We start from the raw sequence: 46,985 nt of genomic DNA on the forward strand, positions 1-46,985 counted from the left end.
GCAACCTCCACTCCCGCCGAAGCTCAGCCCGAACCCGCGCATCCGTCTTCGCAACGATCCGCTGATTCTCCCGCAGCAACTTCCGATAACTGTCGAGCCGCCGCTCCGGAAGCACACCCGACTCAACGGCCTCCAACACCGCACACCCCGGCTCAGCCACATGCGCGCAGTCATGGAAGCGACACCCGGCCGCAAGTTCCTCGATCTCCGAGAACACCTGCCCGACCCCGCCCTCGGCGTCGAACAGCCCCACACCCCGCAGCCCGGGCGTATCGATGAGAACCCCACCGCCGGGCAGGACGAGCAGGTTGCGGGTCGTCGTCGTATGCCGCCCCTTCCCGTCCACGTCGCGCGTGGCATGCACAACCATCACGTCCTCCCCGAGCAGGGCGTTCGCGAGCGTCGACTTACCCGCCCCCGACTGCCCGAGCAGCACGGACGTACCCCCGGAGGCGACCGCGGCGACGACATCGAGCCCGTCCCCCGCCGTGGCACTGACCGGCAGCACCGGCACCCCCGGCGCCGTGGTCTCCACGTCCTGCACCAGATGGGCCAGCGTCGCACCGTCGGGCACGAGGTCGGCCTTGGTCAGCACGACCAGAGGCTGCGCCCCCGACTCCCAGGCGAGCGCCAGGAACCGCTCGATCCGCCCGAGATCGACCTCCAGCGCCAGCGACACGGCGATCACCGCGAAGTCGACGTTGGCGGCCAGGACCTGCCCCTCCGACCGCTTCGAGGAGGTCGAGCGCACGAAGGAGGTACGGCGCGGCAGATAAGCCTGTACGTAGCGGGGGTCGCCGCCCGCGTCGACGGCGGCCCAGTCGCCGGTGCAGATGACGCGGAGCGGATCATTCGGCGTGACGAACTCGGTGTCGACCCGTACATGGCCGTCGGCAGTGACCACATCGCACTGCCCGCGATCGACCCGGACGACCCGCCCGGGCACAAGGCCCCGCTCGAGATACGGGGCGAACTCCGCAGCCCACGCGTCGTCCCAGCCGTAGGGCGCGAGCGGGTGTGCGAGAGAGGAACCAGAAGAGAAAGACAAGGGGTGACCCTTCACAAGGGTGGCCCCGGCACCGCGCCCACTGGCGCGAGAGAAGAGTGAGGTCAGCCGGAGACCACAGAGGTGGACTTGATGAACTTCCGGATGCGGGCAGCGCCCATCGCGAAGACAGCCATCGGTCACACCTCCTTGTTCACACCGAGCCGACACGAACGGCCAACGGCCGCCGCGGTACACCGGCGAGCTTAGCCACGGGCTCGCGCGGGGCGCGACTGCTTTTCCTCGATGATGCGGGTGCTCATGCGGTCGGCGAGCGCCGCGATCGTCAGGGAGGGATTGGCGCCGACCGGCCCCGGCATCGCCGCACCGTCGGCGATGTACAGGCCGGGCAGTCCGTGTACCTGGCCGTACGCGTCGCACACCCCTTCGGCCGGGTGGTGGCTCATCGGGGCGCCGCCGAGCGGATGCACGGTGACGACCCGTCGGAAGAACCACATCGGATTGTCCAGGTAGTGGGCGTCCAGCTGCTCGGCCAGCTCACGCATCGTCTCCCGTACGCGGCCGAAGTACGCGGCACTCGTCTCCGTCGTCCAGGCCACATCGAGGAGTCCGTCGCGCAGCCGGCCGACGCCGTCGGGTACGTCGCGGCCCATGCCGAGCAGTGGCAGGGTGCCCGCGGACAGGGCGCCCTCGCCCAGCAGGCGGGAGAGTTCGGTGCCGAGCCGGTTGTCGGACCGGCCGAACAGCAGGTTCAGCAGCAGGCGGGCCAGGAACTCCGCGGTGCGGAAGACGGTTCCGGTCACGTCGGCCGATTGGACGAGCCAGTCGGCGAAGCCGGGGTATCCGCCGTCCTGGATGTAGTAACCGCGCCCTTGGGCGTCGCCGCCGTCCGTGAAGTCGCCCACCCGGATCGCGCTGGTGATGACGGGGCCACGGCTCGCGTCGAGCGCGGGACCCGGGCGGTTGCCCTTGGGCATCAGGAAGGTGAGCAGGTCGCCGTTGCCGGACATCCGGGTCCCGAGCGCCCGGCTCAGGCCCGGCAGCCGGTCGCGGTTGCTCAGCAGGAGGTATGTCGTGCCGTAGGTGCCGGCCGCCAGGATCAGCCGGTCGCAGGTGACGGTGCGCAGGGGCAGCTTGGCGGTGTCGGTGCGCTTCCCCTCGGCGGCCGGGTCGTGCTCGACGTAGCCCACCGTGTAGCCGCCCTGCTCCCGGACGGCGACGGTGCGTACCTCGCACCGGGTGCGGATGTCGGCGGGGTGCGGGTGCGCGGCCGCGGCGGCGGAGAGATAGGTGTGGTCGAGGGTGTTCTTGGCACCGTCGTTGCAGCCGATGTCGCACTCGCCGCACAGCCGGCAGGTCCGCCGCGGCACGCCGTGCAGGTTGGCGTAGCCCGGGTCGGCGAGCGGCAGCCCGATGGCGGGTTGGGCTCCGGGCCGGGGCGCGAAACTGACGGCCAGTGGCGGGAGTTGCCAGTCAAGGCCCAGCTTGTCGGCGGCCCTGCGCATCGCCTGGGTCTTGGCGGTGTCGGTGTAGGCGGGCGCGTGCAGCGGATACGGGGTGGCGCCCAGCATTTTCTCGACCCTGTCGTAGTACGGGTCGAGTTCGGCGCGGGTCACCGGCCAGCTCTCATGGCCGCCGCCCGGCAGCGGGTCCTCGTGGACGAACCACTTCTCGTCCTTGCGGAGCAGCACGTTGGCGTAGATGAGGGAGCCGCCGCCGAGGCCGCTGGAGACGACGGAGTCGAACCCGCGGAACGTCCACACGTCGAACAATCCGTGCAGCCCGGCGCTCGGGTCCCAGAAAGCCCTGCCCATTTCGCGCGGTGTGCGCGGGAAGCTGCCGGGCGGGTAGGGGCGGCCGCGTTCGAGCACGATCACCCTGTGTCCGGCCTCGGCGAGCCGGTAGGCGGACACCGCGCCGCCGAAGCCCGATCCGACGACGACGGCGTCGACATGCTCGGGAACACCGGAAACACCGGGAACACTGGTCGCGGTCATGACGTGGCCCTCCTGTACTGCTGCTACGGCTACGGCTGCTACTACTCGCTCTCCGCGAGCTGCTTGAGTCCCTGGTCCCGGGTGAGAACCGGCCGGTAGCCGAGCTCCCGCCGCGCCGCACTGTCGTCCACGGTCATCTCCTGCGCGGAGAGCGCGACAAAGGTCCGGGTCACCGGCGGCTCGCCCCGCAGCCGGAGCAGCCGCCACACGGTCTCCGTCGTGAGCGCGGTGGCGGACAGCACCCGGCGCGGCACGGAGCGGTCCGGCAGCACGGTGTTCCTGGTCGCGGCGAGCGAGGTGAGGAAGGTCCGGAACTCCACCGGTTCGCCGTCGGTGAGGAAGTACGCCCGTCCGCCCGCGCCGCGCCGCAGGGCGGCCAGGATGCCCGCGGACGCGTTGGCCGCGTGGCAGGTGGAGGTGAGGTAGTGGCCGCCGTCGACCCAGGCGAACCGTCCGCGCCGGGCCGCGTCGACGACCGCGGGCAGCACGGTGGTGTCGCCGGGGCCCCACACGAGGCGCGGGCGCACGGCGAGCGTGGTCAGCTCGGCGGACGACGCGGCCAGCACCAGGTCCTCGGCGAGACCCTTGGTTCTGGCGTACTCGCCGACCGGGCTCGCGGGCCGCGGCCGTGACTCGTCGGCCATCCGCAGGGGGTGGCCGTCGGCCAGGACCGCCTCGGAGCTGACGTGGACGAGCCGGGGGACCCCGGCCTCCTGGGCCGCGCGGACCACGGCCGCGCTGCCCGCCACGTTGACGCGGACGAAGTCGCTCCGCGGCCCCCACTGCCCGGTGAACGCGGCCGCGTGGACCACCGCGTCGCAGTCCGCCATTCCCGAGCGCAGCGCCACGGGGTCGAGGAGCCCGCCCCGGACCGCTTCCGCGCCTCGTCCGGTGACCGTGTCCGCCGCGGCGGTGCTGCGTGCCAGTGCCCGTACCGAGTGCCCCTCCGCGGTGAGCGCGCGGAGGAGGTGACCGCCGAGGAAACCGGAGCCCCCGGTCACGAAGACCCTCAACGGCCGGCTCCCGCCCTGGCGGTGCTCACGGGTGCCCAGGACGCCAGTGCCTTCGCCGCGATCTCCCGGCCACGATCGATGACCTCGCGGGCCGTACGGGGGTTGAAGTCGAGGAATCCCGACGCGGTGAACGGCATCCCGGTGGGCTCGATGAGCAGCATCTCCACCTGTTTCTTGGTACTGGCCTGGGGGGCCTCGGAGATCAGCTGGTTGACGGTCTGGGCGTGCCGGTAGTCGGCCATCAGCGCGGCGTGGGCGACGTTCTCGGCGAGCAGACCGATGGCTTCGGCCAGGGAGCGGGGTGGCGGGGCGGGACGTTCGGCGCCCCCGGCCGCGACGACGATCACCGCGTCCGGTTCGTAGGCGAGGGCCGGCTTCAGTGGTGTGTTGGCCACCAGACCGGCGTCCACGAAGGACTCCCCCGAGACCTTCCCGGAGGCGAAGAGCAGCGGCACGGCGGTGGTCGCGAGGAGGTGGTCGACGCCGATGTCCGACTGCCGGAACTCGTCGCTGCGGCGGTGTTCGGGCGGCAGCGCGTTGGTGAACCGCACCACTCCGGCACCCGCCTGGTCGACGGCCGAGACGATCACGGTACGGCCCTCGCCGACCTGTCGCTGCCCGGCGCCGAAGTAGCGGGTGAACGTACGGCGGGCCCGCCCGTTGTCCAGCATCCACATCCACCGGATCGCACGGAGGAGGTGTTCGGGGATGCCCCGCTGCGGCCGGCTCAGCAGACTGCGCACGTCCAGGAGATTCCAGAAGTCGAGCCGGGGCGAGAAGAGGTCGGTGCAGTCGAGCGACTCCCACATACCGGCCAGGTCCTCGGCGTCCAGGCCGGTGCCGAGACCGTACGCGGTGAGGGCCCCGCCGGAGACCCCGGACAGGACGTCGGGCACCAGCCGCGCGTCGGCCAGCGCGCGGGCCACGCCCACGCTGAAGTAGGCGGCGGGTGCGCCCCCGCCGGAGAAGACCACCGCGAGTTTCATGCCGCACCGCTTTCGGCGGCCACGGAAAGCGGCTTCCGGTCCCAGGGGAGGTACGGCAGGTAGGTCTGGGCCAGGCCGCCGGCGAACAATCGGGCGTACGCGCCCAGGGCCTGCCCCGAGTCGAGCAGCCCGTCGGCCCGGGGGGTGCGCAGTGAAGCGAGCAGGCGGGCCAGGTCGCCCGCGCCGAGCCGGAGCACTCCCGCGCCCACGGTCTCGCCGTCGCCGCCGTTGCCGCGGCGCAGCCGCACCGCCATCGTGGTCGTGTCCGGCCACAGCCACAGCGGTGCCACGGCGGCGGGCCGCGGCGGTGCCGACTTGCGCCCCGTGAGGTGGTAGGCCGTGCCGCGATGCTGGAAGGTCAGTTCGTACTCCATCAGGAGACTGCCCCCGGCGGCGTCGTCCCGCGGGTCGGGAAAGAGGCGGAACACCCCGTCGGTGAAGGGGATCCGGTTCTTGACGCCGGGGAGTTCCACTTCGCCGGTGAGGCGGCCCGGGTGGCGCGGCTCAGTGGTGAAGGCCCGGGTGTCGTCCACGGTCACCAGGGCGTGCAGGACGAACCGCCAGTCGGTCAGCCGCCCTTGGCGGGCACCGTCCTGCGGGGAGGTGACACCCATCGCGAAGGGACCGGACATCTTCTCGCGGAAGGTGAGTGCCGTCTGTGTCGTCATGGTGACCCGCCTCCTAGACTTCCTTCGTTTCCTGGGCGTACTCGGGGTCGTAGAGCGCGTTCGGGTCGACCTTGCGGCGGATGGCCGGGTCCTCGCTGGTCAGCGAGTGCATATAGCGGAACGCCTGGTGCCGGACGGCGAGTTCGTCGATGCCGGAGACCAGGGAGCGCAGGACCGGGCCCGTCATCTTCTGCGGGTCGACGCCCAGGTAGAGCATCAGCTCGCAGAAACCCTTGGGCGCCCGGCCGCTCGCCTCGTCACCGTTGTCGGGGCCGGAGAGGTACTCGGAGCGGACCGCCTTGACGTACACCGACACGAAGGTGACGGCTCCGCTGGCCCTCCGCTCCCGCAGGCAGAGCGCGGACAGTTCGCGCAGCAGCGTCTCGTAGTGCTCGACCGGCGCGAGGACGATGAACATCCGCGTCGGGTCGCCGACGGTGGAGTCGAGGATCTGGTCGGTGAAGCGCTCGATGTTCTTCGCCGTGCCGAACCGCGGCGGGACCAGGATGGCCCCCATGCCCACGTACTTGACGATCTCGTCCAGGGCGCTGGGCAGCCGGCCGGCCCAGTAGCCGAGGAACTGCTGGTAGCCGTAGGCGATCCGGTCGTAGAGCGACTTGAGGGGGTTCTGCTCGGTCTCGTGGTACGAGGAGAACTGCCCGATCCGCATGCTGCCGACGGGCAGCGGCAGGTCGGCCCACGCTCCGCGCTCCATCAGCGCGTCGCCCGGGTCGCGGATCAGCCGGGCGGAGCGCTCGACGAATTCGTCGAAGTCGGTCGTGATGAAGCGGTTGTTGGCCAGTACGGTACGGAACTTGTCGACGCGGATGATCCGTACGGTGAGGCTGGTGATCACCCCGTGCCGTCCGGTGCCCGCGAGCACCCGCAGGAACCTGTCCCGCTGCTGTTCACGGCTGCACTGGTGGATGTCGCCTTCCCAGTCGACGTACTCCAGCTCCGTAACGGTGTCGAGGAACAGCCCGAAGCGGTGCGACGCCGGGCTGATGCCGCCCACCGAGGCGAACCCGGCGGCGGTGATGTGGTTGTGGTCGCCGATGATCGACAAGCCGAGGCCGCGCTTGGCCAGTTCCTCGTCGACCTGCGCGAGCAGCGCCCCCGGTTGCAGGGTGCAGGTCAGGTTCTCGTCGTCGACCTCGACGATCCGGTTCATCCGGGTGGTCAGCAGCAGGGTGCCGCCGTCCGCGGTGACCAGGTTGTTGCTGGAGTGGCCGCTGCCCCGGATCACGATCTTCTCGTCGAGCCCGCGTGCCTCGCGCACCGCGCGCACCACGTCGGCCGTGCCGCGCGGCAGCAGGACCTTGCCGGGCCACTTGGCGTCGACGCCGGGGTCTCCGACGCGTTCCCAGTCGTAGGCGAGGCTCGCCAGGGAGTCGTGGGTGAACGTTTCATGGCTGCTGGGCTCGTACGCCATCGGCACGTCAGGCTCCGTGTTGTTTGAGGAAGTCGAGCATCCGGGGAAAGATGTCGCGGTCGACGCGCTCGCCCATGAAGACGTCCTGGTGGCCGTAGCCCGGGAACACGGCCAGCTCGTGGCGGCCGGGAGCGACCGCTTCGAGCCGCTGGTGGCAGACCACGTTGGAGTCGGTGAAGACCCGGTTGCGGTCCCCGGTGGTCAGCAGCATGGGGGTGTCGATCTCGGCGGCTCCGGCCAGGTAGTCGTCGGGCAGCCGGTCGTACACCGGATCGTCCTTCTCGTACTTGACGGCCCGCCCGGCACGCACCATGGCGGCCACGTGGCGGTAGTAGTGGACCCCGGTGGCGCCGTAGAGGTCGCCGCTGCGCCGGTGGGTGATCTCGTGGAGCTTGTTGTGGCTGTAGAGGGCGGGCCAGCCGGTGCCCCACATCATGCTGAGCATGTGGCAGGAACTCTCGTCGCACTCCTGGTGGAAGAGGTCCACCAGCTGCGAGAAGGCCCAGGCGGGGGTGAACCGCGGCTCGTCGGCCCAGCGGGGGTCGAGATACGGGAAGCCGAGCACGTACTCGGTCAGGTTCGGCGCGACCGCGAGCTTGAAACGGGACCAGTTGGGGACCCGCGGGGTCAGCGCGGCGCTGTTCGCGATGACGCTGGCGATGTTGTCGACCGCGCCGCCGAAGAGACTCATGGTGAACGAGACGGAGCCCAGACAGTGCGCGATCACGTGGATCCGCCGGTCGGGGCCGATCTCCGCACGCATTTCGCGCAGCGCGGCGGGATAGTCGAACAGCGCGATGTCGTCCATGGTGTAGCGGTGCCGCGCCCGGTTGTAGGGGTGGCGGTTGCTCATGCGGTAGTCGAGGGTCCATACGTCCGAGTAGCCGTTGTCGAGCAGGCAGGTCACCAGATTGCGGTGCTCGGGCATGATGAACATGTCGCTGGACGTGGTCAGGCCGTGGATGATCAGCACGACGTCGTCCGAGGCGCCCCGCTCGAAGCGCAGCATGCTCAGACCGATTCCGTCATCGGTGATGAACGGATGTGTGGTGATCCCCGCGTCCGGCACACCCTTGAGCGTGAACAGCGGAATGGCACGTGTCACGTCGGTCTCCCCTCGGGAATCGCCCGCTGACGGGCCCCGGGATCGTTTTCGGTACGTGCGCTGAGGAGTTCAGGACGCTACGGACCAACTCCGCGCGGCGTCAACAGACTTCGGTCCGAGCGGTCAATCGCACGGGGCACGGCCGGACCAAACACACTCGCAGGCTACGTCAGCGGCTCCCCCGCGGCATCATATGAAGAGCGTGACGGATGTGTGCGTTCCGCGTCTGATACGCGTCTTTCCGGCCGTTCCACAGCCGTGGCGGCGCCGGCGCCCCTTATCCGGAGGGGCGCAGCACGACCGTGAAGCTACGTCCGTACGAGTGGTGGGTGTCGAAGTCCAGCCGGGTTCCGCCGTGGACCGCGCTCACGCGTACTCCGTCGTCCGACGTGACCTCCCGCCGCGGCCGACCGCGGAGCAGGACACTGACCGTGTCCCGGCGCATGGTCGGGTCGGACACGGCGACGGTGGTCGGGCCGCGGTGTTCGCGCCGCACGATCACCGAGGCGGGTCCGTCGATGCGCATACGCATCCCGTTGGCCTCGTGCCGGCCGGGTGTGAAGCTGTTGGCGGCCGTCAGGCCGAGGCCGGTGTGGGTGATGGCCTGCAGGCGTGAGGTGTTCGCCAGGACCTTCAGCGGTCCGCGCAGGTCGTTCAGGTACGAACGCAGGCGGCGTTCGCTCGCGTTCGGCACCAACGCGTAGGCCAGACGGGTGGGTGGGGCTCCGGGAGCCTGGTCGACCGTCACACCGAGGACCGTGCGGGTCACGGCGATGTCCGGGTTCGCGGTGCGGACGACCCGGCGGCTGCGGGTGACCTTGTCCAGGGCGACCCTCACCGGCGGGGTGTCGAGTAAGACATAGCCGACGGCGGTCCGCTGCGTGGCGTTGGCGTAGCGCAGCCAGTGCAGATCACCGATGCCCGTGCCGGTCCAGGGACGGCCGTCGCGGAGCATCCCGACGACGGAGACCTGATCGTCCGGTGCGGCGGTACGGGCGTCGACCGTCGTGGTCACGGCCCGCCCGGCGCTGTCGCCGACCCCGGCCGCGAGGACCACGATCTCCTCGTCGAGGAGGAACCACGACTTGGTCGCCCTCGCGTTGCGGTGGACCACGAAGTCGTCCGGCAGCAGGCCCGCACCCTTGTCGCGGTAGGCGACGTCGTCGGCCTGCACCATCCCGGCCGCGCCGTACGCCCCGAGGACGGCGCCGCCGGAGTGCCCGTTGGTGCCGCGCGGGAAGTAGACGTAAGTGTTCTGCGACTCGGACGACGAGGTGAAGTTGAGTGGGTGGCCGGGGTTGTCGTAGTACGGCTTCCCGTACAGCTCAGGGATCGTGTGCCGTCGCTCGACCGGCGCGGTGACGCCGGCAAGGCCGTACGGCGAGACCGTGGTGAAGTAGTCGACCCCGTACGCCTGGGTCTGGTCCTGTCCGGAGAGGTAGAGGTAGTACGCGCCGTCGCCCTGGAACCAGGGCATGAGATTCTCGCCGCTCATGTACTCGTACTTGCTGATCCGGTCGGAGCTGCGGGCGAGCGCGAAGGCGTACCCCGGTCTGCGGTGCACGGTCCGGTCCATGGCGTTGAAGGCGACGCTGCGCGAGGCGGGGTTGAGGTCCGCGGGCGGGACGGTGGCGTCGCCGATGATGTCGGCGTAGCGCACGATGCTGACCGGGGAGACGAAGCCGGCCGGATCGAGGGCGGTGGGCGAGGTCGACCGGATGTGCTTGACGTAGCTCTTCAGGGCGGTGGCGTCGGCGTGGCTCGCGAGTGAGGCGAGGTCGACGACTGCCTCGACGATCACCGCGACATCGGCGTAGCCGGTGTGCGTCCGCGAGACCGCCCTCCCCTTGACGATCTCCATCATCCAGCCCTCGAAGACCAGCGGCGCGAAGCCGTTCCTGACCCAGCCGTGGACGGTCGGCACCAGTGCCTCGCCGTGCGCGAAGCCCGTGCCGTCGAGGATCTTGAGGGTCTGGACGACACGGGTCAGCAGGGCCTTGCCGTAGGAGCCGGTGTAGGCGACGGAGGCGTGCTGGATGAAGGACCCGTCGGCGTAATGGCCGTCCGTGACACCGTGGTTGAGGTGGTACGGGTCGATGGTGACGAAGACCGTCAGCTGGTCGGTGAGGGCTTTGCGGATGCGGGCGTCGTCGCCGACAAGCGCGCCCTGCAGGATCCGGTTGGTCGTGATGTCGGCGAGGTTGGCGCCGGTGTGGAAGCGCGAGTCGAGATTCACGTCCCCGTCGGTGCCGTTGCGGAGGTAGGCGTCCATCGAGGTGACGTAGGTGCGGATGAGGTCCGGACGGTACGTCTGCACCTGGTCGGAGAGTAACGCCAGGGTCTTGCTGATGTGCTGGGAGAAACCGATCTCCCAGTGGAACCAGTTGCCGTAGTAGCCCTTGGACTGGTCGCCGTAGTAGCGCTCGTGCAGCCGGCCGAGACCGTCGATCACCCGGCGCTGCACGGCGGTGTTCCCGTAAAGGCCGGAGGCTGGGCCGCCCGGTGTGCGGGTGGCGAGGGCGATCTCGTACAGCCGCTGGAAGGCGGTGTTGAGGTTGGCCTCGTCGGTGCCGAGCACCAGACCGGCGAACAGTTCGTCCGCGCCCGCGGCATCCATGGACTTGAGATTCGTCCGCGCGGCCGTGTCGATGGCGGCGAGCTTGGCGGCTGTCTCCGGCCGGGCATTGGACTCGGCGGTCCCGGCGAACACCGCCACGGTGTTGGCCAGGAGACGTGCGCTGCCCTCGGCGACCTCGGCAGCGCTCGCCGACCGCGAGGGAATCACAGTCAGAAGACTGGCGGCTGACAGGGCGGACAACAGGCGTCTGCGGGTGATCTCCATCTCCATGGGGTCCTCCGCCGGTGAATTGGCGTTCTGGGGGGCGGAGTCAAGCAGACGCCCCGCTCAGCGACAAGGGCGCTCGGCCTCCGGACCCGGGGTGCGCCGGTACAGTCCGTACGCCGACGACAGCGGCCATACCGCGGCACTACGGGATGGCGACCGGCTGCCCGCCTCGGCGGACCGCTGGTTGCGCTCGCTGGCCTCACGCTCGATGGAGGCGGACAATCCGTCGCCGCCGGAGCGCCTCGAGAGGATCGCGGGCGAGGCGATACGGATGTCCGCGGACTGGAGCGCGCTGATCGGCCGTCACGGGGCGGCCTTCCTCGGGCTCCGCCCCGACCAGGGGGAAGGCGACTTCTACGAGTTCGCGATGCTCCAGGTCCGTAGCGTCCATCTGGACGCACTGCTGCTGGGCATGGTCCAGCGTGACCATCTCGACGCCCTTGCCGATGAGTTGTCCATGGTCTTCGACGGGGGACCCGGGCTCGCGTGGCGCGTGGCCTCGGTGGAGCAGAACATTGCGGGATTCCGCAGCACGTACTGGCGGCAGCACCAGACGGTGCACGGTCCCGCCGGCGTCTGCTCCGCTCCTTCCAGGCGCAGCACCGGCTCCCTGAGCTGTGACCGTGCTGGGCCTGCCACTGGGCACCGCCTTGTCCGTACTCCAAGTGCTGGGCGACGAGAACCCGTGGCATCTGCTGATCGCCCTCGCGGGTGCGTTCGCCGCCACAGCGGGGCGCTGACCACACGGTACGGGCGGCTGGTACTGGTCTCACTGCGCGGTGGCACGGGCCGGTGATCTCCGGGTACGGCTTCGCCGCCCGAGCAGCTGGCGGTCGATACCGCTGGTGGTCAGTCGGCCCGGCAGCGCACAAGGGGCGCCGCCGGGCCGTGTGCCGCTAAGCGGGTCCGGCGAAGTCCGGCACGCGCCCGCGGCGGAGCCGCACGTCGAAACAGCATCACCGTTCTTACAGCGGAGCGCTTAGGCTTCGGGCACCCACACTTGGCGAGGACTGGTGGAGCACTCGTCGACGGTGACCTGACCCGTCTCCGCCTCAGGAGCGACCAGGCACAGATGGGTGGCCTCGTTGCGGAACCGGATGTCGCCGTCCGGATCGGTTTCGGCGGTCCAGCGTTGGCCAGTGTTGTCGTTCTTGGAATTCGCGTAGTCGCAAGTGAAGATCACAGAGGAGGCCCCGGGCCCCGCGGTGTCGCTGTTGCGGACATCGACGCATTTGCTGCTGTCGCGGCCGCGCAGGCGGACCAGGTTGTCGCCGTAGTCCCGGTACTGGATGTCCCAGAACTGGTTGTCGACGTTCTTGCGCGGGTGGACGATGACGTTGGTGAGGTCAGCGTTGCCGCCGCCCTGGGCGTCGAGGTAGGAACCGTTGTGGGCGCGCAGCCGCAACCACTTTCCGCCGTCGTGCCAGGTGTCGGACGGTACCGCGCGGGAACTCTCCCACCACAGCTGCGCATCGCTGTCCGTGCAGGGCAGTGCCTGCATCGTCTCCTGCCTGCCCATGGCGGTCAGGCACAGCGACGACCACAGGGCGTTGCGCCAGCGTACGGGACCGCTGTCCATGCCTCCGCTCTCTTCGTCGCGCAGGGCGGCGGGGCTCTCGGGGTGCCACTGCGCTGACCTGTTGTCACAGTCCAACAGAGCGATCTTGAACCCGTCGAACGGGTTGGCGCCCGGGCACAGGCCCTCGGCGGCCGCGGCCCGTGTGCCTGCCGAGTCGGACTGAGTTCCTGATCCGCCGTGCTGGAACGCGTACCAATGGCCTCGGTACGTGGTGGTGGTGAAGCGCTGCTGGGCGTTGAAGCGTTGCGGGTGGGTGATGACCCGGCCGGAGCTGTCGTCGGGGACGTCCATGGCGGAGCCGGTGGAAACGTTGACGTACGCCGTGGGGTAGGCGTTGGCGACGCGGTTGGGCGGTGCCGGTATCGGCCGGCCTGGTGCGTTGAACTCGACCGGGAAGTGGTCCGCGCCGATCCCGCCCGGCACTCGGGCCGCCATGTTCGGGGTGCCGCGCGTGAGGGCGTAGTCGAGCTCGGAGTCGTTCTGGTGGGTGGCTCGGTCGGGCCGGGCGAGGAGCTCGTTCGGATCGGCGCCGACCGTGTTGCGGGCGGTGGCGGTGTCTTGGTAACGGATGTTGCGGTTGAAGTCCCCGAGGATGACGTAGTTCTCGCCGGGGCGCACGTCTTGCCGGATCGCGCCCAGCAGTTGCCGGTAGTCGGAGGGGCCGCGGGCGTGAATGTTGTAGTACACGGTGTCGCCGAGCCGGACACCCAGGGCACGGCGGGACCGGTAGTCGTCGTTGGCCGAGTTCGGGTTGAAGACGGGATTGTTGACCACCCTGACCTCGTCGGCGTGCTCCTGGGTCACGATGGCGAGATTGTTCCGTTGGCCGCCCCACCGCAGGGTGCCCTGGTTGGTCCGCTCAACGTGGGTCTCCAGGAAGTACACCGTGTAGAACTGCCCGTGGTACTCCCAGGGCGAGCGGTTGACGGTCATGGGCATGTTCGGGTGCGGCCGGGGTCCGGGGATCGGAATGGTGATGCTGTCGTCGAATCCGGAGGGCACCGGCGGTGGCCCCGAGCCCGCTTCCTGGAGCGCCACGACCGGGATCCGCTCGGCCATCGGACCCACCTCGCTGCTCCAGCGGGCCCCGCCGAGACTGCCCTGCATGTTGTACGTGCCGAACGCACGGCCTGGGTCGTTCGGCGCTGCCGCCGCCTCTGGCGCGATGGCGACCACCGCCCCGACCACGGTCAGCAATAAGGCGGCCAGGGACGCCCATAGGCGTCGGCTCCACCCGGAATATCTGAGTAACGCCGAACTCATACTGTGGTCCTTCCTGTTAGCAGGGCTTCGGGGAGTGACGTGCAGTCAGGTCGGTTGTGCGTGTTGTCGGTGCGGGATCGGATCACCAGGGCTTCTCCTGTGTCCGACACGGCACTGGCGCCGCATGCATTTACGCGTCGAGTCCGTGGGCGGACATCTCGACTGCCGCGTGGGTGCGGGGGAACATCGCGCTCTCGGACGCGGAGCGATGCGCCGAGTCCGATGTGCTGTCCACCGGGGCCGAGGTCACCAGGAAGCTCCTCGACTTCGCCGTCTTTCTTCATGACGTCGTGTCAAAGACCGCATGGCATTGTCTGTTCGCTGGGCAAGGGGGTTGGTCGCAGGGTCGACTCAACCAGCGATCGGCCAGCGGGCACATACTCCGATGGCGCCGCTCCATACGCGTACGTACACAATCGGTGTGCTCTGCCGAGGCAGCATGGGCCGCCGCTGCCGCGACAAGCGCCAGGGCCCCACACCCGGCTGCTCGCATTTCGCCACGAAGCCGATGAGCGGCGGCGCTGTTCCCGGCCGGCTGCGCACGATGACCCTGGACACGGCCCTGGGCGACACCGGTCGCACCGACTCCGCGTCAACTGGCCCGCATCAGTCCAGGAGCGAGCCTCGTTCAGCTCACATTCGTACAGCTGTGTCCGTTCAGTGTGTAGTCGTACGGTGCCGAGTTCTGGCCGGACCAGGACGCGAGGAAGCCCACGCCGAACTTGCCGCCCGCGGGTACGGACTGGTTGTAGTCGGCGGCGGTGGCGGTCACCCGGGAGCCGTCCTGGTCGACGCTGCCGTCCCACATCTGGGTGACCCGCTGGCCGTCGCGGAACTTCCAGCCGACGCGCCAGGTGTCGAGGGCCTGGGTGGAGGTGATGGTGACGGAGGCCTGGAAGCCGTCCGGCCACTGGTTGACCACGTCGTAACTGGCCTGGCAGTAGGCGGATTTCGTGGGTTCGGGTTCGGGGTCGGGTGCGCGGGAGGACGTCGACTCGCTCTGGGGCTCCTTGCCCGGCGTCTTTTCATCCGCGTCGGAGCCCGACCCCGAATCCGGCTCGGACGGGTCGGAGTCCGGGTCCGAGGTCTCCGGAGCAGGGGATGCGGTGGCCGACGGCAGGGGGTCGGTCGGGGGCACCTGGTCCCCCACCGGCTGCCGCTCCGTCGGCTCGTCCCGGGCGACGGTGCCGCCGTCGGAGTCGAAGGCTCCCAGCGAAACCCCGAGCGCGAGCAACGACACGATGACGGCAGCGACGAGCAGCCCGGCGCGCCCGATCCGGGCCTTGACCTCCTCGGGTTCCGGCACCCACTCTTCCGTGTCGGCGCTCGACCGGCTGAGCCCCGACTCCACGGCCCTGCGCCGCCGTTCCAGATACGCGAGTCCGCCCCAGCCGAGCACACCGCCGGCGAGGGCGGCGGGCAGTCCGGTCCCGCCGCCGAGTCGCAGACAGGCGGCGGCCTCCGCGCACTCGACGCATCGTGCGAGGTGCCGAGAAAGGTCGTCGGGGGTGTCGGCGCCGGGTGAGCGGGTGACCGCGTCCAGGAGCCGGGCGTAGCGGCGGCACTCCGCGTCGAGGGGGGTGTCGAGGTGGTTGCGGTGGCAGCGGTCGCGGAACACGCCGCGCACCTGGGCGAGTTCCTCGGCGGCGCCCTCCGGATCGAGGCCGAGTCTTCGGGCCACGGCGGGCAGCGGTATCGCCTCGACCTCGGCCAGCCACAGCAGCGCCGCATCCGGTTCCTGCATGTCCCGCAGCCCGCGCAGCGCGAGCGGCCGGTGCAGCGGCGGTCCCGTATAGCGGTCGGCCTTCTCGGAGTTGAGCCACAGCCGCAGATCGGAGTCGAGACGGTGACCCAGGCCCTTCGATTCCCAGGTGGCGGCCGTCTGGCGTACGGCGGTCAGCAGCAGCGGGATACGGGGCAGCCGGGGCGGCCGCGCACGGCGCCCGAAATTCTTGGCGCCACCGTCCTCGGCGGCGCGCACCTCACGGATGCCGTGGGAGAACGCCTCGGAGGCGAGCTGTCGCGCGGTGGCGGAACCTGCGGTGCACAGATCGGCGTACGACAGCACCGCGTCCCAGCACTCCGAGAACAGCGTGGCCTCGGCGGCGTCCTGAGGGGTCGGCAGGTCGGGCATGGGCGGGGACTTCACCTGCATCCGGAAACGGGGGAGTCAACTCACCTGAGCAGTACGGGAGTTGGAGGGGGGACAACTCAAGCGGGAACCGAGTTTTTCACGGTTCCCGCACAACTGACAAGCCATGTAAGCACATACGGCTCTCGCCAGTCCCCCGCTCCCATCAGGCCCCTCAGGCCCACCAGCCCCGGATCGGGGCCTCGTCAGCCCAGGATCACAGCCTCGTTCGCCGGCAGGCTGTCCATGAACGAGCTCACCGAGAAGACCGCGTTCCCCGGCCCGGGCGGACCGTATCCGGGCGGCGAGGAGAGACCGAAGTCCTCCATGGTCGACCGGTATGCCTCGAGCAGCCGGATGTGGTACTCCAGCGGAGCGCCCTGCGGATTGGCCTTGCCGAGCGGCGTCGTCACCTCGGGGCACCAGGTGGTGAACCGGGGCGTGATGCCGTGCGACATGAAGAAGCGCAGCCCCTCCGTGGTGGAGGCGATGGCCTCGTCGACCGTCGTGAAGCCGAAGGGTTCCGCCATCTCGACGCCCGCGACGAAGTTCGGGATGACGTTGCGCGCGCCGAAGATCTCCGCCGAGTCCAGGATGCGCTTGTGCCACTCGTCGCGGCCGACGTAGCGCTCCTTGCCGGGGCAGTACAGCTCGAACAGCCGGCGGTCCCACACCTCGTAGTTGGGGTGGTAGATCTGCACGCCGTAGTCCTTGAAGCGCTGTACGTCATCTCGCGGGAGCGCCTGCGCGACGACCTTGCCGATCCACCGCCCGGGGAAGCGCTCCTCGATGGCCTTGGCGTAGTGCCCGTAGAAGTCGGCCTCGTCGCGGCCCGCGACCTTCGAGGTGATCGCGCCGCCGGTGAGGGTGTAGGCCGTGGACGCCTTGGCGGTGTCGTACCGGTCGATGATCTCCAGTGCTTCGAGGACCTCCTCGACGTCCTTCACACCGGTGTACGGGCGTCCCGCCGCCTTGTGCTGGCGCCAGTTGTGGTTGATGTCGCAGTACTGGCACTCCTCCTTGGCGCCGAAGTACTGGCAGACCCGGAAGACGGTGAGGTAGATGAGATAGCCCCACTGGATAGTCGGAGCCACCTCCATGACGGACTTCCCGCTCGCGAGGGTGTGCCGGTAGTACTCCGGCATCGGCGGCACCCCGACGTCCGAGATCCGCTTCCCGTCGAGATAGAGCCCGAGTATGCCGTCCTCGCCGGCGGCCACCCGGTACGGGGAGGACGGATTGACGCGTACGGACACGACAGTCCGGCGCAGGTCGTACGGGCCCCCGGTGAGAATGATCTCCTCGGGCGGGCGCCGGAGCGCGGCCTCGCCCAGCTCGGGCAGGGTCCCGTGGTCGAAGGAGAAGATGAAGTACGACTTCGGCTTGACGTCGCCGTCCTCATTGTCGGAGAGCGCCGAGTCGTCGAAGGCCACGCCTCCGCGGAGCAGGTCCTCCTTGAAGACGGCCTCCCGTGGCACGTGCGGGAACCTCTCCATCAGATCCTCGACCAGTGCGGTACGGCTGCCCATCCCGTTCTCCTCGCTCCCGGCGCTCCCGGCTCGTTTGCTCGACTCCTCACGGTATGCCCCTGCCTGCCGAGCAGCAGGACCGGGTCCCCGGTGGCGAGCCGAGGCCCTCTAGAGTCACACCCGTGACCACCTCGCCTGCCTCGTGCAGAACTGGGCCGCGCCCCTTTAGGGGCGCGGGGCTGTATCAATGTGCGGCTCCGCCGCGTGGGTGCGACCAGCCACAACGCACCCGCAGCTATCACTCCTCATCCGGCAGTTGGTACCAGAACTCCACCTCCGCCAGATTGCACCGCCCGTTGTGCCCGTCGAAGACCCGAATCCACCGATACGAGGCTCGCGAGGCGAGCCGGAACTCGTACCACTGAGCCGTATCGACCCCACTGACCGTGTGGAAGTCCGTCCACGTGGCACCCCCGTCATCAGAGCCCCGAAAGACGGTCCCATTGGCGCGGCTCAGCTGACCAACACGGGGGTACAGGCGGATACGGTCCACGGTGACCTGGCCGGAGGCCCCCGCATCGACGTCGATCCAGCTCTCAGCCGCCAGCGTGTCCGTGTACGTGGCCGTGTCACCGTCAAAGGCCCTCCACCCGTTCGACGCAGTCGTCCCCGTACCGGGCCACGCAACAGTGGACGCCGCGACCATCGACGGCGTGACCTCGAACTTCCGCAACAACGTGTCGACGGAAACGAGGAGGCCGTAGGCCGCATACACCGCGTCGATACGGGCGTCCTCGTCCTCCCCCGTCGCCCCCTCGATCCGGTCGAGTTCGTCGACAAAGGCCGCGTACGACTTCTTCGTCCAGTCCGCGGCAGCGGTCCCGCGGGCCCGGGCGAGGACGGAGGCGAGCGATTCGGCCACGGCGACGGCCGGGTCCTCGCTCACCCGGGTCCCGCCACCCACCAGAGAAGCCGTCACCTTGTAGAAGCGCCGACCGTGCCGCAGCCCCTTGTCCTCATAGGCATACGTGCGGGTATCCTCCTTCACCGTCTCCCACTGCTCGCCGTCGGTCGAGCGGGCGAGCGTGAACGCCAGCGCGTCCTCGGGCTTGTTCCAGCGCACAGTGACGGTGTCGGCGTCCCGCTCGACCGAGACGAGGAGCGCGCCCGGCACGAGCGCGTCGGCCGCGGCCTTCGCGAACGTGGCGTCGCCCGTGGCCGCGACGCCCGCATGGACGGCGTACGGGAAGGGCGTGAACAGGGAACCGACCGTGGTCCACACCGTGCCATCGGCCGAGACCTGTGCGAGCACACGATGCGTCGCGAAGTCCCGGACCAGGCGGAGCCAGGGCGTGGCGGCGAGGGTCTGGCCGTCGGGTCTCCGGGTGATCGGTGAGCGCGGATCGTCCTGCCAGTCGTGACGGCTGTCGCGGGTTCGGTTGTGGAGGACGAGGTTGCCGTCCGCGTCGGCGCCGAAGGAGACGTGGCGGGTGTTCGGGTCCAGTTTGTCGCGGAGCATCAGGCCGGTGAGCGGTCCGCGGGCCGTGTCGACGCGCACGGTGAGCGCGAAGCTGCCGGACAACGGGCGGCTGACGAAGTGGAGTTCGTCCTCGATGTCACGGGCGAGCACCTTGTAGTCGTCGCCCTCGCCGAGCCCGTCCCCCTTCGCGCCCAGCACACGGATGACCGGCCCGCGCACGGCCGCGCTGCCCGAGCGGGCGGTACCCAGGGCGTCGTCGCGCCAGCCCGACCTGGCAAGACCCGGCGAGACGGAGGCGGGGAGCTGGGTGCGGATCGTGTGCGAAGTCGTCCCGGGGCCAAGGGAGTTGATCGCGGTGACCGTGTAGTAGTACGTCTCGCCGGTGCGAGCCGTCGTATCCGTGAAGTGCCGGCCTGTCGCTGTCGGGGCGATCAGCGCGTACGGCCCTGGGCGACGCGTGGCGCGCCTGACCTCGTAATGGGTAGCACCGGCCGTGGTCTGCCAGGTGACGGTGACCGCGTCGTCGCCGGGCAGCGTGTGGACGAAGTCGACGTGGGCGGGCGAGAGTTGGGGAATGCTGGCCGACGACAGCTTCAGCACGAGGCCCGTCTTCGCCGGCACAGTCACTCTGCCGTCCCGTATCGCCAGCTCCTTGCCGCTGACCAAATCTAGGACAGTGGAGCCCGAGTGGCCCGCGGGGATCTTCACGTCGTACGCGCGCTCGTTGCCGTACACCTTCCGCGTCGTGTTGAAGACGAAGAAGTAGCGGCCGTAGCGGGCGGTCAGCAGATCCGGGTAGCCGGAGTAGGCGTGGTCGGCCTCGAAGTTCTCGCGGCGGACCGTGCCGACGCCGGGCTGGTAGGTGATGGGGGCGATCTCGCCGGCCAGCGCCTGCGGTGCCCCGCCGTCCCCCGTCTGCTGGTCCTCCATGAAGTCGACGTCGATGTTGTCCATCCGGGCCCAGTAGTCCTCGTACTGGAAGATCCCGTCGGAGTTGAGCTGCACGAGATGGTCGCGGTTGCCGTACCGGACGTGGAGGCGGCCGTTGCGGGCGAACCCCCGCTGCCGCTCGTTGAGTTGGCCCCACAGGTGCAGGTCGCCGTCGCGCACGGACACGAACATGCAGTCCACGTCGACCCAGGCGAAGCGCTCGTAGTCGCTCTTCTTGACCGCGAGTGCGTCGAGTTCGGCGGCCTTGTAGCAGGCGAAGTCGGTGTGGGGGTGGACGATGCCGGTCGGCTCGTGCGCCTTGAGGAAGGCGTAGGTCTCACCGAGCCTGAGGTCGTACTTGTTCTTGGCCTTCACCGAGGCGAAGGTGTTGAAGTACTGGTGGTCGGCGAGCTGTTGCTGTGCGAAGCCGACGGCCTCGCGGGCGTGGGCGCGGACCGTCTTCCAGCCGTCGCCCGCGTACCGGTCGGGGTGCTCGGCGATGTGGTGGGCCAGGGAAACGTAGTTGAGGATCTTGCCCTCGGAGATACGGAGCACATAGCCGGGGAATCCCGGGTAGTTGGTGTTGCGCTCGTCGATCACCATTTCCATGCGCATGACACGCTTGAGGTTGTCGTCGAGGTCCGTCATCCGGGCGTGGGAGCGGGCGTGCAGATTGCGCAGCGCCAGCTCCAGGATGCGGTCGTTCAGTTCCTCGTCGCCCTCGTGGCCCCAGGTGCGGTGGAACCACTCGGGGAGGTAGTTCGTGGACTCCCCGTAGTTGGCGACGTAGCCGTTCTCGCGGGTGTGACCGGCCTCGGTGATGCCGGTGAAGTGCTTGCCGAGCGGCAGACGGCGTACGACATCGCTGTTCTTGTCGAGCTTGGACTTGGCGAGGCCCTTGATGACGTACTTGATGTAGTCGTCGGTCCAGCGGGCCGTGGTGTCGTGGTAGAAGAGCGAATGGAAGAGGTCCAGGTCCTGGCCGTCCGGGCCGACGAGCACCTCCTCCCCGAGGAAGGGCAGCCAGCCGAGCGCCTCGCCCGCGATGCGATGGCTGCGCGCCTTGCCCTCGTAGAACGCCGAGCCGATGACACGCAGCCCTTCGTGGGCCTCCCAGGCGCCTTCGTACGTGTACATCACCTGGTTGTAGATGTACGAGAGCCGGGAGCGCGCGTAGTCGAAGTTCGCTTTCAACACCCGGCCCCAGGCGGCGCGGCGGGTGAGCGGCGAGCCGTCGAAGTCGACGTCCTTGAGGGAGGTCTCGCCCTCGCTCGTCCCGGTGGTGAACGGCTCGTCGAGGAAGGCCTCGAAGGCGTCACGTCCGTAGACATCGTTGTCGGCGATCAGGTTCTCGACGACGTACAGGGCCTCGCCGAGCGCCCCGTAGTAGCCGCCCCAGTCGCCCTGGTGGCCGCCGCGGGCGAGCAGTCTGGTGTTGCCGTAGTAGTCCTTGGTGTGGTTGTCGACGCACTTGAAGACGCGCAGGAGTGCCGCCTTCCGGTCGGCCGCGGACTGTGCGGGGCACCAGCTCGACTGGGTCAACGCGGTGGCGTAGAAGCGGAGTTCGTCCTGGTAGCGGACGATGGAGAGGCGGGCGGTGGCCGAGGCGTCGATCCGCGCCGAGTAGTCGCTGAAGAGCTTCGCCTGGCTCGCCACGTAGTCGTCGACCAGGGCCTGCTTCTGCTCCTCGGACAGGTCCGCGACGGTGTCCGTGGGCGGGGTGTAATCGGCCTGCGGTTCGTCGCTCACGTCGAGGTACGCGCCGGTGTGGGTGTAAGCCCGGTAGTAGCCACGGGAGTCGGCGGTGACCTTGGCGTTGAAGGCGTTGTCGTACGTCCGCAGGGTGATCTCGGCGGTCTCCTGCCCGCGCGTGTGCTCCAGGGGCAGCATCGTCGTGGCATAGAAGAAGCGGCCGGGCAGGGGGCGGTTGGTGCCGGTGTTCAGGGCCTCGTAGTCGCCGGAGCGGCGGTAGCCGATCTGCTCGCCGTTGATGTACGCGATCGTCTTGTACGTCGAGGTGTCGCCGCCCCAGAACTTGACGGTGAGGTAGTTCTGGTGGACCGGGTCGACCTTCATGGTGAAGCGGAGGTCGCCGGCCTTGATGTCGGCGGGGTCGAGGGGTTTGGCGACGCGGGCCTTGTCGCTCGCGTTGCCGTCCACGACCGCCGAGTCCGGGGCGTGCAGGTCGTGTGCCGCCTCGGAGCCGGCCAAGCCGAAGTCGACAGCGTCGAGGCGTCTCGCGCCGTCGGCTGCCGCCGCGTCGACGTCTTGAACCTGGCCTGCGCCCTCAGTGGACCAGCCGCTCAGGGCGAGCACGCTGCTCCCGGCGGCCGCACCGGCCAGGACGGATCTTCTGGTGACGGGCATGCGGGATCCTCACGATAGCGCCATAGAAACCGGTCTCTACGGAAGCTATGAGTCCCCATGGGAAGTGGCAAGGCATCGTGCACGGAAAAGTGTCCGACTGCTCAACCCGGCTTTAGCGACCGGTTGCCCAAACGCGCCCCGTAAGGGGCGCGGGGAGGCGCGCCCCGTAGGGGCGCGCGGAACTGCGCGACCAGCCACAACGAACCCGCAGCTCAAAACCGCACAACCTAGCGGCCGCGCCCCCGCGTTGAGTCGCGCAGCACCACATGCGTGCCGAGCACCAGGTGCTGGCTGTCAGGAAGTTCGTCCCGGTGCAGAGCCAGCCGCACGGCAGCCCGCCCCAGTTCCTCCTGCGGAACGTTGACGGTGGTGAGCGCCGGATAGACGTCCCGGGCCACGGGAATGTCGTCGTAGCCCGCGACGGCGACGTCGTCCGGGATGCGCCGTCCGGCCTCGCGCAACGCCTGGATCACACCGGCCGCGACCATGTCCGTGGCCGCGAAGACCGCCGTGAACTCCCGCTCGGCCGCGAGGAGTTGACGCGTCAGCTGATAGCCGACCGACCGTGAGAAGGCGCCGTCCAGGATCAGCTCGGGGTCCGGGGTGAGACCGAGCAGTTCGTGGGCCCGGGTGAAGCCGCTGATCCGCTGGCTGCTGGTGGACAGGCCGGGCATCCGGCCGACGTAGGCGATGCGCCGGTGCCCGGACGACAGCAGGTGGGTGGTCATGGCGAAGGCGCCGCCCTCGTTGTCGTACTCGACGACCGTGGCCGGCACGCCAGGACCGAGCGGCGGTCTGCCGACGAGCACGAGCCGCGAGCCTGCCCGGTCCAGGGCGTGCGCGAAGTGCGTCATGCGGTCCTGGTAGGCCTTGTCCTCCCATGCCCCGCCGACCACGATCACGGCGTCGGCCCGCTGCTCACGCATGGTCTCGACGACGGCGAGCACGCGCTTCGGGTCGCCGTGCGTGGTGCACAGCATGCACAGCCGGCCCTCCTCGGACGCCTGCTCCTCCACCCCGCGCGCGATATGGGCGTAGAAGGGCCCGGTCACATCGTCGACGACGAACGCGACGGTCTTGTTGGTCGAACCGCCCAGGGCGCGGGCGTGCGCGTTGACCACGTAGTCCAGCTCGCGCATGGCCTTGAGCACCCGCGCGCGCGTGGTGGCGGCGACCGGGTACGTGCCGCCCAGAACACGCGAGACCGTCGAGGCGGATACCCCCGCCCGCGCGGCGACGTCCCTGACCGTGGACGCGTCCCTGCTTGCCTCGGGCTCCGTCTTCTTGGCCACCGCTCGACCCCCTCCCCGCGTTGGTGCACGTCACCCTACGAGACGCGGCGCAGGTCCGGCCCCGGGCCCAGGTGCGGCAGCATCGACAGAACTGGCCTCCCGGCTCAGTGACACGGTTGCAGAAACCGGTCTCTACCGTAGGTGTCGGCGAGTGAGAGGGTCAATGGGGGTGAAAGCGCTTGCCACCCGGATGGCGACCTGGGCCGACCTTAGAGGTAGCTTCCGACAACGAAGGATTTTCCGGGGAGGGACGACAAGGCATGACAGAGCCGACAGGGATGGCAGTGCCGGCAGGCATGGCAGAACCGGCAGGGCCCCTGACCAACTGGGCGGGCAACATCACCTACTCCGCCAAGGAGCTGCACCGCCCGCACTCGCTCGACGCGCTGCGCACGCTCGTCGCGCAGAGTGCGCGGGTGCGGGTGCTGGGCAGCGGGCACTCGTTCAACGAGATCGCCGACCCGGGCAGCGAGGGCGTCCTGCTCTCCCTGACCGCGCTGCCGCCGTCGGTCGAGGTGGACACGGCGGCCCGTACGGTGCGGGTGGCGGGCGGCGTGCGGTACGCGGAGCTGGCCCGGCGCGTCCATGAGCACGGGCTCGCGCTGCACAACATGGCCTCGCTGCCGCACATCTCGGTGGCCGGCTCGGTGGCGACGGGCACGCACGGCTCGGGGAACACCAACGGCTCGCTGGCCTCGGCCGTACGCGAGGTCGAACTGGTCACCGACGGCGGCTCGACCGTGACGATCGGCCGCGGCTCCTCGCGCTTCGACGGTGCCGTGACCGCGCTGGGCGCGCTCGGCGTGGTCACCGCGCTCACCCTCGACCTGGAGCCGGACTTCGAGGTCGCCCAGCATGTGTACGGCCGGTTCCCGCTGGCCGGGCTGGACTTCGAGGCGGTGGCGGCGACGGCGTACAGCGTCAGCCTCTTCACCGACTGGCGGCAGTCGGGCTTCGTACAGGCGTGGGTCAAGCGCCGCACCGACCAGCCGCAGCACGACTTCCCGTGGGCCGCGCCCGCCACCGAGGCCATGCACCCCGTGCCGGGCATGCCCGCGGAGAACTGCACGCAGCAGTTCGGCGTGCCGGGTCCCTGGCACGAACGACTGCCGCATTTCCGTGCCGAGTTCACCCCGAGCAGCGGCGCCGAGCTCCAGTCGGAGTACCTGCTCCCGCGCCCGTACGCACTGGACGCCCTGCACGCCCTCGACGCGATCCGCGGGACGATCGCCCCGGTCCTGCAGATCTGCGAGGTCCGCACGGTCGCCGCCGACACCCAGTGGCTGAGCCCCGCGTACGGCCGGGACACCGTGGCCTTCCACTTCACCTGGATCGATGACACGGCAGCCGTACTCCCCGTGGTGCGCCGACTCGAGAAGGCCCTCGCCCCCTTCGATCCCCGTCCGCACTGGGGAAAGGTGTTCACCACGCCACCGGCCAGACTCCGCAACCGCTATCCACGGCTCGACGCGTTCAGGACCCTGGCCGAGGACCTGGACCCGACGGGCAAGTTCCGCAACACCTTCGTCCGCGAGGTGCTCGGCGCCTGATGGATCAGTACGGCAGGTGCCTCACTTCAGACCACGGTCTTCGAGTTCGTCGGCGCACTCCTCCGGCACCGCCATGACCTTTTGGGTGACCTGGTATGAAGTGGTCGCGGACGGATTGGGCGCTTCCCGCTGCGGATTGAGAGCTTCCCGCTGCGGGTTGAGGGCTTCCTGCTGCTCGCGCTCGGCCTCGGCGCGGGCTTGTTCGATGCTGTCGGCGATCTCCCGGCAGTCGACGGGGTACGGGCCTGTCGGCGTCGGCTCCTCGGCGGGAGACTGCGGCTTGTCCGTGTAGGGCTCGGCGTTGAGGGCGGCGGTGGCGGCGATGCCGGCCAGACACAGCGCCGCCCAGGCGCCGACGACCCTCCGGCGGGTGCTCAGGAGTCGGCCCTCGATCTGTCCAGTTCCAGTTCCACTCGTCGGTTCCCGTCCTGTCTGCCCTGTCTGTAACCGCTGTTGCCTTGAGCTACTTTGTCACTTCGTCGTGGCTTCGGCCGGGGGGATGGGCCGTCTCGTCAGCCCAACAGGGCGTCGTGGGCAAGGAGTTGAAGATGGACCTACAGGACGCGCAGGACACGGCCAAGAGACTGCGGGTGATCAGCGACGAGCTGTCGGACCGTTTCTACGAGCGGGCCGACGTGGTGCGGACGCTGGTGGTGACGCTGTTGGCCGGGCAGCACTCGTTGGTGCTCGGCCCTCCCGGAACGGCGAAGTCCGAGCTGGCCCGGGAGCTCACGGGCAGGGTCGAGGGGGCGGCCTACTGGGAGATCCTCCTGTCGAAGTTCACCGCGCCGACGAGGATGTTCGGTCCCATCGATGTCGCCGCGCTGGCCCGGGGTGAGTACCGCCAGGTCTACGACGGCCGCGCCACGACCGCGCACGTCGCGTTCATCGACGAGATCTTCAAGTGCTCCACGGCGGCCCTGAACGAGACGTTGGGCTACCTCAACGAGCGGATCTACCACCCCGAGAGCGGCGGCGAGCCGATCCGCTGCCCCCTGATCGGGGCCATCACGGCGAGCAACGAACTGCCCAGCGGAGATGATTCGGCCGCGATCTACGACCGGCTGCTGGTCCGAATCGAGGTCAAGTACCTGGAAGACCCCTCGAACTTCGCCGCGCTGGTCCGCTCCGCCGTCAGCCGCCCGGCGGCACCGACACGGACCACCATCGAGCTGGCCGCGTTGCAGCACGCCGTGGCCGAAGCCGTCCCGGCCGTGGACGTCCCCGACGTGATCGTGGACGCGGTGTGCACGCTGCGGGCCGCCCTGCGCCGCAGGGAACTCGTCGCCTCCGACCGCCGGTGGCGGCAGGCGGTGGGCCTGCTCCAGGCGTCCGCGTACCTCGACGGCCGCCCGTCGGTCGCCGAGACCGACCTGTCGGTGCTGACCCATGTGCTGTGGGACTCCCCCGCGCAGCGCCCGACCGTCGAGCGCGAGGTGCTGCAACTGGTCAACCCCGACGCCAAGGAGGCCCTCGACCTGGCCGACACCATCGAGGAGCTGGAGGCCCAGCTCGACGCCATGGCCGGGCAGTCCCGTGAGGCGCTGAGCGAGTGGGTCATCAAGAAGGCCCACAATCAGTTGGCCATGGCGGGGAAGCGCCTTGAGAAGCTGCGCGAGGAGGCGGTGGGCGCCGGCCGCTCCACCGCCGCCATCGACCGAATCACCGGCCGCCAGCGCGCCGTCCGCGCCCGCGTTCTCACCGAGGCCCTCGGCATGGACGCGAGCATGGTGCAGGCCCAGATCTGAACACCGGGCGATCGGGACGATGGGCAGCACAGAATGGACAGCACAGACAGGACACCGAGCAAGCTCGACGAACTGGCGGGCCGGGCCGGGAAGTGGCTGGGCCTGTCCGCCGCCGCTCACGAGCGGCACACCGCGGCCGTGGTCGCGGACCGGTTCGACCGGATCACATGGCGGGACACCTACGAGCAGTCGGCCGGGCTGCGCGATCTGGCCGAGGAGCTGACCGAGCGTTACGGCCGTACCGACCGTAACGGCCGTAGCGAACGTACCGGGAGCGACTACACCACCGACCTTCTGACCGACGCGTTCCTGGCCGCCTACAAGGTCGGCCCGAGGGTGCGCGAGCGCGAGGAGATGGATCCCTCCCGGCTGGTCAACCACCAGGTCATCACCTCACTGTTGGAGTCGAGGGAGTTCGCCGAGCTGCGCCGGGAGACGGTCGGCGACCCTTACGCCGCCGCCATGGCCGTGCTCGCCCAGGCCGCCGCGCTGCGCGGGATGCTGGAGCGCTCCCGGGATGCCCGGGAACAGGCCGAGCGGGCGAAGAAGGCCCAGCAGGACGCCGAACGCGCGGCGACCGCCGTGAGCGAGGCGCTCCGGCAGGCCGCCGACGAGGCAGACGAGGACAGAGAGAACGGCGAGGACGGTGAGAACGCCGAGGACGGCGCCGTGCCGACCCCGGCCGCCGACGCCGTACAACAGGCGATCGAGACCGCCGAGGCAGCCGAGTCCGCTGCGCAGCGGGCCGCCCTGGCCGCCGGGCAGACCCTCGCGGCGGCGGCCCCCGGTGTCCGTGCCGCCGCGCGGAACGCGGCCGCGACGGCCGCCGAGGCCACGCGGCGGGAGGCCGCGCTGATGCGGGCATGGGGCGTTGGTTCCGGCGAGCTGGAGCGGATGCCGTTCGACCAGCGCGCCCGGCTCGCCGAGCGGCTGCGCACCGGCCGTCTCGCGGAGTGGGCCGAGCTGATCGGCCGTTTCCGGCAGATGGCCGGCGGTGAGCGCGCCCACAAGGTGGAGAACGCCGCGGGGGAACTGATCGGCGTCACGCTCGGCAGCGACCTCTCCCGTGTCATCCCCTCCGAGCTGGCCAACCTCGGCCTGCCCGAGCTGCGTGCGGTGTTCGCCGCGCGCTACGCCGCCGGGGAGCTGATGCTCTACGACAGTGAGGGAGAGCAGACCACCGGCCAGGGCGCCGTCATCGCGTGCGTGGACACCTCGCACTCCATGTACGAGGCAGGGCCCGGCGGGGTCACCCGTGAGGCGTGGGCCAAGGCGTGCGCCCTGGCGCTGCTGGATCAGGCCCGCCATGCGGGGCGTGATTTCGTCGGCATCCTGTTCTCCGCCGCCGACAAGCTCCAGATCTTCCGCTTCCCGGCCGGCCAGCCTGCCGGCATCGACCGGATCCTCGACTTCGCGGAGACCTTCCTCGGCGGCGGAACCAGCTACCAGGCGCCGCTGACGGCGGCCGGCAAGGTGCTGGAGGAGGAGTTCAACGACGCCGCCCGCAGGCGCGGCGACATCGTGATGATCACCGATGACGACTGCGGTGTCACCGAGGAATGGATGCGCGGCTGGAACGACGCCAAGCACCTGTTGGGCTTCCGGGTCTTCGGCGTGGCCGTCGGCACCCCACGCGTCGCCGAAGCCGACTCGGTCCTGGACGCCCTGTGCGACAACCTCCGCTCCATCGAGGACCTCACCGACGTCCACGCCGCCGCCGATCTCTTCCGCGTGATCTGACCCGGCCTCTACTCTCCGAGGGCGATGCCAACTGCTCTCGGTCTGCTCTCGGTCTACTCTTGGTCTGCCCTCGGCCCTTGAAAGGCTTTCAATAACCCCTTTCTTAACCCCTTGTCGAATGTCCGTCGCAGGCCATAGCCTTGCGCCGCGCCGGGGCCGACGGCCCGGCATGGGTCTGAAAGGGATCGAGGGGGCCACCCGGTGAAGCGCACATCACGCGACATACGTACCGCGAACCGCTATGAGGTGCTGCGCCAGATCATCGCCGAGTCGCCCACGTCCCGGCAGGAGCTGGCGGCAGCCACCGGGCTGAGTCTGGCCACGGTCGCCACGCTGGTCGGTGAGCTGCTCGATCTCGGAATGCTCACCGAGGTCGGGTTCGAGGACTCTGCGGGTGGCCGCCCGCGGGGCCTCGTGGCCGTCAACGCGTCGGGGGGCGCGTTGATCGGTGTCGACATCGCGGAGACGTACGTACGCGTCGAGCTGTTCGACCTGGCGCTGAACGTGCTGGCCCGCGCGAACGAGGACATGCGCCCCGGTGAGAGCCGCCCGGAGCAGGTCGTCGGGCATGTCGCCACGGCCGTCGGCTCGGTGGTCGCGCAGGCCGGGGTCGAGGGCGCGCGCGTTCTCGGGGTCGGCGTCAGCGTGCCGGGGCAGGTGGACCGCGACACCGGCATCTCCGAGTACGCCCCGAACTGGGACTGGCACGACGTGCCCCTGCTCGACCTGCTCTCCGAGCACATCTCCTATCCCCTGTACTTGGACAATCCGCTGCGCGCCTGCGCGGTCGCCGAGCTGTGGTTCGGCGCGGCCCGCGGGCGCGGGGACGCCGTGGTGGTGAACCTCGGCACCGGAGTGGGCGCCGGGCTCGCCCTCGGTGGCGGGCTGCACCGCGGGGTCAGCAACAGCGCGGGCGAGTGGGGCCACACCACGCTCGTACTGGACGGGCGGCTGTGCCACTGCGGCAACCACGGGTGTGTGGAGACGTATGTGGGAGCGCCCGGAATCATGCTGAATCTGCGGGAGTTGAGCCCCCGCAGCCCACTGCTCCACCCCGAGGACCAGACGGCGACCATCGACGCCCTGGCCCGTGGCGTCGCCGCCCACGATCCGGTGGCGGTCAAGGTCGTCCGGGACACGGCCCGTTATCTGGGTGCCGGCATCGCGGATCTGGTGAACCTGCTCAATCCCGAGGTGGTCGTGCTCAGCAGCTGGGTCGCGGCCACCCTCGGCGAGCCTCTGCTCGACGAGGTGCGCGAGGCCGTGGCCCGGCACGCGCTGAAGCGGCCGCTGGCCGCGACCGAGATCGTCCTGTCCCCGATTCCCACCGATCCGGTGTGCCTCGGTGCGGCGACGTTCGCGCTGGAGGGCGCCCTGTCGTCGGTCATGCAGCGGACCAACCGCCGCACCGCCCCTGCACGGAGCCGTACAGCACCGTCTTCATGACGACGGAAGCCCTCCCTCGTCCGGCATCCCGAACGCTCCACAACTCTTCGAACAGACTTCGTCCAACCCCTTGCCGAAGCCTTAGCCGAAGGTTAACGTCCCGCACCGCACCTCGATTTGAGCCACTGGCTCTTGAGCGTCTGAGCCGCAGCCGCACTTAGAGACAAGGACGTCAGCATGTCGGCAATGAGCAGCAACAACTGGGACCGCCGATCGATACTCCGGGCCGCCGTGGGCGTGGCCGCCGCCGGCGGGCTGGCCGCGTGCGGCGGCAACACCGGGCGCGGGGGCGGGTCAGGTTCGGGCCCCAACCTGGTGCAGTACTTCCACGCGTACGGGGAGCCCGGGACCGAACAGGCCATCAAGAAGTACGCAGCCGAGTACGACAAGGCCAGGGTGACCACGCAGTGGATCACCAGCGCCGACTTCGAGAGCAAGCTCTTCGCGACGCTGCTCACCAAGAACGCGCCCGATCTCTTCGAGTTCCACCCGCAGATCCAGATGGTCAAGAGCGGCCAGGTGGCGGACCTGACCGACATCATCGAGCCGGTCAAGGCCGACTTCAACCCGGCGGACATCGAGTCGCACACGGTCGACGGGAAGATCTACGGCGTCCGGATGATCGACGACCCGCAGTTCTTCTTCTACCGCAAGTCGATGCTGGAGGAAGCCGGCGTCAAGGTCCCGGAGACCCTCGACGAGCTGATCGAGGCCGCCGCCAAGCTCACCACCAAGAAGGTCAAGGGCCTGTACGTGGGCAACGACCTGCACAACATCATCAACCCGTTGATCTGGTCGGCCGGCGCCGACACCCTCAACGAGAAGAACGAGATCGCCTACCACACGGACGGCGTGGTCGAAGGCCTGAAGAAGATGCGCAAGCTGTTCACCAGCGGCGACCTTCTCCTCGGCGCACCGACCGAATCCTGGGACCCCTCCTCGTTCAACCAAGGACTGTGTGCCATCCAGTTCTGCGGCATGTGGGCGATGCCGCAGATCCAGGACGCGCTCGGCGACGACTGGGGCGTCTTCCCCTTCCCGAAGACCGTCGACTCCGGCAAGCAGTCGGTCTACAACGGCGGCTGGTCGATGTTCGTCAACGCCAAGAGCAAGAACGTCGACGCGGCCAAGGAGTACGTCAAGTGGCTGTGGATCGACCAGAAGAAGTACCAGGAGGAGTGGGCCACCGCCTTCGGCTTCCACATCCCGCCGCGCACCTCACTCGCCGAGTCCGCCACCAAGCTCAAGTCGGGCAACGCCGCTGAGGGCGTCAGGCTCTTCAACGAGTTCGGGCACTTCGACAACATCGGCTGGACCCAGGCCATGATCACTTCCCTCGAGGACGTCTTCGCCAACTGCGTCCGCAAGGACGGTGACCCGGAGGCGGCCCTCGACAAGGCCGACAAGGCGGTCAACCGCGAGCTCAAGAAGCTCTTCGGATAGACCACCGAAGGACGGGTTGCACAATGTCGACGACCACCAAGCCCGACCTCGCGAGCTCCGCCCCGGCGAAGGCCTCCCCGGCCAAGCCGCGGCGGGGTCTGCGGGGCAGCAGCACCTTCAACTTCTGGCTCTTCACCGGGCCCTTCTTGTTCGGTCTGGCGCTCTTCGTCTACGTACCGATCTTCTGGAGCGCCTACCTCAGCTTCTTCGAGGCCCGCTTCACCGTCACGCCCGACACGTTCATCGGCTTCGACAACTACAAGTACATGCTGACGAACGACGACTTCGTCGGCTCGCTCGGCACCTTCACCGTCTTCGCCGCGTTCATCGTGCCCACCACCTGGGCGCTCTCGCTGGGCCTCGCCCTGCTGGTGAACCGGCTGCGGTTCATGCGGGCGTTCTTCCGGTCGGTGTTCTTCCTGCCGACCGCGTGCAGCTATGTCGCCGCGTCGCTGATCTGGAAGATGTCCATCTTCAGCGGCGTCCGCTTCGGCCTGATGAACACGGTCCTCGGCTGGTTCGGGATCGAGAACATCGCCTGGCTGGCCGACCCCAATCCGCCCTGGTACTGGCTGGTCATCGTCACCGCACGCCTGTGGCTGCAGGCCGGCTTCTTCATGATCCTGTTCCTGGCCGCGCTGCAGAACATCCCCGCCGAGCTGTACGAGGCCGCCGCCATCGACGGCGCCAAGCCGGGCTGGCAGACCTTCCGGTACATCACGCTTCCTCAGCTGCGCGCCACGTCCACCGCGGTGATCCTGCTGCTGCTCATCGCCGCGTACCAGGCCTTCGACGAGTTCTTCAACCTCCTGTCGAAGACCACGTGGGGTCGTCCGCCCCTCGTCGAGCTGTACTACAAGGCCCTGGGCGAGAGCCAGGACTACGGCGCCGGCAGCGCGGGCGCGATGATCCTGACCGTTCTCATCTGTGTCGTGACCCTGTTCCAGGGCAAGCTCCTGGGCTTCGGAAGGGGGGAGGAGTCCAAGTGACCACCACCATGCCCGACACGCAGAAGACCGCCCAGCCGGCAGGCAAGCCCCGCCGCGTCCGGCGCGGTGGCAGCGTGATGAGCTCCACCGGCCTCTATATCGCCGCCGGTGTGGCCACCCTCCTGTTCCTGGTCCCGTTCTACATTCTGGTCCGCAACGCCCTCTCCACCGATCCCGAGATCACCGGCGAGAACTGGAAGTTCTTCCCCACGGATGTCCAGTGGGGCAACATCACCGAGTTGTTCGACGATCCGCTGGTCCCCTTCGCACGTTCCCTGTGGAACTCCGCGGTCGTGGCGACCCTGCACACCGTCGGCGTCCTGCTGGTGTGCTCCCTGGCGGGCTACGGTCTGGCCCGCATCCCGTACAAACACGCCAACAAGATCTTCTACGCCGTCCTGGGAACCCTGATGGTCCCGACCGCGGTCACCTTCGTCCCCAGCTTCGTGCTGGTGTCCTCGCTCGGCTGGGTGGACACATACCGCGGTCTGATCATTCCGGGTCTGTTCAGTGGTTTCACCTGCTTCCTGTTCCGGCAGTACTTCTTGGGGTTCCCGAAGGAGCTGGAGGAGGCGGCGCGGGTGGACGGACTGGGTTACTGGGGCGCGTACTGGCGCATCGTGGTGCCCAACTCGCTGAACTTCTTCGCGGCGATGGCGACCATCACGTTCATCCAGGGCTGGAACTCCTTCCTGTGGCCGCTGGTCATCGGCCAGAGCCCGGATGCGTGGACGGTCCAGGTCGCGCTCTCCAACTACATGACCAACCAGACCGTCGTCTTCCATACGATCTTCATGGCCACCGCCATTTCCATCCTGCCCCTCCTGTTGGTGTTCCTCTTCCTCCAGCGCTGGCTGGTGCAGGGGATCGCCCAGACCGGCATCAAGGGCTGAGCTAGGAGACCGATGTCCTTCCGCACCACCACTTCCGTCGACTACGTCGAAGACGTCTCACCCGGCAGCGGAGCACTGCCGCCCCGCGCCTGGTACGCCTCCTCGGACGCCGCCTCCCTCTCCCTGAACGGGAGTTGGCGCTTCCGGCTGTCGGCCACCGCCGACGCCGAGGACGACTCGTTCGCGGCCGACGGGTACGACGCCGGGAACTGGGCCGACGTACAGGTCCCCGGCCACTGGGTCCTTCAGGGCCACGGCTCGCCCATCTACACGAACCACCTCTACCCGTTCCCGGTCGACCCGCCGCGCGTGCCGACCGAGAACCCGACCGGTGACCACCTGCGGGTCTTCGACCTGCCCTCCGAGTGGCCGGCGGACGGCGGGACCGTGCTCCGTTTCGACGGCGTCGAGTCCTGCGCCCGCGTCTGGCTGAACGGCACGGACATCGGCGAGTTCAAGGGCTCCCGGCTGCCCCACGAGTTCGCGGTCGGCCATCTGCTGAAGCCGGCGGGGAACGTCCTTGCCGTCCGCGTCCACCAGTGGTCGGCGGGCTCGTACCTGGAGGACCAGGACCAGTGGTGGCTGCCCGGCATCTTCCGGGACGTCACGCTTCTGCACCGCCCGGCGGGCAGCGCGCTCGACTACTTCGTGCACGCTTCCTACGACCACGTCGGAGGCCTCGGGACCCTGCGTGTCGACTCCGACGTCGACGGCCGGGTCACCGTGCCCGCTCTGGACATCGATGTCGCGACCGGCGAGTCCGTGACGGTCCCGGTCGAGCCGTGGACGGCCGAGACGCCCCGCCTGTACGACGGCGTGCTGGCCACCGAGGGCGAGCGGATCCCGCTGCGGATCGGCTTCCGCACGGTCGCGCTCGAAGACGGCCTGATCAAGGTCAACGGCAGGCCGCTCCTCTTCAAGGGCGTCAACCGTCACGAGTGGCACCCCGAGCGCGGCCGTGCCGTCGACCTGGAGACGATGCGCGAGGATGTGCTGCTGATGAAGCGGCACAACATCAACGCCGTCCGCACCTCCCACTACCCGCCGCACCCGGCCTTCCTCGACCTGTGCGACGAGTACGGCCTGTGGGTCATCGACGAGTGCGACCTGGAGACCCACGGCTTCGTCGAGCACGCGTGGCGCGACAACCCGGTGGACGACGACCGCTGGACTCCGGCCCTCATCGACCGTGCGTCCCGCATGGTCGAGCGCGACAAGAACCACCCGTCCGTCGTGATCTGGTCCCTCGGCAACGAGGCCGGCACCGGGCGGGGCCTCACTGCGATGGCCGAGTGGATCCGCGGCCGGGACGGCTCGCGCCTCATCCACTACGAGGGCGACATCAACTGCCGTGACGTCGACATGTATTCACGGATGTACGCGGCCCATGACGAGGTCGAGCGCATCGGCCAAGGTCTCGACGGGGGGACGCACAGGCGGCGCGGGCTCCCCTTCATCCTCTGCGAGTACGGGCACGCCATGGGCAACGGCCCCGGTGGCATCGCCGACTACCAGGAGATCTTCGAGGCGTACGACCGGCTCCAGGGCGGTTTCATCTGGGAGTGGATCGACCACGGCATCAAGGACGCGCGGTTCGGATTCGCGTACGGCGGCGACTTCGGGGAGGAGCTGCACGACGGGAACTTCGTCTGCGACGGGCTGCTCTTCCCGGACCGTAAGCCGTCGCCGGGGCTCGTCGAGTTCAAGAAGGTGATCGAGCCCGTTCGTATTCAGGGTGACGGCTCGGACGGGACGGTCCGGGTCACGAACGCGTACGACTTCGCCGATCTCTCGGAGCTGGCCTTCGAGTGGTCGTACCAGGTCGACGGCAAGACGGTCGAGGCGGGCACCCTGTCCGTGCCCGCGCTCGCGCCGGGCGAGTCGGCGGACGTGAAGCTGCCGACGCCGCCGCCTTCGGACGGACGCGGGGGAGAGACGCAGTGGACGGTACGGGCGCTGCTGGCGGCCGACACCGCGTGGGGGAAGAAGGACCACGAGGTGGCGTGGGCCCAACTGCCGGTCACTCAGCGGTCGTTGCCGACTGTCGTGCCGAGTGGCGGTCCCTCGGCGAGCGAGCGGCTGATCTACCTCGGCCCGGCTTCCTTCGACGTACGCACCGGCGCGCTCAAGACCGTCGGCGGCATCGATGTGACCGGCCTGCGCCTCGACGTGTGGCGTGCGCCGACCGACAACGACGAGGGCGCCTCCTGGCAGGACGACATCCGCTGGGCTTCACTGTGGCGCAAGTACGGACTGCACCGCATGCAACACCGCCTGGACGGCGTCGAGTTGAGCGACGACGCGTTGACCGTACGGACCCGGGTGGCGCCCGCCGCCTGGGAGGTGGGCCTGCGCACGGTCTACCGGTGGACGTCCGACGGCTCGCGGCTGATGCTGACCGTGTCCGTGGCGCCCGAGGGTGACTGGACGGTGCCGTTGCCGCGGCTGGGCATTCGCTTCGGGCTCGCGCAGGCCGACCAGGTGAAGTGGTTCGGCGGCGGGCCCGGCGAGGCGTACCCGGACACCAAGTCGGCTTCCATGCTGGGCCTTTGGCACTCCTCGGTGGACGAGCTGCAGACTCCGTACGTGCGCCCGCAGGAGAACGGTGCCCGGGCCGACGTCCGCTGGGCGGAGCTCGGCGGGCTGCGGATCGAGGGCGACCCGGAGTTCTGGCTCACGGCCAGGCGCTGGACCAACGAGCAGCTGGACGCCGCACAGCATCTGACGGACCTGACTCCCGACGACACAGTCTGGGTCAACCTCGACCACGACCAGCAGGGCATCGGCTCGCAGTCCTGCGGTCCTGGCGCGCTGCCGCAGTACCAACTGCGTGCGGCACCCGCCGAGTTCTCGTTCGTCTTCTCTGAAAACCGTGGCTGACACGGTCATACCGACCGCGGTCGACCGGCTCTTCAGCCGGGCGGCCGCGGTCGCCTCATGTGTGGGTTTCGTCCTCATCGGCATGCTCCAGGCGCTCTACGGCCCGTCGGTTCCGGGTCTGCGCGAGGAGTTCGGCCTCTCCCCCTCCTCGGCCGGACTCGGTCTCAGCCTGCACTTCACGGGCGGCGTCGCGGGTGTCCTGGCCTTCAACGCCATCCACTCCAGGATCAGCAACAGGGCGCTGCTCGCGACGAGTTACGCCCTGATGGCGGCCGGCGGCGCGGGCTTCGCGCTCGCCCCGAACTGGCCTCTCGCACTCGCCGCGGCCTTCCTCGGCGGCCTCGGCTTCGGCGGTATCGACTACGGCCTCAACCAGCTCTTCGCGGTCGGCTTCGGCAACCGTTCGACCGCGATGCTCAACATTCTCAACGCCCACTTCGGCATCGGCGCCGTACTCGGACCGGCGCTGATCGCCTGGACGGGCCCGGACGGGTACGCGTACGCCTTCGGGGCGTGTGCGGTACTGGCGGGCGCGCTGGTCCTGTGCACGGGCGGCGTGGGCAGGCAGGCGCCCCCGCTGTCCGTGGAAAAGCTGTCTGCGGAGAGACCTGCCACCGGCGGCCTTCTCTCCCGCGTACTGATCGGCTTCCTCGCCCTCTATGTCCTCAACGTCGCCGTCGAGACGGGCGTCGGCGGCTGGGAGCCCACGCATCTGGAGACCGTCGGCTACAGCGCCACCGTCGCGGCCTTCGCCACCTCCGTGTACTGGCTGATGATGACCGCCGGCCGCTTCCTCGTCGTGCCGATCACGCTGCGGTACTCGCCCGAGCGCATCCTCACCGTGTGCGCGGCCGGGATGACGGCGTGCCTGCTGCTCGCGCTGATTCCGGGAGCGGCCCCATGGGCGTACGCGGGTGTGGGCCTGTTCATCGCGCCGGTCTTCCCGACCGGGCTGCCCTGGCTCAACCGGGCCCTTCCCCAGGCGAAAAGGGCTGGCGCCTGGGTGATTGCAGCATCGATGATCGGTGGGGTGGCGGCTCCTCCGCTTCTCGGGATGGGCATCGAGGCCTCCGGGATCCGCGCGGTGCCCTGGCTGCTGACAGTGCTGTCGGCCTCCAGTCTCGTCGCGACCGTATGGCTGATCAGGCTGACCAGGAGGTCCGCTGCATGAGCGGCAGCATCGAGGTCCGGGGCCTGTCCCGGACCTTCCACACGACCGTGCGCCGCCCCGGTTTCATGGGCGCCGTCAGATCCCTGGTCAACCCGGAGCGGGTCGCCAAGGACGCCGTCTCCGACATCAGCTTCGAGGTGGCGCCCGGCGAACTCGTCGCCCTGCTCGGCCCGAACGGTGCGGGCAAGTCCACCACCATCAAGATGCTCACCGGCATCCTCACGCCCACGGCCGGCGAGGCACGCGTCGCGGGCGTCGTCCCGTACGAGGAGCGCGAGCGCAACGCCCGCAACATCGGGGCCGTGTTCGGGCAGCGCACCCAGTTGTGGTGGGACCTGCCGGTGCGGGAGTCCTTCGCGATCCTGCGGGACATCTACGAGGTGCCGAAGGCCGAACACGCGGCGCGCCTCAAGGAGTTCGACGAGCTACTCGACCTGTCGTCCTTCTGGGACACGCGGGTCCGGCACCTCTCGCTGGGCCAGCGGGTGCGCTCCGACCTGGCCGCGGCGCTGCTGCACGACCCGCCCGTGGTGTTCCTCGACGAGCCGACCATCGGCATGGACGTGGTCGTCAAGGAGCAGGTGCGGGAGTTCCTGCGGTACCAGGTGGAGGAGCGCGGGCGCACGGTTCTGCTCACCACGCACGACATGACGGAGGTCGAGCGGCTCGCCGAGCGGGTCGTCCTCGTCAACCACGGGCGCCTGGTCCTCGACGGGACGCTCGACGAGATCCGCCGCCGGTTCGGCTCGATCTGGCAGGTGCGGGTCACGCTCGCCGACGCGCACTGCGATGTCGTACCGCTGCCGGGCATCGCCGTGCTGCGGCGCGAGGGCCCGGAGGTCGTGTTCGGCCCGGACGGGGCCGCCGCGCCCACGGTCCACCAGGCTCTCAAGCAGGTCATCGAGCGGTACGAGGTGACCGGCATCGCGATCGACGAGGCCGACCTCGAGGATGTGATGAGGGCCGCGTACGTGCATACGGAGCCGGAGCCGGCGCACGAGCCCGCGCCTGCGCCCGCGCCAGAAGGGGTCTGAAATGGCCGCCTCGTACGCCTGGCGCGTCGCCCGGGTCACCCCGCTCGGCGAACTGCACACCCCGCCCCGTATGACCGCGGTCCTGCTCCGGCTGACCGTGCAGGTGGTGCTGGTGGCGTCCCTGTGGCAAGGCCTGTACGCGCACACCGGCACCACCGCCGGACTCGACCGTGATCAGGCGGTCTCGTACGCCGTGCTGGCCGTCCTGGCGAGCCGCATCCGGGATCTGGACCAGTACGCGGGCCGGGACACCGTGATCCAGCACATGCACTTCGGGACGATCGTCTACTGGTACCTCCGCCCGCTGCCGCCCCAGCGCTACTACGCGATGCGGGCGCTCGGCGAGCAGCTCTACGGGTTCGCCTGGGCGCTCGCCGGATATGGGGTCTGCCTGGCCGTCGGGGTCGTGCAGCCGCCCGATTCGGCCGCCGTGGCAGGGGTGTTCGCACTCAGCCTGCTGCTCGGCCAGCTGGTCCAGTACTACATCATGCTGGTCACCGACCAGATCTGCTTCTGGGCGCTGCGCAACGGCGCCGCGATCATGATCCTGATCTTCGCGCAGAACCTGCTGTCCGGGGTGTACGCGCCGCTGTGGTTCTTCCCGGACTGGTTCATCACGATGAGCGCCTTCCTGCCCTTCCAGGCGACGCTGAGCGTGCCGCTGTCGCTGTACGTGGGCCGGATCCCGCTGTCGGACGCGGGCTTCCAACTCGCCGTACAGGCGGCCTGGATCGTGGCCCTGGCCCTGTTCACCCGGCTGCTGTGGCGGCGGGCCGCCCTGCGCGTGATCTCACAGGGAGGCTGAGCCGTCATGTCGCTGAAGGCCCTTCGCCTTGTGTGGCGCATCACCGCCCTGAACTTCCGCGCGCAGCTGGAGTACCGCTCCGAGTTCCTGATGATGGTCGCGATCGGTGCGATCTGGCAGGTGTCGGTGATCGTGTTCGCCACGGTGCTGCTGTCCCGGTTCACCGGGATGGGCGGCTGGGACAGCTCGGACGTGCTGCTGATCCCGGCGACGCGGATGCTGGCGCACGGCCTGTTCGTGCTGTTCCTGGGGCGGATGCACGGCATCGGCCGCTTCATCCAGGAAGGGATGGTCGACGTCTACCTGGTGCGGCCCATGCCGGTGCACCGCCAGGTCCAGTTGCAGGTCTTCCCCACCAACGCGATCGGTGACCTGACGGTGGCGGCGGGCCTGATGGCGGGCGCGTTGGCCCGCAGCGACCTGGACTGGACGGCGCCCCGGATCACGTACCTGATCGTCTGCGTCCTCGGCGGCATGCTCCTCGAGGCAGCCATGTTCACGGTGGTGGCCTCCGCCTCGCTGCGCTTCCCGGCCGCCGACTACTGGAGCCGCTGGCTGGAGGAACTGCTGGGCACCTTCGGCAGCTATCCGCTCAACGTGCTGCCGAAAGCGGTGAGCGGTTTCCTGACGTTCGGACTGCCCCTCGCGTTCGTGGCGTACTTCCCCGCCGCCGTCCTCACCGGCCACGGCCACGACACCGGCGTCCCGTACTGGCTGGCGGCGATCTCGCCGCTGCTGGGCGCGCTGGCGTATCTCGGGGCGCGACTGCTGTGGCGGTGGAGTCTGCGGCACTACACGGGCGTCAACGGATGACGACGACAGCGGCCTCCGCCGGCTTACGCCCCCGCCTCGCCGTCGGCCTGGTCTTCGTCGTTCTCGGGGCCACGCAGGGCGGCTGGATGGCCCGTATCCCCGCGATCCGCGGCGCGGTCGGCGTGGACACCGCGCAGTGGGGCCTGCTGAGCAGCACATCCGCGGCGGGTGACCTGGTCGCGATCGTCCTGATCACCGTCCTGATCGGCCGGGTGAGCACCCGGCTGCTCGGCCTCGCGGCCGCGGCCCTGGTGCTGCTCAACGCGCCCGTGCTGGCGGGGGCGTCGGCGGTTCCCGCGCTGGTGGTGGGCCTCACGGTGTGGGGAGTGGGAGCGACCTTCCTGGCCACGCCCGTCAACGCGCTCGCCGTCTCGGTGGAACGCGAACAGGGCAGACCGTTGATGTCGGGCTTCCACGCCGCCTACAGCTGCGGGGTGCTGGCGGGCGGCGCCCTGGGCACGCTCGCCGCGGCCACGGGGGTCTCCCCCGGCGTCCAGATGGCGGCCAGCAGCGCAGTCCTCGGAGCGTTGCTGCTGGCGTCGGCCGGCTGGCTGCCGGAGGAGGAGACCCGCGAGGAGAGGCGCAAGGCGCGGCGGCAGTCCATCAGGCACCGCTTCACTCCCCAGCTGGTGCTGCTCGGCTCCGTCGCGTTCCTGGCCTCCTTCGTCGAAGGGGCGGCATCCCAGTGGAGTTCGGTCTACACGGCCGACTTCCTGGACGAGGGGCCGGCGCTCGGCGCGGCGACGTACACATGCTTCTCGGTGGCGATCCTCGTCGGCCGCCTGCTGGGCGACCGTGCCGTGGCCCGCCTGGGCCGCCGCTCCTTCGTGCGCCTCTCACTGCTGACCGCCGCCCTGGGCGTGACACTGGTCCTCGTCCGGCCCACCCTGCCGCTCGCCGTGGCCGGCTTCACCGTCGTCGGCCTGGGCATCGCCTGTGTGCTCCCGGCGGTGATCGCCCTGGCCGGCCGGCAGCGCGGCGTACCGGCCGGCGAGGGGGTGTCGGTCATCACCATCGGCCAGTGGCCGGGCTTCCTGCTGGCGGGCCCGGCCGTCGGCGTCCTGTCCGGCGTGACCACCCTCCGTCTGGCCCTGGTCACACTGGTCGTCGCGGCCGTGGGCGCGGCCGTGCTGGCGAACGGGGTCCGGGAGGCCGGGCTGGAGACGCTGGAGACGCCGAAGACCGAGCCGTAGTGAGAATCATCGGCCGGCTCAGCTCTGGGCCAGGTTCTTCTCCAGGACGTCGATGTAGTTGAAGATGAAGTGATCCCTGATGCCGTCGCTGCCCGGGGCGAGGAGATCGGCCGTCAGGCCTCGGGCCCGGTCCGTGAGCGCGCCCAACAGGGGCATGGATTCGCGCAGCTTGCCGTTGGCGTCGATGTAGCGCAGCAGTTCGGTGTGGGTGTAAAGCGGCTCGGGCGGCAGGTGCGGCACGATGTCGTTGTTGTTCACGAAGCGGTGGGTGCGCTTGGCGAACGCCTTGTCACAGGCCGCGGCGAGCACCCGGTCGCACACGCGGGGCTGGCCGAAGGTGATGATGCCGTCGGCCAGCAGCTTCGGCTCCTCGAAGTGCAGCCGCGCCCCGGCGAGCATGGCAAGGGCGCCCCCGAGGCTGTGACCGGTGATCCACACCGTCTGCCCGTTGGTCCGCGATTCCTCCAGCGCCTCCTTGACTTGGGGAAACACCGAGTCCAGGGCTTGACCGAAGCCGTAGTGGACGAGTCCCTTCTGCCCCGGGCCCGGCCACGGCGGCGTGTTGATGTCGGAGAGCCAGTCCTTGATCTGCAGCGGCTCGGTCCCACGGAAGGCGATGACGATCATGTGGTCGTTCGCCATGGTGTACGCCTGCGTGTCCTCGAGCGGGAACGGCGGCTTGAACGTCGTGTGGTGGTGACGGACACGGTCGAAGCCCCACTTCCCGGCCTGGGCCTCGATGGTGGCCTCGTCCTTGTACGCCAGGTCGGAGGCCCGGCACATCCAGTAGGCGTGCTCCAGGCTGTACGTCTTCGTCCGGTGGTCGATGGTGGCGGGGTTGGGCATCGCGCGCTCCCGTGGTGAGTCAGGGATGGGTGAGGCCCCGTGCGAGACCGGGGCCTTACTCGTCATTGCCGTAAAACGGAACGCATAGGACGTCAGGGACCCAAAGATCACTCGGACGAGTCGCTCGGCGTGTGCGGCAGGTGCCGGGCCTGACAACGCGGCGTCGTCGCAGTGTCCAAATCGCCTTGCGTGGCGCGTCGGTCTGAATGACTGCGGATCCGACCGGTTCCGCGGTCACCGGAACCCGAGCCGTCCCTCTCCCAGAAGGACGGGCAACAACAGGAGGCAGCCATGCGCAAGCTGACCGTCGGCACTCTGGTGTCCCTCGACGGGATCTTCGGCGATCCCCGCTCATGGGCTTCGGAGTACTTCGACGACGAGGCGGCGGAACGGTCTCTGCGGAAGCTGATGGCCGCCGACGCCATGCTCATGGGACGTCACACCTACGAGTACTTCGCGCCGTCCTGGTCCGCGCTGACCGGGCCGTACCCCGACCGCATCAACGCCATGCCGAAGTACGTGTTCTCCTCGACGCTGACCACGGCGGAGTGGAACAACGCGACGATCGTCTCCGGCGACCCCGTGCGAGCGGTCAAGGAGATGAAGCAGCAGGGCGACGGCGACCTGGTCATCTACGGCTACGGGCAGCTCGCCCGGACTCTCCTCGAACACGATCTCGTCGACGAGGTCGACTTCTGGGTCCACCCCGTGGTCCTCGGCGACGGGGTCCCGCTGTTCCGGCCGGGGCAGCTCAGGCGCCTGCGGCTGGTGTCGGCGCAGCCGTACTCGACCGGAGTCGTATCGCTCCGCTACGCCACATCCTGAAATCCGTCCCCGTCAAATCCGCCCCCGCCGGCCTGTCCAAAAGCACCTCGCTGCCGCGTCGGCTTGATGAACGGCACCAACGGGGTGGCCGACGCAGACCAGAGGGAGCGAGAGCCATGGCGAGCTGGCAGTCGGAAGCGGTCAGGGAGGCCTACCGGGCCTGGACGGCCGAGCTGCATGATCCGGACACGACACGGCGGGAGCCTCGCGAGACCAACGACCACTGGGGTGACCTGACGGCCGAACCCCGCGGAGTCGACTACATCGAGACCGACGCGGGCGGGGTCCCCGCGATGTGGGCGGCCCCGAAGGACAGCGACCCGGACCGAGTACTCCTCTGCCTGCACGGCGGCGGCTTCGTGGGCGGATCGCTCTACACGCACCGTAAGCTGTTCGGCCACCTCGCCAAGGCGACCGGGGCGCGCGCACTGATCGCGACCTATCGGCACACACCGGAGCACACGTATCCGGCGCAGCTGGAGGACGCGGCCGCCGCGTACCGGTGGCTCCTCGACCAGGGTGTCGCCGCGCACCGGATCGCGGTGGTCGGCGACTCCTCCGGGGGCGGGCTGGCCGTCAGCACGATGCTGCACGCCCGCACCACGGGGACGCCGACCGCGGCCGCGCTGCTGCTCCTGTCCCCCTGGGTGGACATGGAGGTGAGCGGAGAGTCGTACGAGACCAACAGGGAGACCGACGCCTACTTCCAGCGGGAGGTCGTGCGGCAGCTGGCGGGCATGTTCCTGGGCGGGGCCGGTCCCAGGGAGCCGCTGGCCAGCCCCCTGCACGCGGACCTCGCGGGGCTGCCGCCGATGTTCATTCAGGCAGGCGGCGACGAGACGCTGCTGGACGACAGCCGTAGCCTGGAGAAACGCGCACGGGACGCGGGGGTCGAGGTGCGGCTGGATGTCTTCGCCGAGCAGCAGCACACCTTCCAGATGGCCGCGGGCCGTGCGCCGGAGGCCGACGATGCCATCGCCCGGTTCGCGGACTGGGTCCGTCCCCGGCTGGGGCTCACCGGAGGAGACCACTGATGCCGCAGTACATGCTGCTGCTGTACGCCCCCGACGTGGACGAGGCCGGGCGCGCGGAACGCTGGGCCGAGATGCCGTTGTGGACGGAGGTGACGGACAGTCTGCGCGAGGCGGGGCTGCTCGTCGCGAACGCGCCCCTGCACGGAGTCGAGACGGCGACGACCGTACGGGTGCGAGGGGACGAGACCGAACTCACCGACGGCCCGTTCACGGTCACGAAGGAGATCCTGGCCGGCTTCTACATCCTGGAGTGCACAGGTCTCGACGAGGCCCTCACACACGCCGCGCGGCTGCCCACCGCACGCTACGGATCGGTCGAAGTGCGGCCGGTCATGGGTGTCGGCGAGCTGCCCGCCACCGGTCCGGTCACGGGGTCGTCGGAGCCGTGACCGGCGGATACGGACCCGTGACCGGTGGAAACCGGCCCGTGGCGGACGGATACCGCTCCGTGGCCGGTGGAAACCGGCCCGTGGCCGACGGAAACCGGCCCGTGGCCGGTGGACACGCGCCCACGCCCGGCACGCCCGGCACGTCCGGTCGACCGGCGGAGGCGGACGATCCCGCTGCCGCCGCGGTCGCGCGCGTCTTCCGGGACGAGCGGGTCGCCGTCCTCGCGACGTTGATCAGGCACGTCGGCGACATCCAACTCGCCGAGGACGCCGTGCAGGACGCGTTCGCGGCCGCGCTCGGCGCCTGGCGGCAGGACGGCGTCCCGCACACCCCCGGAGCATGGATCACGGTCGCGGCCCGCAGACGCGCGATCGACCGACTGCGACGGGAGAGCTCCCAGTCCGAACGCACCCGGCGCCTGGCGGAGTTGATCCGCCTGGACCAGGCGGAAGAGGCACCGATGACGCGCGATGACAGCGTGATCCCGGACGACCGGCTGCGCCTGATCTTCACCGCCTGTCATCCCGCACTCGGCCTGCAGGCGCGGGTGGCGCTGACACTGCGCGTCGTCGGAGGACTGACCACGGGCGAGATCGCGCGGGCGTTCCTCGTGGCGGAGCCGACGATGGGCAAACGGATCGTACGGGCCAAACGCAAGATCGCGCATGCCCGCATCGAGTACCGCGTGCCCACCGAGGCCGAGCTTCCCGAACGGCTCGGCAGCGTCCTGCGGGTCACGTACCTGATCTTCAACGAGGGGTACGCCGCGAGTGCCGGCGAGGTTCTGGTGCGCGGCACGCTGTGCGCGGAGGCGATCCGCCTGGGACGGTTGCTGTGCGAACTGCTGCCCGATGAACCCGAGGTGCGGGGGCTGCTGGCGTTGATGCTCCTGCACGACGCCCGGCACGCCTCTCGCGTGAGCGGTGCGGGGGAATGGGTGGGACTGGACGACCAGGAGCGCTCCGCCTGGGACCGTGACGAGATCGCCGAGGGACTGCTGACGCTCAAGCACGCCTTGCGACTGCGGCGACCGGGCCCGTACCAGCTCCAGGCCGCGATCACCGCGCTGCACCTCCAGGGGGCCGAACTTGGTGTGACCGACTGGCAGCAGATCGCGCATCTGTACGGTGTGCTGGCCGGCCTGGACCCCTCGCCCGTGGTCGCACTCAACCACGTCGCCGCCGTTGGCTTCGCCGTCGGCCCCGAACGGGGTCTGGAGATGCTCGCCCCTCTGCTCGGCCATCCCGCACTGGCCCGATACCAGCCGCTGCACGCGACGCACGCCGACCTGCTCAGACGGACAGGCGACGCGGCGGGTGCCGCCGAGGCCTACCGACGGGCCATCGCCCTGACCACCAACGAGGTCGAAAGCGCCGAACTCCGCCGCAGACTGCGCAGCCTCTGACGCAGGGCCTGCGGCCACGTGCGCCGTCATCGCACGGGACCCCGTACGGCCGACAGCGAGCCGAGGAAGTCCGTGCTGTCCGCCCACTGATCCACGCCACCGATCAGCGGCCGGGAACGCAGCTCCGGATCGGTGACGGTCTCGCTCAGTGCCTGCGCGAAGCGTTCGGCGTGCAGGACCAGGAACGGGCGGCTGTGGTAGCGGCGACGGGTGGGGTCGACCGGTTCGGCGAGGCCGGACTCGTTCTGGAGGGTGCCGACCTTCTCGTACGCGTCGCACAGGTGCCGTTCCCGGTCCGCGTACTCCGTCGCGGCGAGCGCTCCGCGCAGTGACGGGGTGAGGTCGGCGGCCACCGGCAGCCGGGCGAAGGCGCTGCCGAGCCACTTGCTGTACGGGGCGTACGTCCGCGACAGCAGCAGGCACAGCCGCATCAGGTCGCGGACCAGCCGCCCGGCGACCACCGCGGAGCCCAGCTCGTCCCCGACCTCCGCGCAGCGGCCGACGAACGCCTCCTCCTGGGAGAGCCGCTGCCACTGGCAGGCCAGCAGGTGGCGCCACACCTGGTCGGGATACCAGGCGAGGCGCCGCCGTACGACGCCCAGCGTGCCGAGTCCGTCGTGGAAGACCGCGCCCGCCGTCACCTCCGCGAGCCGCTGCTGGGGGATGGACAGCCAGTCGTGCACGGCCAGTTCGGTGGTGTCGAGCGCATCCACGCCGAGCGCATCTACGCCGAGAGCGTCCACGCCGAGCCGCGCCACGAGCCACGGCCCGAGCCCGTCCACGGACACCCGGTGATCGACGGGCCCGTCGACCAGCTCCATGTGACCCGACACCGGGTCCAGCACGTCTTCCTCCCTGCGACGGAAGTGCGTGGGCCAGCCGCGCACCTCCTTGGGCAGACGCTCGGCCAGCAGCCGGTGAATCCGCTCACCGCGCGCGGAGACGTCCTCCACGGACAGGAAGAGGTTCAGCTGCGGCCCCCACTCGTGATCCGCCGACCGCGCCGTGTCGAAGCCCAACACCTCAGAACCGGAACCGATCCGCGCGGCCGTGTACCGCAGCCCCGGATACACCTCGGCGAGGATCGGCCGCACCGCCTCCTCGTACAGAATCCGGGAGAGCTCGAGCCCCGGAAGGAAGGCAGTACCGGGCGCGGCAGGTGGTATCGCCATACGACCACTCTGCCGCCACCGCCCCACCCCCACCCCCCCAATACA

The 46,985-nt window shown here is 69.6% G+C and carries 33 protein-coding genes; 18 read left to right on the forward strand and 15 right to left on the reverse strand.

What is annotated here, in order from left to right; genetic code table 11:
* From rsgA to G5C60_RS21765, 8 genes are all read right to left on the reverse strand, one after another.
* Window positions 1–1,048, reverse strand: a 1,048-nt coding sequence (gene rsgA, locus G5C60_RS21730; RefSeq protein ID WP_165261793.1) for a ribosome small subunit-dependent GTPase A, incomplete at its 3' end; no start/stop codon positions are given.
* A gap of 203 nt (window positions 1,049–1,251) precedes the next feature.
* Complete coding sequence (locus G5C60_RS21735; RefSeq protein ID WP_165261795.1) at window positions 1,252–3,003, reverse strand: GMC oxidoreductase; 1,752 nt, start codon at window positions 3,001–3,003, stop codon at window positions 1,252–1,254.
* Between the two features lie 41 nt (window positions 3,004–3,044).
* A complete protein-coding gene (locus G5C60_RS21740; protein WP_165261797.1) occupies window positions 3,045–4,016 on the reverse strand; it encodes an NAD-dependent epimerase/dehydratase family protein in 972 nt (323 codons plus the stop codon).
* Window positions 4,013–5,002 carry a patatin-like phospholipase family protein gene (locus G5C60_RS21745; protein ID WP_165261799.1) on the reverse strand — a complete coding sequence of 330 codons (990 nt, stop codon included), beginning with the start codon at window positions 5,000–5,002 and terminating at the stop codon, window positions 4,013–4,015. Before G5C60_RS21745 ends, G5C60_RS21740 begins: the two co-directional genes overlap by 4 nt.
* Window positions 4,999–5,670: a hypothetical protein gene (locus tag G5C60_RS21750; protein WP_165261801.1), complete on the reverse strand. Its 672-nt coding sequence runs from the start codon at window positions 5,668–5,670 to the stop codon at window positions 4,999–5,001. The genes G5C60_RS21745 and G5C60_RS21750 overlap by 4 nt, the downstream gene beginning before the upstream one ends.
* A 13-nt stretch (window positions 5,671–5,683) precedes the next feature.
* Entirely contained in the window at window positions 5,684–7,102 is a 1,419-nt protein-coding gene (locus G5C60_RS21755) for an FAD-binding oxidoreductase (RefSeq protein ID WP_241266967.1), read from the reverse strand.
* A 7-nt stretch (window positions 7,103–7,109) separates the two neighbouring features.
* Window positions 7,110–8,207, reverse strand: coding sequence for an alpha/beta fold hydrolase (locus G5C60_RS21760; protein WP_165261805.1), 1,098 nt, complete (start codon window positions 8,205–8,207; stop codon window positions 7,110–7,112).
* 277 nt (window positions 8,208–8,484) lie between these two features.
* On the reverse strand, window positions 8,485–11,049 hold the full coding sequence (locus G5C60_RS21765; RefSeq protein WP_165261879.1) for a polysaccharide lyase family 8 super-sandwich domain-containing protein: 2,565 nt from the start codon (window positions 11,047–11,049) through the stop codon (window positions 8,485–8,487).
* A 97-nt stretch (window positions 11,050–11,146) separates the two neighbouring features.
* On the opposite strand from G5C60_RS21765, the gene G5C60_RS21770 reads away from it, so the two are divergent.
* Window positions 11,147–11,848 carry a hypothetical protein gene (locus G5C60_RS21770; protein ID WP_165261807.1) on the forward strand — a complete coding sequence of 234 codons (702 nt, stop codon included), beginning with the start codon at window positions 11,147–11,149 and terminating at the stop codon, window positions 11,846–11,848.
* A gap of 183 nt (window positions 11,849–12,031) precedes the next feature.
* Here the strand turns inward: G5C60_RS21770 and G5C60_RS21775 are convergent, their stop codons facing one another.
* The 5 genes from G5C60_RS21775 to G5C60_RS21795 all read right to left on the reverse strand — a co-directional run bounded on the left by G5C60_RS21775 (window position 12,032) and on the right by G5C60_RS21795 (window position 23,563).
* Window positions 12,032–13,894: a ricin-type beta-trefoil lectin domain protein gene (locus G5C60_RS21775; protein WP_165261809.1), complete on the reverse strand. Its 1,863-nt coding sequence runs from the start codon at window positions 13,892–13,894 to the stop codon at window positions 12,032–12,034.
* 628 nt (window positions 13,895–14,522) lie between these two features.
* Window positions 14,523–16,028 (reverse strand): cellulose-binding domain-containing protein, encoded by a 1,506-nt coding sequence (locus tag G5C60_RS21780; RefSeq protein ID WP_165261811.1) that lies wholly within the window; start codon window positions 16,026–16,028, stop codon window positions 14,523–14,525.
* A 203-nt stretch (window positions 16,029–16,231) separates the two neighbouring features.
* Window positions 16,232–17,554 (reverse strand): radical SAM protein, encoded by a 1,323-nt coding sequence (locus G5C60_RS21785; protein WP_165261813.1) that lies wholly within the window; start codon window positions 17,552–17,554, stop codon window positions 16,232–16,234.
* 238 nt (window positions 17,555–17,792) lie between these two features.
* Window positions 17,793–22,271 (reverse strand): galactose-binding domain-containing protein, encoded by a 4,479-nt coding sequence (locus G5C60_RS21790; RefSeq protein ID WP_165261815.1) that lies wholly within the window; start codon window positions 22,269–22,271, stop codon window positions 17,793–17,795.
* Between the two features lie 227 nt (window positions 22,272–22,498).
* Window positions 22,499–23,563, reverse strand: coding sequence for a substrate-binding domain-containing protein (locus tag G5C60_RS21795; protein ID WP_165261817.1), 1,065 nt, complete (start codon window positions 23,561–23,563; stop codon window positions 22,499–22,501).
* 260 nt (window positions 23,564–23,823) lie between these two features.
* On the opposite strand from G5C60_RS21795, the gene G5C60_RS21800 reads away from it, so the two are divergent.
* From G5C60_RS21800 to G5C60_RS21860, 13 genes are all read left to right on the forward strand, one after another.
* Window positions 23,824–25,113: an FAD-binding protein gene (locus G5C60_RS21800; RefSeq protein WP_420907397.1), complete on the forward strand. Its 1,290-nt coding sequence runs from the start codon at window positions 23,824–23,826 to the stop codon at window positions 25,111–25,113.
* Between the two features lie 548 nt (window positions 25,114–25,661).
* Window positions 25,662–26,861: an AAA family ATPase gene (locus G5C60_RS21805; RefSeq protein ID WP_165261819.1), complete on the forward strand. Its 1,200-nt coding sequence runs from the start codon at window positions 25,662–25,664 to the stop codon at window positions 26,859–26,861.
* 33 nt (window positions 26,862–26,894) lie between these two features.
* Window positions 26,895–28,601, forward strand: coding sequence for a VWA domain-containing protein (locus G5C60_RS21810; RefSeq protein ID WP_165261821.1), 1,707 nt, complete (start codon window positions 26,895–26,897; stop codon window positions 28,599–28,601).
* Window positions 28,602–28,802: 201 nt separating this feature from the next.
* Entirely contained in the window at window positions 28,803–30,047 is a 1,245-nt protein-coding gene (locus tag G5C60_RS21815; RefSeq protein ID WP_165261823.1) for an ROK family protein, read from the forward strand.
* Window positions 30,048–30,224: 177 nt separating this feature from the next.
* The gene (locus G5C60_RS21820; RefSeq protein ID WP_165261825.1) at window positions 30,225–31,490 is read left to right on the forward strand and encodes an ABC transporter substrate-binding protein; all 1,266 of its coding nucleotides are present in this window, start codon (window positions 30,225–30,227) and stop codon (window positions 31,488–31,490) included.
* 23 nt (window positions 31,491–31,513) lie between these two features.
* Window positions 31,514–32,479, forward strand: coding sequence for a carbohydrate ABC transporter permease (locus G5C60_RS21825; protein WP_165261827.1), 966 nt, complete (start codon window positions 31,514–31,516; stop codon window positions 32,477–32,479).
* Window positions 32,476–33,372, forward strand: coding sequence for a carbohydrate ABC transporter permease (locus G5C60_RS21830; RefSeq protein ID WP_420907398.1), 897 nt, complete (start codon window positions 32,476–32,478; stop codon window positions 33,370–33,372). Before G5C60_RS21825 ends, G5C60_RS21830 begins: the two co-directional genes overlap by 4 nt.
* Window positions 33,373–33,384: 12 nt before the next feature.
* Window positions 33,385–36,252, forward strand: a complete 2,868-nt coding sequence (locus G5C60_RS21835) for a glycoside hydrolase family 2 TIM barrel-domain containing protein (protein ID WP_165261829.1) — start codon at window positions 33,385–33,387, stop codon at window positions 36,250–36,252.
* On the forward strand, window positions 36,245–37,423 hold the full coding sequence (locus G5C60_RS21840) for an MFS transporter (RefSeq protein WP_165261831.1): 1,179 nt from the start codon (window positions 36,245–36,247) through the stop codon (window positions 37,421–37,423). Before G5C60_RS21835 ends, G5C60_RS21840 begins: the two co-directional genes overlap by 8 nt.
* Window positions 37,420–38,457 (forward strand): ABC transporter ATP-binding protein, encoded by a 1,038-nt coding sequence (locus tag G5C60_RS21845; protein WP_165261833.1) that lies wholly within the window; start codon window positions 37,420–37,422, stop codon window positions 38,455–38,457. The genes G5C60_RS21840 and G5C60_RS21845 overlap by 4 nt, the downstream gene beginning before the upstream one ends.
* Before the next feature lies 1 nt (window position 38,458).
* Window positions 38,459–39,262, forward strand: a complete 804-nt coding sequence (locus tag G5C60_RS21850; protein ID WP_165261835.1) for an ABC transporter permease — start codon at window positions 38,459–38,461, stop codon at window positions 39,260–39,262.
* A gap of 6 nt (window positions 39,263–39,268) precedes the next feature.
* Entirely contained in the window at window positions 39,269–40,075 is an 807-nt protein-coding gene (locus tag G5C60_RS21855) for an ABC transporter permease (protein ID WP_206439826.1), read from the forward strand.
* The gene (locus tag G5C60_RS21860) at window positions 40,072–41,268 is read left to right on the forward strand and encodes an MFS transporter (RefSeq protein ID WP_165261837.1); all 1,197 of its coding nucleotides are present in this window, start codon (window positions 40,072–40,074) and stop codon (window positions 41,266–41,268) included. Before G5C60_RS21855 ends, G5C60_RS21860 begins: the two co-directional genes overlap by 4 nt.
* 18 nt (window positions 41,269–41,286) lie before the next feature.
* Here the strand turns inward: G5C60_RS21860 and G5C60_RS21865 are convergent, their stop codons facing one another.
* Window positions 41,287–42,114 carry a lipase family protein gene (locus G5C60_RS21865; protein WP_165261839.1) on the reverse strand — a complete coding sequence of 276 codons (828 nt, stop codon included), beginning with the start codon at window positions 42,112–42,114 and terminating at the stop codon, window positions 41,287–41,289.
* A 291-nt stretch (window positions 42,115–42,405) separates the two neighbouring features.
* Here G5C60_RS21865 and G5C60_RS21870 point away from each other — a divergent pair, with 291 nt between their 5' ends.
* From G5C60_RS21870 to G5C60_RS21885, 4 genes are all read left to right on the forward strand, one after another.
* Entirely contained in the window at window positions 42,406–42,939 is a 534-nt protein-coding gene (locus G5C60_RS21870) for a dihydrofolate reductase family protein (protein WP_165261841.1), read from the forward strand.
* 116 nt (window positions 42,940–43,055) lie between these two features.
* On the forward strand, window positions 43,056–43,973 hold the full coding sequence (locus tag G5C60_RS21875; RefSeq protein ID WP_165261843.1) for an alpha/beta hydrolase: 918 nt from the start codon (window positions 43,056–43,058) through the stop codon (window positions 43,971–43,973).
* Complete coding sequence (locus G5C60_RS21880; protein ID WP_165261845.1) at window positions 43,973–44,362, forward strand: YciI family protein; 390 nt, start codon at window positions 43,973–43,975, stop codon at window positions 44,360–44,362. Before G5C60_RS21875 ends, G5C60_RS21880 begins: the two co-directional genes overlap by 1 nt.
* 17 nt (window positions 44,363–44,379) lie before the next feature.
* Complete coding sequence (locus tag G5C60_RS21885; RefSeq protein ID WP_338145887.1) at window positions 44,380–45,768, forward strand: RNA polymerase sigma factor; 1,389 nt, start codon at window positions 44,380–44,382, stop codon at window positions 45,766–45,768.
* A gap of 26 nt (window positions 45,769–45,794) precedes the next feature.
* Here the strand turns inward: G5C60_RS21885 and G5C60_RS21890 are convergent, their stop codons facing one another.
* Window positions 45,795–46,940, reverse strand: coding sequence for a DUF4037 domain-containing protein (locus tag G5C60_RS21890; protein ID WP_165261877.1), 1,146 nt, complete (start codon window positions 46,938–46,940; stop codon window positions 45,795–45,797).
* Window positions 46,941–46,985 lie beyond the last annotated feature (45 nt).

The sequence above is a fragment of the Streptomyces scabichelini genome (assembly GCF_011045015.1).
Lineage (GTDB): Bacteria > Actinomycetota > Actinomycetes > Streptomycetales > Streptomycetaceae > Streptomyces > Streptomyces scabichelini.

Excerpts from the sequence above, each read along its gene's own strand:
- G5C60_RS21865 (WP_165261839.1), bottom strand. The coding sequence starts at position 42,114 with ATGCCCAACCCCGCCACCATCGACCACCGGACGAAGACGTACAGCCTG.
- G5C60_RS21855 (WP_206439826.1), top strand. The coding sequence starts at position 39,269 with ATGTCGCTGAAGGCCCTTCGCCTTGTGTGGCGCATCACCGCCCTGAAC.
- G5C60_RS21810 (WP_165261821.1), top strand. The coding sequence starts at position 26,895 with ATGGACAGCACAGACAGGACACCGAGCAAGCTCGACGAACTGGCGGGC.
- G5C60_RS21780 (WP_165261811.1), bottom strand. The coding sequence starts at position 16,028 with ATGCCCGACCTGCCGACCCCTCAGGACGCCGCCGAGGCCACGCTGTTC.
- G5C60_RS21880 (WP_165261845.1), top strand. The coding sequence starts at position 43,973 with ATGCCGCAGTACATGCTGCTGCTGTACGCCCCCGACGTGGACGAGGCC.
- G5C60_RS21860 (WP_165261837.1), top strand. The coding sequence starts at position 40,072 with ATGACGACGACAGCGGCCTCCGCCGGCTTACGCCCCCGCCTCGCCGTC.
- G5C60_RS21745 (WP_165261799.1), bottom strand. The coding sequence starts at position 5,002 with ATGAAACTCGCGGTGGTCTTCTCCGGCGGGGGCGCACCCGCCGCCTAC.
- G5C60_RS21845 (WP_165261833.1), top strand. The coding sequence starts at position 37,420 with ATGAGCGGCAGCATCGAGGTCCGGGGCCTGTCCCGGACCTTCCACACG.
- G5C60_RS21790 (WP_165261815.1), bottom strand. The coding sequence starts at position 22,271 with ATGCCCGTCACCAGAAGATCCGTCCTGGCCGGTGCGGCCGCCGGGAGC.
- G5C60_RS21820 (WP_165261825.1), top strand. The coding sequence starts at position 30,225 with ATGTCGGCAATGAGCAGCAACAACTGGGACCGCCGATCGATACTCCGG.
- G5C60_RS21765 (WP_165261879.1), bottom strand. The coding sequence starts at position 11,049 with ATGGAGATCACCCGCAGACGCCTGTTGTCCGCCCTGTCAGCCGCCAGT.
- G5C60_RS21890 (WP_165261877.1), bottom strand. The coding sequence starts at position 46,940 with ATGGCGATACCACCTGCCGCGCCCGGTACTGCCTTCCTTCCGGGGCTC.
- G5C60_RS21800 (WP_420907397.1), top strand. The coding sequence starts at position 23,824 with ATGACAGAGCCGACAGGGATGGCAGTGCCGGCAGGCATGGCAGAACCG.
- G5C60_RS21875 (WP_165261843.1), top strand. The coding sequence starts at position 43,056 with ATGGCGAGCTGGCAGTCGGAAGCGGTCAGGGAGGCCTACCGGGCCTGG.
- G5C60_RS21850 (WP_165261835.1), top strand. The coding sequence starts at position 38,459 with ATGGCCGCCTCGTACGCCTGGCGCGTCGCCCGGGTCACCCCGCTCGGC.
- G5C60_RS21755 (WP_241266967.1), bottom strand. The coding sequence starts at position 7,102 with ATGGCGTACGAGCCCAGCAGCCATGAAACGTTCACCCACGACTCCCTG.
- G5C60_RS21825 (WP_165261827.1), top strand. The coding sequence starts at position 31,514 with ATGTCGACGACCACCAAGCCCGACCTCGCGAGCTCCGCCCCGGCGAAG.
- G5C60_RS21750 (WP_165261801.1), bottom strand. The coding sequence starts at position 5,670 with ATGACGACACAGACGGCACTCACCTTCCGCGAGAAGATGTCCGGTCCC.
- G5C60_RS21805 (WP_165261819.1), top strand. The coding sequence starts at position 25,662 with ATGGACCTACAGGACGCGCAGGACACGGCCAAGAGACTGCGGGTGATC.
- G5C60_RS21785 (WP_165261813.1), bottom strand. The coding sequence starts at position 17,554 with ATGGGCAGCCGTACCGCACTGGTCGAGGATCTGATGGAGAGGTTCCCG.
- G5C60_RS21870 (WP_165261841.1), top strand. The coding sequence starts at position 42,406 with ATGCGCAAGCTGACCGTCGGCACTCTGGTGTCCCTCGACGGGATCTTC.
- G5C60_RS21775 (WP_165261809.1), bottom strand. The coding sequence starts at position 13,894 with ATGAGTTCGGCGTTACTCAGATATTCCGGGTGGAGCCGACGCCTATGG.
- G5C60_RS21835 (WP_165261829.1), top strand. The coding sequence starts at position 33,385 with ATGTCCTTCCGCACCACCACTTCCGTCGACTACGTCGAAGACGTCTCA.
- G5C60_RS21735 (WP_165261795.1), bottom strand. The coding sequence starts at position 3,003 with ATGACCGCGACCAGTGTTCCCGGTGTTTCCGGTGTTCCCGAGCATGTC.